The 55139-nt window shown below is 66.6% G+C and carries 55 protein-coding genes and 1 pseudogene (1 of these 56 running past the window's edge); 39 read left to right on the top strand and 17 right to left on the bottom strand.

From position 1 onward, the window contains the following. Nucleotides 1-800 carry the 3' portion of a ribosomal protection-like ABC-F family protein gene (gene abc-f / locus IHD13_RS13555; RefSeq protein WP_195861569.1) on the top strand. The gene continues 1126 nt to the left of window position 1, outside the view, so only the last 800 of its 1926 coding nucleotides appear in the window; the start codon falls outside the window, past its left edge; its stop codon occupies nt 798-800. Nucleotides 801-976: 176 nt separating this feature from the next. Here abc-f and IHD13_RS13550 read toward each other — a convergent pair whose 3' ends face one another. Continuing rightward, nucleotides 977-1435: a universal stress protein gene (locus IHD13_RS13550; protein ID WP_195861568.1), complete on the bottom strand. Its 459-nt coding sequence runs from the start codon at nt 1433-1435 to the stop codon at nt 977-979. A gap of 107 nt (nt 1436-1542) precedes the next feature. Between IHD13_RS13550 and IHD13_RS13545 the strand changes: the two genes are divergently transcribed. Continuing rightward, on the top strand, nt 1543-2058 hold the full coding sequence (locus IHD13_RS13545) for a preprotein translocase subunit YajC (protein ID WP_195861567.1): 516 nt from the start codon (nt 1543-1545) through the stop codon (nt 2056-2058). 69 nt (nt 2059-2127) lie between these two features. On the opposite strand, the gene slyA is transcribed toward IHD13_RS13545, so the two are convergent. Then, complete coding sequence (slyA, locus tag IHD13_RS13540) at nt 2128-2571, bottom strand: transcriptional regulator SlyA (protein WP_195861566.1); 444 nt, start codon at nt 2569-2571, stop codon at nt 2128-2130. 122 nt (nt 2572-2693) lie between these two features. After that, nucleotides 2694-3842, bottom strand: a complete 1149-nt coding sequence (locus IHD13_RS13535; protein WP_195861565.1) for a DUF5924 family protein — start codon at nt 3840-3842, stop codon at nt 2694-2696. A gap of 233 nt (nt 3843-4075) precedes the next feature. Between IHD13_RS13535 and fadB the strand changes: the two genes are divergently transcribed. From fadB to IHD13_RS13495, 8 genes are all read left to right on the top strand, one after another. Then, on the top strand, nt 4076-6238 hold the full coding sequence (gene fadB / locus IHD13_RS13530) for a fatty acid oxidation complex subunit alpha FadB (RefSeq protein WP_195861564.1): 2163 nt from the start codon (nt 4076-4078) through the stop codon (nt 6236-6238). Between the two features lie 24 nt (nt 6239-6262). Further along, nucleotides 6263-7441: an acetyl-CoA C-acyltransferase FadA gene (gene fadA / locus IHD13_RS13525; RefSeq protein ID WP_195861563.1), complete on the top strand. Its 1179-nt coding sequence runs from the start codon at nt 6263-6265 to the stop codon at nt 7439-7441. Between the two features lie 280 nt (nt 7442-7721). Beyond that, complete coding sequence (gene peaA, locus IHD13_RS13520) at nt 7722-9287, top strand: quinohemoprotein amine dehydrogenase subunit alpha (protein WP_195861562.1); 1566 nt, start codon at nt 7722-7724, stop codon at nt 9285-9287. A 20-nt stretch (nt 9288-9307) separates the two neighbouring features. Next, the gene (peaB, locus tag IHD13_RS13515; RefSeq protein WP_195861561.1) at nt 9308-10735 is read left to right on the top strand and encodes a quinohemoprotein amine dehydrogenase maturation protein; all 1428 of its coding nucleotides are present in this window, start codon (nt 9308-9310) and stop codon (nt 10733-10735) included. A 174-nt stretch (nt 10736-10909) separates the two neighbouring features. Next, a complete protein-coding gene (qhpC, locus tag IHD13_RS13510; RefSeq protein ID WP_230086310.1) occupies nt 10910-11272 on the top strand; it encodes a quinohemoprotein amine dehydrogenase subunit gamma in 363 nt (120 codons plus the stop codon). Nucleotides 11273-11286: 14 nt separating this feature from the next. Then, nucleotides 11287-12372, top strand: coding sequence for a quinohemoprotein amine dehydrogenase subunit beta (gene peaD, locus IHD13_RS13505; protein ID WP_230086309.1), 1086 nt, complete (start codon nt 11287-11289; stop codon nt 12370-12372). A gap of 117 nt (nt 12373-12489) precedes the next feature. Beyond that, entirely contained in the window at nt 12490-14202 is a 1713-nt protein-coding gene (locus IHD13_RS13500) for an ATP-binding cassette domain-containing protein (RefSeq protein WP_195861559.1), read from the top strand. Next, nucleotides 14193-14888 (top strand): hypothetical protein, encoded by a 696-nt coding sequence (locus IHD13_RS13495; protein ID WP_195861558.1) that lies wholly within the window; start codon nt 14193-14195, stop codon nt 14886-14888. Before IHD13_RS13500 ends, IHD13_RS13495 begins: the two co-directional genes overlap by 10 nt. On the opposite strand, the gene qhpG is transcribed toward IHD13_RS13495, so the two are convergent. From qhpG to IHD13_RS13480, 3 genes are read right to left on the bottom strand one after another with little or no spacing between them, the layout of a single operon-like run. Then, entirely contained in the window at nt 14813-16189 is a 1377-nt protein-coding gene (gene qhpG / locus IHD13_RS13490; RefSeq protein ID WP_195861557.1) for a flavin-dependent monooxygenase QhpG, read from the bottom strand. The genes IHD13_RS13495 and qhpG overlap by 76 nt on opposite strands. Continuing rightward, nucleotides 16189-17496, bottom strand: a complete 1308-nt coding sequence (locus tag IHD13_RS13485) for a hypothetical protein (protein WP_195861556.1) — start codon at nt 17494-17496, stop codon at nt 16189-16191. The genes qhpG and IHD13_RS13485 overlap by 1 nt, the downstream gene beginning before the upstream one ends. A 55-nt stretch (nt 17497-17551) precedes the next feature. Continuing rightward, entirely contained in the window at nt 17552-19036 is a 1485-nt protein-coding gene (locus IHD13_RS13480; RefSeq protein ID WP_195861555.1) for an aldehyde dehydrogenase family protein, read from the bottom strand. 224 nt (nt 19037-19260) lie between these two features. Between IHD13_RS13480 and IHD13_RS13475 the strand changes: the two genes are divergently transcribed. After that, a complete protein-coding gene (locus tag IHD13_RS13475; RefSeq protein WP_195861554.1) occupies nt 19261-21222 on the top strand; it encodes a sigma-54-dependent Fis family transcriptional regulator in 1962 nt (653 codons plus the stop codon). Here the strand turns inward: IHD13_RS13475 and IHD13_RS13470 are convergent. Together IHD13_RS13470 and IHD13_RS13465 are read right to left on the bottom strand one after the other, a co-directional pair. Next, nucleotides 21185-22222: a TAXI family TRAP transporter solute-binding subunit gene (locus IHD13_RS13470; protein WP_195861553.1), complete on the bottom strand. Its 1038-nt coding sequence runs from the start codon at nt 22220-22222 to the stop codon at nt 21185-21187. The two genes, IHD13_RS13475 and IHD13_RS13470, sit on opposite strands and share 38 nt — an antisense overlap. 62 nt (nt 22223-22284) lie before the next feature. Next, nucleotides 22285-22749 carry a flavodoxin family protein gene (locus IHD13_RS13465; RefSeq protein ID WP_195861552.1) on the bottom strand — a complete coding sequence of 155 codons (465 nt, stop codon included), beginning with the start codon at nt 22747-22749 and terminating at the stop codon, nt 22285-22287. A gap of 407 nt (nt 22750-23156) precedes the next feature. Between IHD13_RS13465 and IHD13_RS13460 the strand changes: the two genes are divergently transcribed. The 13 genes from IHD13_RS13460 (at nt 23157) to IHD13_RS13400 (ending at nt 36392) form a co-directional block, all read left to right on the top strand. After that, nucleotides 23157-25046, top strand: coding sequence for a calcium-binding protein (locus IHD13_RS13460; protein ID WP_195861551.1), 1890 nt, complete (start codon nt 23157-23159; stop codon nt 25044-25046). A 35-nt stretch (nt 25047-25081) separates the two neighbouring features. Further along, nucleotides 25082-26863, top strand: a complete 1782-nt coding sequence (locus IHD13_RS13455) for a type I secretion system permease/ATPase (RefSeq protein ID WP_230086308.1) — start codon at nt 25082-25084, stop codon at nt 26861-26863. A 2-nt stretch (nt 26864-26865) separates the two neighbouring features. Then, a complete protein-coding gene (locus tag IHD13_RS13450; protein WP_230086307.1) occupies nt 26866-28209 on the top strand; it encodes an HlyD family type I secretion periplasmic adaptor subunit in 1344 nt (447 codons plus the stop codon). Nucleotides 28210-28211: 2 nt separating this feature from the next. Further along, nucleotides 28212-29642, top strand: a complete 1431-nt coding sequence (locus IHD13_RS13445) for a TolC family protein (protein WP_195861550.1) — start codon at nt 28212-28214, stop codon at nt 29640-29642. A gap of 190 nt (nt 29643-29832) precedes the next feature. Further along, complete coding sequence (locus IHD13_RS13440; protein ID WP_195861549.1) at nt 29833-30087, top strand: hypothetical protein; 255 nt, start codon at nt 29833-29835, stop codon at nt 30085-30087. 25 nt (nt 30088-30112) lie between these two features. Further along, the gene (locus IHD13_RS13435; protein ID WP_195861548.1) at nt 30113-30508 is read left to right on the top strand and encodes a GFA family protein; all 396 of its coding nucleotides are present in this window, start codon (nt 30113-30115) and stop codon (nt 30506-30508) included. A gap of 764 nt (nt 30509-31272) precedes the next feature. Further along, nucleotides 31273-31755 carry a hypothetical protein gene (locus IHD13_RS13430; protein WP_195861547.1) on the top strand — a complete coding sequence of 161 codons (483 nt, stop codon included), beginning with the start codon at nt 31273-31275 and terminating at the stop codon, nt 31753-31755. A 96-nt stretch (nt 31756-31851) separates the two neighbouring features. Further along, on the top strand, nt 31852-32559 hold the full coding sequence (locus tag IHD13_RS13425) for a DUF3800 domain-containing protein (protein WP_195861546.1): 708 nt from the start codon (nt 31852-31854) through the stop codon (nt 32557-32559). Between the two features lie 121 nt (nt 32560-32680). Further along, nucleotides 32681-33415 (top strand): hypothetical protein, encoded by a 735-nt coding sequence (locus tag IHD13_RS13420; RefSeq protein WP_195861545.1) that lies wholly within the window; start codon nt 32681-32683, stop codon nt 33413-33415. A 115-nt stretch (nt 33416-33530) separates the two neighbouring features. Then, nucleotides 33531-34346 (top strand): class I SAM-dependent methyltransferase, encoded by an 816-nt coding sequence (locus IHD13_RS13415; protein WP_195861544.1) that lies wholly within the window; start codon nt 33531-33533, stop codon nt 34344-34346. 61 nt (nt 34347-34407) lie between these two features. Continuing rightward, a complete protein-coding gene (locus IHD13_RS13410) occupies nt 34408-35232 on the top strand; it encodes a class I SAM-dependent methyltransferase (protein WP_195861543.1) in 825 nt (274 codons plus the stop codon). Nucleotides 35233-35335: 103 nt separating this feature from the next. After that, a complete protein-coding gene (locus IHD13_RS13405) occupies nt 35336-35746 on the top strand; it encodes a VOC family protein (RefSeq protein ID WP_195861542.1) in 411 nt (136 codons plus the stop codon). A 148-nt stretch (nt 35747-35894) separates the two neighbouring features. After that, on the top strand, nt 35895-36392 hold the full coding sequence (locus IHD13_RS13400; protein ID WP_195861541.1) for an AAA family ATPase: 498 nt from the start codon (nt 35895-35897) through the stop codon (nt 36390-36392). A gap of 148 nt (nt 36393-36540) precedes the next feature. On the opposite strand, the gene IHD13_RS13395 is transcribed toward IHD13_RS13400, so the two are convergent. Beyond that, the gene (locus IHD13_RS13395) at nt 36541-37227 is read right to left on the bottom strand and encodes a type 1 glutamine amidotransferase domain-containing protein (protein ID WP_195861540.1); all 687 of its coding nucleotides are present in this window, start codon (nt 37225-37227) and stop codon (nt 36541-36543) included. 99 nt (nt 37228-37326) lie between these two features. On the opposite strand from IHD13_RS13395, the gene IHD13_RS13390 reads away from it, so the two are divergent. Genes IHD13_RS13390 through IHD13_RS13380 form a run of 3 tightly spaced genes read left to right on the top strand, consistent with a single transcriptional unit; the run spans nt 37327 to nt 39895 of the window. Further along, the gene (locus IHD13_RS13390; RefSeq protein ID WP_195861539.1) at nt 37327-38268 is read left to right on the top strand and encodes a LysR family transcriptional regulator; all 942 of its coding nucleotides are present in this window, start codon (nt 37327-37329) and stop codon (nt 38266-38268) included. A gap of 45 nt (nt 38269-38313) precedes the next feature. Further along, a complete protein-coding gene (locus IHD13_RS13385; RefSeq protein WP_195861538.1) occupies nt 38314-39498 on the top strand; it encodes a PDDEXK-like family protein in 1185 nt (394 codons plus the stop codon). Nucleotides 39499-39523: 25 nt separating this feature from the next. Beyond that, nucleotides 39524-39895: a thiol-disulfide oxidoreductase DCC family protein gene (locus tag IHD13_RS13380; RefSeq protein WP_195861537.1), complete on the top strand. Its 372-nt coding sequence runs from the start codon at nt 39524-39526 to the stop codon at nt 39893-39895. 1 nt (nt 39896) lies between these two features. On the opposite strand, the gene IHD13_RS13375 is transcribed toward IHD13_RS13380, so the two are convergent. Beyond that, nucleotides 39897-40319, bottom strand: a complete 423-nt coding sequence (locus IHD13_RS13375) for a secondary thiamine-phosphate synthase enzyme YjbQ (protein ID WP_195861536.1) — start codon at nt 40317-40319, stop codon at nt 39897-39899. A gap of 32 nt (nt 40320-40351) precedes the next feature. Further along, entirely contained in the window at nt 40352-40780 is a 429-nt protein-coding gene (locus IHD13_RS13370; RefSeq protein ID WP_195861535.1) for a DUF488 domain-containing protein, read from the bottom strand. 185 nt (nt 40781-40965) lie between these two features. On the opposite strand from IHD13_RS13370, the gene IHD13_RS13365 reads away from it, so the two are divergent. The 6 genes from IHD13_RS13365 (at nt 40966) to IHD13_RS13340 (ending at nt 46266) form a co-directional block, all read left to right on the top strand. Next, nucleotides 40966-42549: a thymidine phosphorylase family protein gene (locus IHD13_RS13365; protein WP_195861534.1), complete on the top strand. Its 1584-nt coding sequence runs from the start codon at nt 40966-40968 to the stop codon at nt 42547-42549. Further along, nucleotides 42546-43448 (top strand): ribose-phosphate diphosphokinase, encoded by a 903-nt coding sequence (locus IHD13_RS13360; RefSeq protein WP_195861533.1) that lies wholly within the window; start codon nt 42546-42548, stop codon nt 43446-43448. The genes IHD13_RS13365 and IHD13_RS13360 overlap by 4 nt, the downstream gene beginning before the upstream one ends. A 19-nt stretch (nt 43449-43467) precedes the next feature. After that, nucleotides 43468-44190, top strand: coding sequence for an NYN domain-containing protein (locus tag IHD13_RS13355; protein ID WP_195861532.1), 723 nt, complete (start codon nt 43468-43470; stop codon nt 44188-44190). A gap of 127 nt (nt 44191-44317) precedes the next feature. Continuing rightward, nucleotides 44318-45022, top strand: coding sequence for a 5,6-dimethylbenzimidazole synthase (gene bluB, locus IHD13_RS13350; RefSeq protein ID WP_326838358.1), 705 nt, complete (start codon nt 44318-44320; stop codon nt 45020-45022). Nucleotides 45023-45068: 46 nt separating this feature from the next. Further along, entirely contained in the window at nt 45069-45416 is a 348-nt protein-coding gene (locus tag IHD13_RS13345; RefSeq protein ID WP_195861530.1) for a DUF3024 domain-containing protein, read from the top strand. An 82-nt stretch (nt 45417-45498) separates the two neighbouring features. After that, nucleotides 45499-46266: a COG3650 family protein gene (locus tag IHD13_RS13340; protein ID WP_195861529.1), complete on the top strand. Its 768-nt coding sequence runs from the start codon at nt 45499-45501 to the stop codon at nt 46264-46266. Nucleotides 46267-46426: 160 nt separating this feature from the next. Here the strand turns inward: IHD13_RS13340 and IHD13_RS13335 are convergent, their stop codons facing one another. The 3 genes from IHD13_RS13335 to IHD13_RS13325 all read right to left on the bottom strand — a co-directional run bounded on the left by IHD13_RS13335 (nt 46427) and on the right by IHD13_RS13325 (nt 48239). Next, complete coding sequence (locus tag IHD13_RS13335) at nt 46427-47329, bottom strand: complex I NDUFA9 subunit family protein (RefSeq protein WP_195861528.1); 903 nt, start codon at nt 47327-47329, stop codon at nt 46427-46429. A 5-nt stretch (nt 47330-47334) separates the two neighbouring features. After that, nucleotides 47335-47964 carry a DsbA family oxidoreductase gene (locus IHD13_RS13330; protein ID WP_195861527.1) on the bottom strand — a complete coding sequence of 210 codons (630 nt, stop codon included), beginning with the start codon at nt 47962-47964 and terminating at the stop codon, nt 47335-47337. A 71-nt stretch (nt 47965-48035) separates the two neighbouring features. Next, a complete protein-coding gene (locus IHD13_RS13325; RefSeq protein ID WP_195861526.1) occupies nt 48036-48239 on the bottom strand; it encodes a putative motility protein in 204 nt (67 codons plus the stop codon). 138 nt (nt 48240-48377) lie between these two features. On the opposite strand from IHD13_RS13325, the gene IHD13_RS13320 reads away from it, so the two are divergent. The 3 genes from IHD13_RS13320 to IHD13_RS13310 all read left to right on the top strand — a co-directional run bounded on the left by IHD13_RS13320 (nt 48378) and on the right by IHD13_RS13310 (nt 50282). Next, nucleotides 48378-48731: a zinc ribbon domain-containing protein YjdM gene (locus IHD13_RS13320; RefSeq protein WP_195861525.1), complete on the top strand. Its 354-nt coding sequence runs from the start codon at nt 48378-48380 to the stop codon at nt 48729-48731. Between the two features lie 92 nt (nt 48732-48823). Further along, nucleotides 48824-49531 carry a DUF481 domain-containing protein gene (locus IHD13_RS13315; protein WP_230086313.1) on the top strand — a complete coding sequence of 236 codons (708 nt, stop codon included), beginning with the start codon at nt 48824-48826 and terminating at the stop codon, nt 49529-49531. A 55-nt stretch (nt 49532-49586) separates the two neighbouring features. Beyond that, nucleotides 49587-50282, top strand: a complete 696-nt coding sequence (locus IHD13_RS13310) for a TetR/AcrR family transcriptional regulator (RefSeq protein WP_195861523.1) — start codon at nt 49587-49589, stop codon at nt 50280-50282. A 24-nt stretch (nt 50283-50306) separates the two neighbouring features. Here IHD13_RS13310 and IHD13_RS13305 read toward each other — a convergent pair whose 3' ends face one another. Together IHD13_RS13305 and IHD13_RS13300 are read right to left on the bottom strand one after the other, a co-directional pair. Continuing rightward, nucleotides 50307-51197, bottom strand: a complete 891-nt coding sequence (locus IHD13_RS13305) for a PA2778 family cysteine peptidase (protein ID WP_230086312.1) — start codon at nt 51195-51197, stop codon at nt 50307-50309. Nucleotides 51198-51264: 67 nt separating this feature from the next. Next, nucleotides 51265-51657: a PA2779 family protein gene (locus tag IHD13_RS13300; RefSeq protein WP_195861581.1), complete on the bottom strand. Its 393-nt coding sequence runs from the start codon at nt 51655-51657 to the stop codon at nt 51265-51267. 250 nt (nt 51658-51907) lie between these two features. Between IHD13_RS13300 and IHD13_RS13295 the strand changes: the two genes are divergently transcribed. Then, a complete protein-coding gene (locus IHD13_RS13295; protein ID WP_195861521.1) occupies nt 51908-52438 on the top strand; it encodes an HPP family protein in 531 nt (176 codons plus the stop codon). 90 nt (nt 52439-52528) lie between these two features. Then, a complete protein-coding gene (hutC, locus tag IHD13_RS13290; RefSeq protein ID WP_195861520.1) occupies nt 52529-53245 on the top strand; it encodes a histidine utilization repressor in 717 nt (238 codons plus the stop codon). Between the two features lie 65 nt (nt 53246-53310). On the opposite strand, the gene IHD13_RS13285 is transcribed toward hutC, so the two are convergent. Next, nucleotides 53311-54636: a YjiH family protein gene (locus IHD13_RS13285; protein WP_195861519.1), complete on the bottom strand. Its 1326-nt coding sequence runs from the start codon at nt 54634-54636 to the stop codon at nt 53311-53313. 276 nt (nt 54637-54912) lie between these two features. Between IHD13_RS13285 and IHD13_RS13280 the strand changes: the two are divergent. After that, a pseudogene (locus tag IHD13_RS13280) lies at nt 54913-55139 on the top strand (hypothetical protein); the annotation flags it as partial.

Here is a 55139-nt window from a genome sequence, read left to right as displayed (position 1 = left end):
ACCTCAAGGTGGCCTACTTCGACCAGCTACGCGCCGGCCTGGAGATGGACAAGAGCGTCTACGACAACGTGGCCCAGGGCAGTGACCGGGTCACGGTGGGGGGCAAGGATCGCCATGTGATCAGCTACCTCCAGGACTTCCTGTTCACCCCGGAGCGGGCCCGCCAGCCGGTCAAGGTGCTCTCCGGCGGCGAGTCCAATCGCCTGCTGCTGGCCAAGCTGTTTACCCAGCCGGCCAATGTGCTGGTGCTCGACGAGCCCACCAACGACCTGGACGTGGAGACCCTGGAACTGCTCGAGGAGCTGCTGCTCGATTTCGAGGGCACCCTGCTGCTGGTCTCCCACGACCGGACTTTTATGGACAACGTGGTGACCGGGGTGCTGGCCTTCGAGGGCGATGGCCGGGTGCGCGAGTACGTGGGCGGCTACAGCGACTGGGTACGCCAGGGCGGCAAGCTGCCGCCGGCACCCTGGGAAGGTGCGGCGCGGCAGCGGGCCGAGCCGGTGGCCGATGTCGTCGAGGAGGCGGCGGCGGTGCAGAAGGCGGTCAAGCCTGCGGCCAGGAAGCCCGCCAAGCTCTCCTACAAGTTGCAGCGGGAGCTCGACGGCCTGCCGGCACGCATCGAGCAGCTGGAGGCGGAGGTGGCCGAGCTCGAGGCCAAGGTGGGCGATCCCGACTTCTATCAGCAGGAGGCGACCCGGGTCACCGCGACCCTGGAGGCGATGGGCGCCAAGCAGGCCGAGCTGGACGAGGCGATGGAGCGGTGGATGGAGTTGGAGGCGCTCGCCGCCGGGGAGTAAGCGATAATTCGCTACTGCGCTCGATATCTTGACCGCCGGCGGTGCTCGGAATCCTTATGTAGCAGGCTACACTCCGGTTCCTGCGCTCCGGCGGCGATCAACCTATCATCGCTCGCTACGCGAATTCTCTGCTTCCTCAGGAGACCCGAGGAAGAGGGGCGATAGTGTCCAGGGACTTATTCGTCGCTCTCTTCGCCCTTCTTACCAACCCGCACTGCCAGGACGTCGCACTGGGCGCCGTGGAGCACCCCGGTAGAGGTGGAGCCCAGCAGCAGGGCGAAGCCGTGGCGACCATGGGAGCCGACCACGATCAGGTCCACGTCGTGCTCCTCGGCGAAACGGTGGATCTCGGTGTCGGGCATGCCCACCACCACGTGCTGGTTCTCCTTGGGCACCTGGTGGGGGTCGGCGATTTCCGCCAGGCGCTGCTTGGCGTGATCGTCGAGCTGGTCCTGGATGCTGGTCAGGTCCATGGGGATATCGCCGCCGTAGGCGAAGCCCAGCGGCTCCAGGGTGTGCATGATGGAGAGCTTGGCCTGGTTGCGCTCGGCGATGGGCAGGGCGCGCTCCAGGACCTTGTGAGAATCCTTGGTCAGGTCGACGGCGACCAGGATATGGCGGTATTCGTTGCTCATGGGACTCCTCGCATGGCGACAGCGGGCTGATACCCCTACTCTAGGCGCTTTGCCGGGCCTGGAACAACGACTTATATCAACGTTTTGTGACATTCGACGGAGCAGCCATGAGCTGGGTAATCATTCTCTTCGTGCTGGCGCTGATCGTCTCGCCGGTGATGTGGCTCAAGCCGAGTCCGCGTCAGAAGCGGGTGGCGGGGCTTCGCGATGCCGTGATCAAGGCAGGCATCGAGGTCAAGCTGGAGACGCCGCCACTGCACCCCGCCCCCAAGGCGATGCCCGCCTACCGCTGGCGCTATCCCCAGGAGCGTCCCGGGCCCACCTTCGTGCTGGTGCGCGACAGTGAGGCCGGAACCTCCCTCAAGCCCTGTCATGCCGGTTGGCGCTGGCGCACCGAGCCGCTGCGGCCCCTGCCGGAGGCGGCCCAGGAGCGTCTCTTCCACCTGCTGGAGCGGTTACCCCAGGATGCCCTGGTGCTGGAATCCAACGAGCATGCCCTGACCCTCTGGTGGTACGAGTCCCAAGGCCCGGAGCGCTTTCTTTCCTATCAGGACGCCTTCCTCGGGCTGCGCGATGGCCTGGCGGGGCGCCCGGATCGCCCCCGCGCTCGACACCAGGGCTGAGTCCCTCGGCCAGACACAGCGACGGCGCCCTTGGGCGCCGTCGCTGCATGAGGGGCCTAAGGGCGAGGCTTATCCTTCGCCGTCGCGACCCTGAATGCGCAGGCCATTCTCCTCGATCCGCGCCAGCAGGGCGTCGAGCTGATAGACCTCGTCGTCGCTGAGCCCGGCCAGCATCTCCTGGCGCGCCTCGGCCACCACCGCATCGATCTGCTGCAGCAGAGGGGTCGCCGCCTCGGTGAGGAAGATCCGCTTGGTGCGGCGATCCTGATCGCAGGGGCAGCGCTCCACCAGGCCCTGTTCGGCGAGCTGATCCAGGGTGCGCACCAGGGAGGGCGCTTCCACGCCGATGGCCCGGGCCAGGTCGCACTGGGGCTGGCCATCGCCGAGGCGCCATAGATGGTAGAGGGTCACCCAGCGAGTCTGGGTCAGCCCCAGGGGTGCCAGGCGCTGATCGAGGATGGCCCGCCACAGGCGCGGCAGGCGAGAGAGTCGGAAACCGATATTCTGGTGCATGGGTCTTCGTGTTTGCAGGCTAATTGTTACATTGTCCGGAGGCGTCGATGCCATTGCAAGCACTGGCGGCCGTAGGTTGATCGTTTGGCGTGGAAAAAGCGTCGGACGGCCCGGGCGTGACGCTATTCGCGAGGCATGCCTGGCAGCATGCGCCGCCACTCCAGCCCGGGGATGCCCGTGGGGACGCGAATCTCGCCATCGGCCTGCTGGCTGGCCGTTTCGTCCACCGTAAAGCGCAGGCTGCCCAGGCGCTGGCCGGAGCCGGTGACGATATCGATGCGCCAGTCGCCACTCGGGGCCTCGGGGAAATTGAGCTTGTGGCTCCAGGCCCGATAGCCCGCCTCGCGGCCGCCACGCACCCTGAGGGGGATGCGGTCGAGCAGTTCTCCCTGGTGGCGCCATTCGTGGTAGATGGTCTCCTCCAGGCCGCGGGGCGCGCGGATCGCCGTATAGGCGTAGAGCCCCTCCCGGGCCAGGGCCTCGGGGGTCAGGTCGAGCTCGCCCACCGGGGTGCGGCTCTCGCGATCCAGCTGCGGGGCCAGGGCGCTGCCGGTCATCCACAGATGCACCGGAGGCACCCAGGCGCGTCCCGACCAGGCGGCGCCGGCCAGCAGCAGGGCCACCCCCAGCAGGGCCAGCCAGCTGCGCCAGCCCTTGGGACGCAGCAGGTGGGTGAGGCTCGGCAGGGCGAAGACCACCATGGCCAGCAGGGCATAGCCGAGGCTCTCGGCGGTGCTCAGGGAGAAGAGCAGTGGCAGGGTCACCAGCACCACCAGGAAGACGCACTGGGCGTGGAAGGCGAAATAGAGCCACCGCCAGCGTCCGGCCAGTCGATAGTAGAGGGGGTCGAGGATCGAGAGGGTGGCCAGGCCGATCAGCAGCAGGGTAAAGAGGGCCTGGCCGCTGGCCCAGACGGTGGTGGCCAGCAGGAAGGGCAGGCAGAAGAACAGCGTCTCCTGATGAATCAACTGGGCGACGAAGGTGGTGACCCCCCGCGACAGGGTCGGGTAACCGAGGCGGGCCAGCAGCCGTCCGACCACGCCCTCACCGAGCAGCAGTACCCAGGCCAGCAGCATGCCCAGGGCCAGCGCCCCCCCCAGCCACTGCTGGCGATCCACCAGGAAGAAACTCAGCACGCCGGCGCCGAAGGCGATGGGTGGCCATAGCCACAGATAGGGGCGAAGCCGGGTCAGGCTCGCCTCGAGGCCGCCCTGCAGACGCCGCAGTCGCGGATGCGCATCGGGCGAGGCGGAAGCAGGGGTGTCAGGCATCGTGGGCCTCGTGATGGAAATCTTCGCGCAGGCTAGCAGGGGAGGCGCTAAGGTGGGAGTCGCCTCCTGACGACAAGCGGCGCAAGGATGGCGCAGTCGGATTCAGTATCGACCATTCGCCGAGAGAAGGGGACTTGACGTCGCGGCCAAGCTGAACCAAGCTAGCCACAAATCAAACGGCCGTATGAATGCATACCGTCTTCCGGCATCCAACCCTGTGTGGAGATACGTGGATGATTTATCAAGGCAATGCCATCACGGTGGCGAAGAACGGCGAGGGGATCGCCCGACTCACCTTCGACCTCAAGGACGAATCCGTCAACAAGCTCTCCGGTGCCGTGATCGAGGAGCTGGGCGAGGCCGTCAAGGCGCTCCAGGCCGAGAGCGGCCTTCAGGGGCTGGTGATCGATAGCGCCAAGGCGGTCTTTATCGTCGGCGCCGATATCACCGAGTTCCATGGCGTCTTCGAGAAGGACGAGGCCTTCCTGGTGGAGATGAACCAGCGGGTCCACGCCATCTTCAATGCCATCGAGGATCTTCCCTTTCCCACCGTCACCGCCATCAACGGCATCGCCCTGGGCGGCGGCTGCGAAGTGGCCCTGACCACCGATTACCGGGTGATGGCCGACTCCGCCAAGCTGGGCCTGCCCGAGACCAAGCTGGGCATCCTGCCGGGCTGGGGCGGCTGCGTGCGCCTGCCGCGGCTGATCGGCGCCGACAACGCCATCGAGTGGATCGCCGGCGGTACCGAGAACAAGGCCGCGGCGGCCCTCAAGATGGGCGCCGTGGATGCGGTGGTACCGGGGGATCAGCTCGAGGCCGCGGCCCTGGACCTGCTGGCCCGTGCCGCCAGCGGTGAGCTGGACTACCGGGCCCGCCGCGCCGAGAAGACCTCGCCGCTCAAGCTCGGCCCCATCGAGCAGATGATGGCCTTCGAGACCGCCAAGGGCTATGTGGCCGGCAAGGCCGGGCCGCACTACCCGGCGCCGGTGGAGTCGATCAAGGTGATCCAGAAGGGCGCCGGGGAGTCCCGCGAGCGGGCCCAGGCCATCGAGGCCAAGGCCTTCGCCAAGCTGGCCAAGACCGACGTCTGCTTCAACCTGGTGGGCCTCTTCCTCAACGACCAGCTGGTCAAGAAGAAGGCCGGCCAGTACGAGAAGCAGGTCGAGCCGATCCAGCAGGCCGCGGTGCTGGGCGCCGGTATCATGGGCGGCGGCATCGCCTACCAGAGCGCCTCCAAGGGCACCCCCATCCTGATGAAGGACATCAAGGAGGAGGCCCTGGAGCTGGGCCTCAAGGAGGCCCGCAAGCTGTTCGCCAAGCAGGTGGAACGCAAGAAGCTGACCACCGAGCAGATGGCCGAGAAGCTCAGCCACATTCGCCCGACCCTCTCCTATGGCGACTTCGGTCACGTCGACCTGGTGGTCGAGGCGGTGGTCGAGAACCCCAAGGTCAAGGAGGCGGTCCTCACCGAGCTGGAAGGCCTGGTGGACGAGAAGACCATCCTCACCTCCAACACCTCGACCATCTCCATCGATCGCCTGGCCCGGAATCTCAAGCGTCCCGAGAACTTCTGCGGCATGCACTTCTTCAACCCGGTGCATCGCATGCCCCTGGTCGAGGTGATCCGCGGCGAGAAGAGCAGCGACGCCGCCGTGGCGGCCACCGTGGCCTACGCCCGCGCCATGGGCAAGACCCCCATCGTGGTCAACGACTGCCCGGGCTTCCTGGTCAACCGGGTGCTCTTCCCCTACTTCGGCGGCTTCAGCCTGCTGATGGAGCAGGGCGCCGACTTCCAGCGCGTCGACAAGCTGATGGAGAAGTTCGGCTGGCCCATGGGCCCCGCCTACCTGCTCGACGTGGTGGGCATGGACACCGCCGTGCACGCCGGCGAGGTGATGGCCGAGGGCTTCCCGGAGCGCATGGGTAGCCTGGGTGGCGGCGGCGACAAGAGCGCCATCCAGCTGATGTTCGAGCGCGAGCGCCTGGGCCAGAAGAACGCCAAGGGCTTCTACGCCTACGAGGAAGACAAGAAGGGCAAGCCGAAGAAGGTGGTGGACGAGGCCGCCATCGCCCTGGTCAAGGAAGTGGCCAAGGAGAGCCGCGAGCTCTCCGACGAGGAGATCATCGCCCGCATGATGGTGCCGCTCTGCCTGGAGACGGTGCGCTGCCTGGAAGACGGTATCGTCGGCAGCGCCGCCGAGGCGGACATGGCGCTGATCTACGGCATCGGCTTCCCGCCGTTCCGCGGTGGCGCCCTGCGCTACATCGACGCCCTGGGCGTGGCCGAGTTCGTGGCCCAGGCCGAGTGCCTGGCCGAGGAGCTGGGGCCCCTCTACGCCCCCACCGAGACACTGCGTCAGATGGCCGCCGACGGCGCCCGCTTCTACGCCTGATCCACCGCCTGAAGGAGAATGAAGATGAGCTTGAATCCGAGAGATGTCGTGGTGGTGGATGGCGTCCGTACCGCCATGGCCAAGGCCAAGAACGGTGCCTTCCGCAACGTGCGCGCCGAGAACCTCTCCGCCGCCGTCATGGAGGCGCTGCTGACACGCTCCCCGGGCCTCGACCCCGCCGAGATCGACGACGTCATCTGGGGCTGCGTCAACCAGACCCTGGAGCAGGGCTACAACATCGCCCGTAACGCCGCCATCATGACCGGCATCCCGCGCAGCGTGCCGGGGCAGACCGTCAACCGCCTGTGCGGCTCCTCGATGAGCGCCCTGCATATCGCCGCCGCCAATATCCGCGCCGGCATGGGCGACGTCTACCTGGTGGGCGGCGTCGAGCACATGGAGCATGTCTCCATGATGCATGGCGTCGACGTCAACCCGGCGGTCAGCAAGCACGCCGCCAAGGCCGGCATGATGATGGGCCTGACCGCCGAGCTGCTGGGCAAGATGCACGGCATCGGCCGCGAGGAGCAGGACGCCTTCGGCGTGCGCTCCCACCAGCGCGCCCAGGCCGCCGCCGAGGCGGGCCGCTTCGACAACGAGATCATCGGCGTCGAGGGCCATGACGAGCGGGGCTTCAAGATCCTGGTCAAGCGCGACGAGGTGATCCGCGCCGATGCCAGCCTGGAGAAGATGGCCGCCCTCAAGCCGGTCTTCGACCCGCGCAACGGCACCGTCACCGCCGGTACCTCCTCGGCGCTCTCCGTGGGCGCCTCCGGCATGGCGGTGATGAGCTACGAGCGCGCCCAGGCCCTGGGCCTGGAGCCCATCGCCCGGGTGCTCTCCACCGGCGTGGCCGGCTGTGACGCCGCCATCATGGGCTATGGTCCGGTGCCGGCCTCCAAGCAGGCCCTCAAGGCCGCCGGCCTGACCATCGACGATATCCAAACCGTGGAGCTCAACGAGGCCTTCGCCGCCCAGGGCCTGCCGGTGCTCAAGGACCTGGGCCTGCGCGACGCCATGGAGGAGAAGGTCAACCTCAACGGCGGCGCCATCGCCCTCGGCCATCCCCTGGGCTGCTCCGGCACCCGCATCTGCACCACCCTGCTCAACGTGATGCAGCAGCAGGACACCACCCTGGGCCTGGCCACCATGTGTATCGGCATGGGCCAGGGCGTGGCCACGGTGTTCGAACGCCTGAAGTAAGCCCCACCCTCGCCAACCTAGCGTTGGCCCCGCAACGCCGCCCCCGTGTCGCCACGGGGGCGGCGTTGTGCGTTACTAACCCGGCGTCGCAAGGCGACACGCCCGGACTGTCCCAGGCTGCGACACCGGGCCCGGGCGGGGTGCCCCGTCAGTCCTCGGGTTATGGGGTAGTGGCTTGATATAACGATAAAAAACAGCTGCTGGCCCGGAACTTCCATAGTCACTGACATGGCGGGCTCTGGCCCCCAGTGCCTGACAATAACAACGAGGAGAGATTGCCTTGAGAACGCTGTCCCCCCTGCGAGGCCTCTGTCTGGTGGCCATCGCCTCGACCCCGCTGATGGCCGGCGCCGACCCCGGCGAGGAGGCCATCAATCGCTACTGCTCCGGTTGCCATCAGGTCGGTAACGGCGACAACGGCTGGAGCCGCATCAGTGCCCAGCGCAAGACCCCAGAAGGCTGGGACATGACGGTGGCGCGCATGCAACTGATGCACGGCCTGGAACTGCCCGGCGAGGCGCGTCGCGATATCGTCAAGTACCTGGCCGATACCCGGGGCCTGGCCCCCGAGGAGAGCGCCCCCCAGCGTGCGCTGATTGAGCGCCGCCTCAACCGCATCGAGTCCTTCGACCACCCCAGCTACCAGGAGATGTGTGCCCGCTGCCATACCGGTGGCCGCGCCCAGCTGCAGCGGCGCCCCCTGGAGGAGTGGGAACACCTGATGCACTTCCATGTGGGCCAGTTCCAGACCATCGAGTACCAGGCCATGGCCCGGGATCGCGACTGGTTCGATCTCGCCCTGGATGAGATCGCCCCCTGGCTCGCCGAGACCCAGGGCCTCGAGAGCGCGGCCTGGGACGCCTGGCAGCAGGCCGAGGGGGGCTCCCCCGAGGGCGACTGGCAGCTCTGGGGCCACTGGCCCGGCGAGGGCGACTTCTATGCCGACGTCACCATCAGTGCCGCCGAGGGCGAGGACGCCTATGCCCTGAGCCTGGCCGGCGCCTTCACCAGCGGGCGCTCGCTCGAGGGCGCGGGCCAGGCCATCGTCTATACCGGCTACGAGTGGCGTGCCAACCTGAGCCTCAACGGCCGCGACTTCAAGCAGGTGCTGGACCTCTCCGAGGCGCGCCCCGGCGGACGCATCTTCGACGACCACGACGAGGCCTTCGGTATGCAGGTCACCATGGTGCCCAGCGAGGCCGCCGCGCCGGGCCTGGTCGCCAGCCTGCCGGCGTCGCTGAAGGCCGGCGAGCGTCGCCGCCTGGTGCTGCTGGGCCAGGGCCTCGGGGAGGGCGAGATCGACCTGGGCGAGGGCGTCACGGTGCGCGAGGTGATCGAGCGCGGCGACACCCGCCTGGTGCTCGACGTGGAGGTGGCCGCCGACCTGACGCCTGGCTGGCTGCCGGTGGTCGTCGGCGACCGGCGCCACGAGCAATTGCTCGCCGGCTACCAGCGCGTGGACCGCCTCGAGGTCAGCCCGGCGCTCGGCGTGGCGCGCATCGGCAACGACCGCACCCCGCCGGTGAGCGGCGTCTTCAGTGCCCTGGGCTACCTGGGCGAGGGCGAGGAGGCCATTCCGCTCGGCCAGGTGCCGGTGCGCTGGAGCGTCGCCCCCTGGGACGAGATCGCCGAGCGCGACGAGGACGCCAAGTTCGCCGGCGTGCTGGACGCCGCCACCGGCATCTTCTCGCCGGCCGGCGCCGGCCCCAATCCGCTGCGGCAGTACAACGCCAACAATGTCGGCAACCTGCGGGTCACCGCCAGCGTGGTGGGCCAGGAAACCGTCCAGGACGAGGCGCAGCTGATCGTCACCGTGCAGCGCTGGAACAACCCGCCGCTTCGCTAACCCAGGACCAGGAGAGCATCATGGGAATCTTGCAAGCGATACCCCAGAACCTGCACCGGGTGGAGGTGGAAGGCCAGCCGCTGTGGTTCCATATCCCCACCACCAGCCTGTTCGCCCCGGACGCCCTGAGCGAGGAACTCCTCGCCCTGGCCGGGCGCGGGGAGGGGCTCGATAGCCGGGCCCTGCCGGCGCGGCTGACCCGGCGGGCCAGCGGCGACGACATCGAGGCGCGCCTGGCGCAGCTCAAGGCGCTGAAGCTGGTCACCGATGGCGCGGTGCAGGCCTACAACCCCAGGGTCGAGGTGGAGCAGTTTCCGCTCTCCACCGTGGTACTCAACGTCAACACCGGCTGCAACCTGAGCTGCAGCTACTGCTACAAGGAAGACCTGGACAACCCCCGGGACGGCAAGAAGATGGACCTGGCCACCGCCCAGGCCTCCATCGAGATGATGTTGCGCGAGGCGCCGCACCGCGACCGCTACAACATCGTCTTCTTCGGCGGCGAGCCGCTCAGCAACATGCCGCTGATCCGCGAGGTGGTGGCCTGGGCCGAGCAACGCATCCACGGCCTCGGCAAGGCGGTGGACTTCACCCTGACCACCAACGCCACCCTGCTCAACGAAGAGAAGATCGCCTTCTTCGATGCCCATCGCTTCGGCCTGACGGTAAGCATGGACGGGCCCAAGGCGGTCCATGACAAGAACCGCATCGCCGTCAACGGCCAGGGCACCTATGACCTGGTGGCCAAGCGCATCAAGCCGCTGCTGGCCGGCTACCGCTCGCGGCCGGTGGGGGCCCGGGTCACCCTGACCCGCGGCATCACCGACGTGATCGGCATCCACGATCACCTGGTCAACGAGCTGGGCTTCGCCGAGGCGGGCTTCGCCCCGGTCACCTCCGGCGACATGGCCGCCTACAACCTCACCGGCGAGGAGCTCAAGACGGTCTTCGACGGCATGGTCACGCTCGGCGAGCGCGCCGTGGCGGCCGCCATCGAGGGCCGCGATATCGGCTTCGGCAACTTCAACCAGCTGCTCACCGATCTCTGGGAGGGGCGCAGCAAGGCGGTGCCCTGCGGTGCCGGCCTGGGGCTGGTGTCGGTGGATCATGCCGGCGACGTGCATCTCTGCCACCGCTTCACCGGCTCGGAGATGCCGACCTTCGGCAACGTCGACGCGGGGCTCGATCACGCCGGCCTCAAGCAGTTTATCGAGGCCAGGAGCGACCGCAGCGAGCGGGGCTGCAGCGACTGCCGGATCCGCAACCTCTGCTCCGGTGGCTGTTATCACGAGAGCTATGCCCGCTACGGCGACCCCATGACCCCCACCTACCACTACTGCGACCTGATGCGCGACTGGGTCGATTTCGGCATCCAGGCTTACGCGCGCATCCTGCGTCATAATCCCGAGTTTCTCGATGGCCCTCTGGCCGGGAGGCAGAGCGCATGAATCCTGACAAGCAGCTCGCCGACCGCAAGGCGGCAACCCCGACTGATATTCGACCAGACGGTCCCCTGGCCGGGAGGCAGAGCGCATGAATCCTGACAAGCAGCTCGCCGACCGCAAGGCGGCAACCCCGACGGATATTCGACCAGAAGTCCCCCTGGCCGGGAGGCAGAGTGTATGAGCAATCACAGTGATAACAACAAGACCATGACCCAGCTGGGGCTGGCGCCCCTCAACCGCAAGGCCCGGGAGATGGAGCGGGCCGCGACCCCGGAGGCCCTGGAGGAGGTCCAGGCCATGCAGACCATCGCCGGCTGTACCTCCAGCTTCGACCCGGGCTGGGAGGTGGACCCCTTCGGCGGCGTGGCCTCGCTCTGCCAGCCCATGGAGGCGGACCTCTACGGCTGCGCCGACCCCTGCTGGTGGCCCGCCCAGGTGCCGGACACCATGAACACCTACCCCCACTGGGGGGATGGGGCCGACCGCGCCGAGGACGACTGGCGCAAGCTCGACAGCGTCTACCCGGGAGGCGAGAAGTGATGAGAAACCCTGTGATGAAGCCGCTCAACCTGACCCTGGCGGGCCTGCTGGCCCTCGCCGCCCAGCCCCTGCTGGTCGATACTGCCGAGGCCGAGGAGGTACGCGAGTACCTGGTGACCATGGCCCGTCCCAACCAGCTGCATGTGATCGACCCCGAGGCCCGGGAGATCGTGCGCAGCTGCGACGTGGAGGGCGCCTTCGGCTCCGGCACCCTGCAGCTCTCCCCGGACGAGCGCATCGCCTATGTGCTGCATAATCGCTGGGAAGACGTGGTGGGCATCGACCTCACCAACTGCGAAGAGGTGTTCCGCGCCCGCCAGTCCAGTGGCAATGTGCGCGCCAAGGCCACGGCCTCCCTGGCACTGAGTCCCGACGGTAGCCGCCTCTATACGGTGCAGGATCGGGTACGCCTGCACCGCGATCATTACGAGGTGCTGGCGCCCCAACTGGCGGTCTATGACACCGCGGCGGGGCTCGATGCCGAACCCCTCGCCACCTTCCCGGCGCCGCGTCAGGTGACCACCATGGGCGCCGCCGAGGACGGCTATCTCTACCTGGCCGGGGCGGATATCTATCGGGTCGATCCGCAGAGCGGCGAGACCGAGGTCGCCATCGCCAATCGTCACTGGGATCGCCCCGGCTTCAGCCCGCCCGACTCCCTGGCCATGTGGTCCACCGGCGAGGTGACCAATGAGTTCCTGAGGCCCTATACGGTGGCGGAGCATCCCGGCGAGGAGAACGAGGCCTGGCACTGGGGCATCAGCCGGGTCGACCTGGCCAGCGGCGAGACCGAGAACAAGGAGATCGCCCCCTTCGAGTTCATCATCTTCTCCATGGTCTCCGACCCCCGCGAGCGCGATATCTTCTATGGGGTCTACACCCAGCTCAGCAAGCTGGATGCCCGCACCCGGGAGATCGTCGAGGTGATCGATCTCGACCACACCTACTACGTGATCAACACCTCCTACGACGGCTCGCGGATCTATCTGGGCGGCGCCTCCAGCGATATCGCCATCTATGATGACGACTTCAATGACCTGGGACGTATCCGCCTGCCCGGCGATATGAGTACGGCGACCCTAAAGGTCGCCCGCTTCTAGGCACTGCCTGAAACGGTCTGCGCTCGCCGACGTTTCAGACAGCACCTTGCGCGATTGCGTGGTCCGTTTGGCCGGGACTCGATAGAGTCGCCGGCCCTTTTTGCTGGAGAACTGCCCATGCCCGAGCCTGGCCACGACCCCACCCTTGCCCGCGACCCGGGCCAACTGCCCTGGGGATGGCTCTATCGGCCGCTGAAGGCGCGGCGGCTGGCGCTCGCGCGGTTGCTGGCACTGAGCCTGGTGGCGACCCTGCTGGCGCTGCTGCCGCCGCTGCTCACCCAGCGGCTGATCGACCAGGGCCTGATGCAGGGCGACTTCGCCAGCGTCGCCGCCTATGTGGCCGCCCTGGTGGCGGTGGGGCTTGCCGCCCTGGGCCTGCAGGGGCTGACGCGCCTGCAGCATGTGGCGCTCTCCGCCCGGCTGCTGCTGTCGCTGCGCCGCTCCCTGCTGCGTCACCTGTTGCGCCTGGCCCCGGGGCGCTGGCAGGCCCGCGGCCGGGGCGACCTGATGAGTCGCCTCGACGGCGACCTGTCGATCCTCCAGGGCTTCGCCCTGGATGGCCTGCTCGGCGGGCTCTCCAACCTGCTGGGACTGGTCGGGGCCCTGGCCATGATCGGCCTGTTCAGCCCCTTGCTGATGGTGCTGGTGGCGGTGTTGGTACCGATCCAGTGGCTGTGGCTGCGTGCCTGGCGCCCGGCCCTGACCCGCCGCCAGCAGGCGTTGCGGCAGCAGAGCGGCGAGCTCTCCGGCTTCTGGCAGGACACCCTGGCCCATGGCCCCTGGTTCCAGGGCCAGGCGCTGGAGGCCTCGCGGCTCAACCGCCTCCAGGGGCTCGGCCACGAACAGCTGCGGCGCCTCCTGGCGGTGCGCTGGGTGGGCTTCCTCAGCGACCTGGGGCCCCAGTTGATCCTCGCCCTGGCCCGGGCCGGGGTGCTGCTTCTGGGCGGCTACCTGGTGATCCAGGGGCGCTTGCAGCTCGGCGAGCTGGTGGCCCTGCTGGCCTATCTGGGCATGGTGATGGCGCCCATCGGCGGCCTGCTCGGCCTCTATGGCGGCTGGCAGCGGGCCCGGGTCAGCGCGGCGCGCCTCGCCGAACTCTTCGATGAGCCCGCCATGCGCGATCCCTACCGGGGCGAACGACCCGATGGGCCCGGGGAGATCCGCCTCGAGGGGCTGCGCTTTCGCCATCCCGGCCAGGCCGACTGGCTGCTGGGTGGTGTCGACCTCGAGCTCCCGCCGGGTCACAAGGTACTGATCGACGGCCCCACGGGCGCTGGCAAGAGCAGCCTGATCCGCTTGCTGCTGGGCCTGGAGGCCCCCGAGTCGGGCGAGATCCGCGTCGATGGCGTGCCGCTCGAGGCGCTCGCCCGCCGCCACTGGCTCAAGCGAGTGGCCTGGGTGGAGCAACACCCCAGCCTGCTGCGTGGCAGCCTGGCCGAGACCCTGCGTGCCCTGGCCCCCGAGGCCAAGGAAGCCGAGCTGATCGAGGCGCTGGCGCGGGTCGGCCTGGGGGAGTGGGTCGACGCCTTGCCCCAGGGCCTGGCCACCGAGCTGGGCGACTTGGGCGGCAAGGTCTCCGGCGGCCAGCGGGCGCGCCTGGCCCTAGCCCGGGCGCTGCTCAAGAAGCCGCGCCTGGTGCTGCTCGACGAGCCCACCGCGGCGCTGGACCCGGCGGCCGCCCGGGCCTTCGATGCCCTGCTCGACGAGGTGCTGGGCGACACCACCCGGTTGATCATCAGCCACCAGGGGGGCCACTTCGGTCACCTGGATGCCCGCTACCGCCTCGAGGGCGGGCGGCTGATCGCGGGGGAGGCGGCGTCATGTCTCTAATACCGGCCCTAACACCGACCCTGGGGCTGATCGATAGCGGCGTGCCGGCGGGCACGCCCCTGGCACGTTTCCATTCGCCGGTGGGCGCCGACCCCGAGGATCGGTTGGGCCATGGGCGGGCCATCCTCGCCACCCTGAGCCACTATCTGCCGCCGCGGCGGCAGATCGCCCTCTATAAGCTCTTCGAGGCGCGCCTCACCGCCGATGCCGAGGCCCTGGCGACGGCCTTCGAGTGGCAGGCCGAGGCGCCACCGGCCTGGCTGCTGTGTAGCCTGGGACTGCCCCGGGCCGATGCCCGACTTCGGGCGGCCGTGGCGCGGCTTAAGGCCGCCGGCACCCGCATCGTCGCCTCGAGCCCGCGCTTCGGGGCGCCGGTCTATCCGGCGGCCTGGCCCGGGGTCATGGCGGTGACCGGCGACGCGGGCCTGGCCCCGGGGCCGCCCCGCCGAGGCCGCGACGGGCGCTGGTACGCCTGCGTCTGGGCGGCCCAGGAGGCGCCGGAGGACGGGGGCGAGGCGAGCCCCTGGCAGCCCTGGCAGATGGGGCCGCCGCCGGCGGGCATGCCGCCCCCCCTGGGTGGGGCCAGCTTCGCCGCGGCCCATGCCCTGGGCTACTGGCTGGCGGAGTCGGTGGAAGGCGTGAAAGCGACAGACGAGACGCTGGGCAGCGTCGGCCAGTCGGGGTGATCGGCCCACCAGCGGATGACGCCCGCGGCGGCGGGGCCGGCGGCGATCAATAGCGCCTGGGCCGCATCCTGGTCGCCGGCCTGCATGGCCCGCACCAGGGGCGCCAGGGGAGTGCCCGCCACCGCCTGGATGCCCAGGGGCTGGTCCGGGGTCATGACCAGCTCCCGTTTGGCCAGGCGGGTGCCGACGATGGCCAGGCCCCGCGCTACCCGCACGCATTCCCAGGGCTCCGGCCGATGCAGCGGTTGATGGTCGGGCCAGTGGCAGCGCGCCATCCAGTAGGAGAGCGGCTCGCCAGACATCGCGGCGTGATAGGCGGCCTGGCGATAGAAGTCGCGGCCGGCCCGGGCGAAACGCCAGTACTGGGCGTCCTGGCGGCGCTGATGGAAACGCTCCAGGGGGGCGATGGGCTGGCCCTCGAGCAGGCTATTCAATACCGGCGCCAGGCCATGGGCCGAGGAGAGGGCATTGAAGATGCCCTGGCCGGAGAGGGGGTCGATGGCCATGGCGGCATCCCCCAGGCGCCACAGGCGCCCCTCCCGGACCCGGGTGCGCCCCAGCAGGCTGGGGCGCTGGTAGTGGTGCTGGATGGGGGCATCACCCCAGAGCTTGGCCAGCTCGGGCTGGGCGGCCAGCCAGGCGTCAGGGGTCCGGCGCGCCTGGCCTAGTGTCGCCTCCGGCAGGGCCAGTTGCAGGTACTGCTGGCCGCTGAGCCGCGACCACCAGGCCCAGCCGCCGCCGGGCAGCGATAGGGCGGCACTGGCCGGCGTCGAGTCTGGGGTCAAGTTCGGGGCCGCACCGCGCAGGATCCAGGCCGGCGTCGACCAGGGCGCAGCGTCGCGAAAGTGGCGCCGCGCCGTCGCCCGGCCCCGGGCCTCCACGCCCCAGGGCGCGCTGAAGACGCGGCCATCCGCCAGGGTCAGCCGCGCCCGATCGCCGTTACTCGCCAGGGCCGTGATGCGTGCCTCGATCACCTGGATACCGGCCTCGCGCAGGTCCGCCAGCAGGGCGGCATCGAAGGCCGGACGCGGCAGCAGCCACTCGGCATTGGGGGTCCGCGCCTCGCCCCCCCAGGTGACTCGCCGGGGCAGGGGGCCCACCGCGCAGGCGGCGGCGCGATGCAACCCCAGGCCGGCCAGGGCCTGGAGGCTGCGTCGGGAAGCCCCCTCGATGGCCCGGTAGTCCCGGGCACGTCCCACCAGGGTGACCCGCCGGCCGGCGCGATGCAGCAGCATGGCCAGGGCGGCCCCGGCGGGGCCGCCGCCGGCGATCAGTACCTCCCCGGCCGCCTCATCATGCATCAGAAGAAGACCCCCACCAGTAGCTGGGCATAGAAGGACGTGTCGTCGTCGCCGAGCTGGATACCGCCCTCGGCCGCGCTCCTGTCGGGACTGTACCAGCCCAGCAGCGGCGAGACATAGAGCCAGTCGGTGGGCAGCCACTCGGCGTAGAGGTTGAGCTCGCGCCCGCCCATATCGGGCGGGCTGGTGCTGTCCCGACTCGAGAAGTCATAGGCCAAGAGCCCCAGGTGCAGGCTCTCGTTGACCGAGCCTTCCAGGCCCAGCCGCCACACCTCGGCGTTGCTGTTGAAGGGGCCGGCGTAGTTACCCGCCACCTCGCCCTGGAACCAGGTGCCATAGCCCCGGGTAAAGCCGTAGAAGAGCGCGTCCCAGCCCGCGGAGAAGCGGCTGTAGCGTAGCGACAGGGTCGGCTGGCCGGGCAGCTCGCTAAAGGTCCAGGCCGGCTCCAGGGCCCAGGCATGCTCGCGGGTGTCCTTGCGCTGATGGGCGACTTCGCCGCGTAGGGTCAGGGCCTCGTCGAGCAGGCGCTGCTCGGCGCGTAGCCCATAGACCTTCATGCCGTCGCGCTCGGCCAGGAAATCGTCGGCCTGGGTCTCGTCGACGCCCAGGCCACGCAGGAAGGTCGCCTCCACCAGGCCGCTGGCGTGCTCATGGGCGAGGGTCAAGGCGGCCATCTCGGTGCTGGCCTGGGCCGGGTTGTCCGACTCGAACCAGGCCAGTTGGCCCCGCCAGCCGTCGCGGCCCAGCGCCACCATGGCGGTGCGATCGAAGGCCTGGCGGCCGGCCAGGTAGTAGGCACCGCCGCGGTCGAGCTCCTCGCCCAGGGCGTCACCCAGGCTCAAGGCATCGCCGGCCACCAGGAAGCCGTCGCCGAGGGTGATCGGCTGACGTCCGGCGGAGACATCGAGGGTCCAGGGCGAGCCGCCCAGGGCCTCGCTGCGGTAGCCGACGAAGGCGTCCTCCAGGTCCAGTTCCCGCTCCCTGCCGGAGGTGAAGCCGGCGGCGTCGCCGTCACCCCAGGTGGCGGTGGCCACGGTGCTGACCCGACCATAGAGGCCGGACTCCTTGGGATTGAGTTCGGCGCCGAGGGTGACCACGCCCTCCTGCCAGCGGTAGCGGCGTGGCTCGGCGGCGCCGGTGGCATAGCCCCGGTCGCTGTGGAAGGCGCCCAGCAGCGCCTGGAGGTCGACATCCACCGTGGCGTGACCGAGATCGGCCATCTCAACGGCCTGGGTGGGCAGGGTGACGGCCAGCAGCAGGCCGCCCAGCGTCGTCGGCAGACGCCGGAAGCTCTTGTTGTTATGCATGGTGATTTCCCTTGGGGGTGGAGGGGCCCCGGCCCGATGCCGGGGCCGAGTCGCATCAGACGATCATTACGACCGACTTCTGCTCGGTGTAATGCTCGATCAGCGAGTCGCTGAGCTCGCGGCCGATCCCCGACTGCTTGAAGCCGCCGAAGGGCATGCAGGCGTCCAGCAGGTTATGGCCGTTGACCCAGACGCTGCCGGCCTCGATCTCCGGAACCAGGCGATTGACCGCGGCGAGGTCGTTGGACCAGATGCTGGCGGCCAGGCCGTAGGGGGAGTCATTGGCGAGTGCCACCAGCTCGTCGAGTTCGCGGAAGGCCTGCACCACCACCACCGGGCCGAAGATCTCCTCCTGCACGCAGCGACTCGCCTGGGCCAGGCCGGTGATTACCGTGGGCTCGACGAAGTAGCCGCTATCGCTGCCCTTGCCGCCACCGGTGACGATGGTGCCGCCGTCGCGGCGGGCCTGGTCGATGTACTCCAGGACCCGGTGCTGCTGCTTGGCGGAGACCAGTGGCCCCAGGGTAGAGGTGGGCTCCCAGCCCGGCGCCAGGGTCAGGCCCTTGGCCTGGTCGGCGAGCCGGGCGACGAAGGCGTCGTGGATCGACTCATGGACATAGATGCGCGAGCCGGCGGTGCACACCTGGCCCTGGTTGAAGAAGATCGCCTGGGCGGCGCCGGCGGCGGCGGCCTCGAGATCGGCGTCGGCCAGCACCATCACCGGCGACTTGCCACCCAGCTCCAGGGTGGTGCGGGTCATGTTCTCCATGGCGGCGTGGCCGATCAGCTTGCCCACCGGGGTGGAGCCGGTGAAGGCCACCTTGTTGATGCCCGGATGGCCGGCCAGGGCTGCCCCGGCGGTGTGCCCCAGGCCGGTGACCACATTGAGGGTACCGGCGGGCAGGCCCACCTGCTCGGCCAGCTCGGCCAGCAGCAGGGCGGTGAGCGGGGTGTCCTCGGCGGGCTTGAGCACGATGGTGCAGCCGGCGGCTAGCGCCGGGGCCACCTTCCATACCGCCATCAGCAGCGGGAAGTTCCAGGGGATGATGGCCCCCACCACGCCGATGGGCTCGCGGCGGGTGTAGGCGACGATCTGCTTGTCGTCGGGGACGAAGGGCATCGAGGGAGTCATGCTGCGTCCCTCGATCTTGGTGGCCCAGCCGGCGGTGTAGCGGATGAAGTCGATGGCCAGGGCCACGTCCATGTGCCGCGAGAAGGTCACCGGCTTGCCGTTATCCAGGGTCTCGAGCAGGGCGAAGTCGTCGGCGCGAGCCTCCAGGGCATCGGCGAGATCCAGCAGCAGCTTCTCGCGTTGTGACGGGCGCGACCGGCGCCAGCTGCGGAAGGCCTCCCGGGCGGCGTTGACCGCGGCGTCGATATCGGCGGCGTCCCCGGCGGGGACCCGGCTGATCACCTCGGCGGTGGCGGGGTTGTAGACGTCCAGGGTCTGGCCATCGGCGGCGGGGCGCCACTGGCCGCCGATAAAGTGGGCGTGGCGCTTGTCCAGCCAGGATTGAATGGCGGCGGTGGGCTGCGTCATGGTTGTGCTCCTGTGGGGCTGATTTATGATTGTTGGCAGACCGTTCGAGGCGCCAAGGGTGCCTGATACTCGAATAGCAAGTCCCATGCCAGCTTTGGGATTTACAATAATCATAAAGAAAACAGTGGGTTGAGGCGTCGCCTCGGAGAGGGCTTCCGGGTGTCGCGTCGCCGGACACGACGGCTGTCGCATCCTGGGACACCGCGACCCACCGGGAGAGACCTATGCCGACCAAGGCCGCCCTGCGGACTTCCGATGTGATGCGCCAGGCCCATGCCCAGTTGCGCCGTGGCGAGCTACCGGTGGATCTGCTCGATGCCACCATCGGCCGCTCCTGGCAGCGCTGCCTGGAGCATGGCCTGGGCCCCGGCACCCTGCCCGAGCTGCCCCGGCTCAGTGGTGGCGAGCTGCGTGACCGGCGTGAGGCGAACCGACGCCTGATCGCCCTGGCCGACCCGCTGGTCAGGCGGGTCGCCGATGATCTGCGCGGCTGCCAGCTGCTGCTGGCCGGCCCCGATGCCACCGTGCTCAAGAGTTACGGCAAGCGCTTCGTGATCAATGATCACTTCTGCATCACCCCGGGCATCAACCTGGACGAGCGCTGGTTCGGTACCAATGCCCCGGCCCTGGCGGTGATCGAGCGGGCCCCGGTGCTGGTCAAGTCCAGCGAGCATCTGCTGTTTCCCGATAACCCGGTTTCCTGCGTGGCCGCGCCGCTGTTCGATGTGGGCGGTGACTGCCTGGGGCTGATCGACCTCACCTTCGCCGCCGATCATCCCCGTCCGGAGATCTTCCTGCGCCGAGTGCAGCAGCTCACCGGGGCCTTGGAGCAACAGCTGTTTCGTGATCATTACCAGCAGCGTTGGGTGCTCCAGGTACACGCCTCCCTGGCCGAGTTGGACGGCGTGGCCTGCGGCCTGGTGGCAATCAACGACGCCGGCTTGATCCTGGCGGTGGATCCCCAGGCCGCCCAGTGGCTGGGCCGTGAGGCCGCCACCCTGATCGGCCAGTCGATCGAGGCGCTGCTGGGCAGCGCCTGGAGCGAGATTCGTCGCCAGTGCGAGGGGCGCTCGGCGCTACTGGGCCTGGACCTGGCCGGTGGCCAGCTGGTGGGGCGCCTCAATCCCCCGGAGGCTTGGCAGCCGGCGACCCTGGAGGGCGAGGCGGGGGCGAGCGTCTCGGTCGTGGTGCCGGCGAGCCCGCCCTCGGTTCGCGGAGCGGATCTGGAGGCCCTGGTGGCGGCCTGGCCGGAGCCCCTGGCCCGGGAGGCGCGGCGGGCATCCCGGGCCCTGAAGGCGGGCTTACCGGTGCTGCTGCAGGGCGAGACCGGTACCGGCAAGGAGCAGCTGGCCCGGGCCCTGCATGCCAGCCTCGATGGCTCGCACGACAAGAGCGTCCCCTTCGTGGCGTTGAATTGCGCGGCCCTGCCCGAGAGCCTGATCGAGGCGGAGCTGTTCGGCTATGGCGAGGGGGCCTTTACCGGCGCCCGCAAGGGCGGCTATGGCGGGCGCCTGGTGCAGGCCAACGGCGGCACCCTGCTGCTCGACGAGATCGGTGATATGCCCTTGGCCCTGCAGGCGCGGCTGCTGCGGGTGCTCCAGGAGCGGGTGGTGACGCCGCTGGGCGATCACCGCGAGGTGTCCATCGACTGCCGGGTGATCGCCGCCAGTCACCGGGATCTGGAGGCGCGGGTCGAGGCCGGGGAGTTCCGCGAGGACCTCTTCTACCGCCTGGCCGGGGTGGTGGTGGAGCTGCCGACGCTCAGCGAGCAGCCGTCGCTGGCGGAGACGATTCGCCGGCGCTGGGCGGCCCTGTGCCGGCGCCATCATCGCGAGCTGGCCCTCGACGAGGCGCTCTGCGGGCGCCTGGCCGCCTACGACTGGCCGGGCAACTGGCGGGAGCTGGAACACTGCCTCGAGGTGGCCCTGGTGGGCGCCGAACCGGAGCTTACGACCCTGACCCTGACGGCGCTCTCGCCGCGCTGGCAACGCAAGCTGGCGGGCGACTTGTCGCTCGGCCGGCCAAGCCTGGCCGCACAGGCGGCAGAGAGTGATACCCAGGCCCTACGGGATCTCGAGCAGGCGCATATGCGGCGTACCCTCGAGGCCCACGACGGCAACGTCACCGCCGCCGCCCGGGCCCTGGGGGTCAGTCGCTCGACCCTCTATCGGCGCCTGGGGCACTAAGCGCCTCGGCCTCCGGGGCCGCGTCCGCCTCGTCCTCGATCCAGCCCCGCTCCCGGTAATAGCGCAGCGCCCCCTCGTGGAGCGGGGCGCTGAGCCCCTCGTGGATCATCGTCTCCGGGCTCAGGTCGGCGTAGGCGGGATGGAAGGCCTTGAACGTCTCCAGGTTGTCGAAGAGGGTGGCCACCAGTGAATAGATCAGCGCCTCGTCCACCTCTGCGGAGGTGACCAGGGTGGCGCGGACGCCGAAGGTCTCCACCGCCGGCTGGTCATCGCCATAGAGCCCCGCGGGAATGGTGGCCCGGCTCAGGTAGGGAGTGCCGGCCACCAGGCGCTCCACCGGCTCGCCGACGACCGCCACCAGGATGGCATCGCAGAGCCGCACCGCCTGGGCGATGGAGGGGTTGGGATGGCCCACCGTATAGACCATGGCCTCGATATTGCCGTGGCAGAGCTCCAGGGACTGCTGGTCGGCGGGCAGCTCATTGGCGGGGCGGAAGTCCCTGAGGTTCCAGCCCCAGGCCTCGAGGAGGTTCATCATGGTGCCGCGCTGGCCCGAGCCGGGGTTGCCCACGTTGACCGAGCGCCCGCGCAGGTCGGCGAAGCCGGTGATGCCGCTGTCGCGGCGCGCCACCAGGGTGAAGGGTTCGCCGTGCAGCGCTGCGATGGCGCGCAGCTTGGGGTCGGGGCCCACCGTGGCGAAGCCGGCGCTACCGGTCAGCGCAGCGTGCTGCAGGTCCGATTGGGCCAGGGCTACCGGTACCTCGCCGTCGCGCAGGGCGGCGAGGTTGGCGGCGGAGCCACCGCTGGTGCGGGCCTCGCAGGGGATATCCACCAGGCTGCACAGGGCGCGGCCGGTGATATGGTAGACCCCGGCCGGGCTCGCCGTGGCGATCACCAACGCCTCGGCCAGGGCGGGGCCGCTGATCAGCATGGCCACCAGGCATAAGCTCCGGCCGAGCCGGGTCAGGGCGTGGCGCGAGACCATCCGTTGGCGGGGCATAAGGCATCTCCTTCAGCGGGGGCTGGCTCCTTATCACTCTTCTAGCAGCATAGCCTTACCCCTTAGAGGATGCCGGCCTCCAACCCGGCGGCGAGAGTGAGGCCCAGCTCCTCGACCCGCTCGACGAAGGCTTCCTGCCAGTCGCCGCGCAGGATCAGCGGCGCCTGGAACCAGCGCCAGCGCAGGCCGGTGACGATGCCCTCCACCGCTCGCCGGGTGCCGGTGCCGTCGTGGCCGGCGCGCACATAGAGGGCGCAGGGCAGCCCCTGTGTCTCCTCCAGCACCGGGTAGTAGCTGCGATCGAAGAAGTCCTTCAGGGCCCCGCTCATATAGCCCAGGTTCTCGGTGGTGCCGAGCAGGATGGCGTCGCAGGCGCGGATATCCTCGGGCCCCGCCTCCAGCGGCGCCTTGACCACCACCTCCACGTTCTCCACGTCCGGGTGGCGCGCGCCGCGCTCGGCGGCTTCGCGCAGCCTCAGGGTATTGGGGGAGGGCGCATGGGCGATGATCAGCAGGCGCTTGGGCATGGGGGCTCCTTGGCGATGGGGCGCACAAGCCAGGTTGGCGTGAAGGAAGCGCTCGCCTCGCGCGTCTTCATTCCTCCTGCCGGCAGGCCATCAAATAGTGCGCAGGCAGAGGTCACTGGTGCTGGCATTCTTCTCCGCATGGTCGCTCCCCTATCGATTACATTAATTGTAGGTTATTCAGTTATTTCTGCTACCAGAAGAGGATGCGCGATGCCGTGTCGGGTATCGGTGTGAGACCATCGTCTAGTTGTTGATCAGGTGGCCATTCTGCCTATAGTTCATGGTGAACAAATACAAATGTTTGAAACAAGTGATTGTCCCTCTCTGCCTGCCAGTATCGTAGGAAACCGAGCATTGATATGCCGGGGGCAGGGGGATAGCCAGCCACAACAAGGAGGTCTCGCGTCATGGCCATGTTCGATTACAAGAACTACAGCACGGAAGAGTCCGTCGAGCTCATGCTGACGACACATCAGCTTGCCACCTATGCGAATATGTCCGGAATATTCGGGCTGCCCAGCCGGGAAGTTACCCAATTCGTGGCCGATATGCTGCCCGACGGCATCTATGCCAATCGCATCGATACCGAGCTGCCGTCCGGATGGCGAGAGTTGACGCCGGCCGAGTTGGGACTGCCGGACAGCGCCGTGGACTTCTCCGGTCACTACATCATCGAAAGCCCCTTGACGGGGACGCTGGCGACCGGCCCCCAGGCGAAGCTGCTCGGTGAGTTCGATGCCGAGGGCGCGGTGTCCCGACTGGCCATCTCCTTCACGGGAACGAACTCGCCGGTCGATATCGTCGACTACCTCCAGATCAACGAAGGGACCATCGCGCCCTATATGGAGCCGCTGCTCCAGGCGGTACGCGACTTCTCGCAAGCCCATGGCCTGTCGGGAAGCGATACGCTGGTGACGGGGTATAGCCTGGGCGGTGGCATGACCAATATCATGGCGCGTTTTCGGGAAGGGTTGGCCGATGGTTTCTTCGAGGAGGCGGTCTATATCGGCCATGCCTCGCCGTTGATCTATAACGATCCCTCGGTCGTCCTGAACTTTGGCTACGAGAATGATGCGGTACATCGCGTGGCTGGTGATGCCGAGGCGTTTCGTGAGGCGCTGGACAATGCGGGCGACTTCCTGACTAACCCCAATACCTCCTATGCGGCGAGTATCGATAACGTCGTCCTGTTCAACGACGCCTATGCGTTGCCGAATATGCCGCTCCCCGCCTACTCGTTCCTGAACCTTCCCGTCAGCTGGTATGCGCATATTGATGGCGTCTTCACCGATGCCATCGAGCGTATTGCCGACTCGGCGTTCTATGAGTACATGCATCGCGACAGTGTCGTGGTGGTCTCCAATCTCACCGCGCTGTCGCGCTCGACCACCTGGGTGGAAGACAAGGCGACGGCCACGTCGAATCACCATGGGGCGCCGGCCTTCCTGATCGGTACCGAGCACAATGACCTGATTCGTGGCGGGCAGGGCAGCGACTATATCTATGCCGGTGGGGGGGATGACCTGATCTGGCTGTCCGGCGGGGCCGACCGTGTCGATGGGGGTTCCGGCGTCAATACGCTTCGGCTCCAGGGAGCGGCAGACAACTGGGAGGCCTATCGGCTGTCGGATGGCACCCTGTTCCTCGACTCGAGGCAGGGGCTTGGCATGAAACAGGTCGAGAACATCGACTATATCGAGTTCGCCGGCCACACCCTCATTGACGGTGTCTCGCTCGTCAATCATCGATACGCCGTCGGCGATGACGGCCTGGTGGACAAGAGTTTCAAGCTGCTCGGCTTCCTCAATCGCGACATCGAGTACCGGGAGCATGTCGAAGGCACCTCGGGGAGCGAGACCCTGAGTGGCGAGGCGGTATTCGGCGGCGTCGGTAACGATAAGCTGATCGCCGTCGACAGCGGCAGCCTGCTGCATGGTGGCGACGGCGACGACCTGCTGATCGGTGGCCTGGGAGACGATCACCTCTATGGTGGCGAGGGCGACGATACGCTGGTGGTGCGCGGCGGGAATGATGTCCTCTATGGCGGCATCGGCGATGATCGCTTCGTCTTCGAGGAGGAGTATCGGGGCTCGGCCACCATCAAGGACTTCCATCACCATGCCGGCGATCGGGACTGGCTGGTCTTTATGGGCGAGCTGTTCGCGGACCGGGACGACATGCTGGCGAGTGCCAACCAGGTCGGTGACGATGTCGTCATCGCCCGGGGCGACCTCAACATCGTCATCGAGCGGACGGGCATCGATACGGTGAGCGAATACAGCTTGTTCGGGGCCTGATGGCCGGGGTCATGGGGGACTACCCGACGAAGGCCATGGCATCCCGGGGGGCCGGCAAGCCGCAGGCCATGGAGCTTTCCCAGGCCCTGGCGGCTTGCCGGGGGGCCTTCGTCTCGGTGGGCCTGTTCAGCCTGTTCGTCAACCTGCTGATGCTGGTGCCGCCGCTGTACATGCTGCAGGTCTACGACCGCGTGCTCGCGACCCAGAGCGTCGACACCCTGCTGATGCTGACCCTGGTGGTGGTGTTCCTGTTCCTGGTCATGGGCGGCCTGGAACTGGTGCGTTCCCGCATGCTGGTGCGCGTGGGCAACCGGATCGATGCCCGGCTGCATCGGCGTCTCTATGAGGCCATGTTCCGGCGTAGCCTGCTTACCCAGGGGCAGCAGACGGCCCAGCCATTGAGCGATCTCACCAACCTGCGACAGTTTCTGACAGGCAGTGGGCTCTTCGCCTTCTTCGATGCCCCCTGGGTACCGATCTATCTCGGCGTGATGTTCCTGCTCCACCCCTGGCTGGGGCTCTTCGCCACGGGGGCCGGTACCGTCCTGCTGCTGTTGGCCATCGCCAACGAAAAGGCGACTCAAGGACTGCTGGCCGACGCCAATGCCGAGCATATTCAGTCCCAGGAGCTGGCCAATGCCAACCTGCGCAATGCCGAGGTGCTCCATGCGATGGGGATGTTGCCGGGGATCCTGGGGCGTTGGGCGGCTCGGCACCATGAGTTCCTGGTCAAGCAGTCGCGGGCCAGTGACAGGTCGGGCGCGCTGGTCAACGCCTCGAAGACGCTGCGCCTGTTGTTCCAGTCCCTGGTGCTGGGCCTCGGTGCCTATCTGGTGCTGCGAGGGGAGATGACGCCGGGCATGATGATCGCGGGGTCCATCATCATGGGGCGGGCATTGTCGCCGGTCGACCAGATGATCGGCAGTTGGAAGGCCTTCGTCGGGACGCGTGGAAGCCATGAGCGACTCTCCGAGTTGCTGACGCAGGTGGCGGCGGAGCGGCCGCGGATGTCGTTGCCGGTGCCGGAAGGACGGTTGACCGTGGAGGCCGTGTCGGCGGCACCGCCGGGCTCCCGCCTGGCCACGCTGCGTGGCATCCAGTTCCAGGTGGCGAAGGGGGAGCACATCGGCATTATCGGCCCCAGCGCGGCGGGCAAGTCCACCCTGGCGCGGGTCTTGCTGGGGATCTGGCCGGCCCTGCTCGGCAAGGTGCGGCTGGATGGCGCCGATATCGCCCAATGGCAACGCGATGAGCTGGGCCCTCATGTGGGGTATCTGCCCCAGGACATCGAACTGTTCGATGGCACCGTGAGCGAGAATATCGCCCGCTTCGGCGCGGTGGATCCGGCACGGGTGGTCGCCGCCGCGCGCAAGGCGGGGGTGCACGAGATGATCCTGCAGCTCCCCGAGGGGTATGACACCCCCATCGCCGCGAGCGGCGGTAGCCTCTCGGGAGGACAGCGTCAGCGCCTGGGCTTGGCGCGGGCCCTGTACGGCGAACCGGTGCTGGTCGTGCTCGACGAGCCCAATGCCAATCTCGATAGCGCCGGTGAGGACGCCCTGGTACGGGCCATCGCCCATCTCAAGGACGCAGGAGTCACGCTGTTCGTGATCAGCCATCGTGAAGGCGTGCTGCGCAGCATGGACAAGCTGCTGGGGCTGCGCGAGGGACAGATCAGCCTCTTCGGTCCTCGCGACCAGGTGCTGGCCAGGCTTGCCCGGGGAGAGACGCAAGGGTCTCGGGCCGTCCCGGCCGCCGAGGCTCAGTGGCGGATGCCGGGGAGCGGCAAGCCGGGTACCAAGGTGCGAGAGGAGTAGGAATGATGACCACGACGCGGGAGATGCCGCCGCTTGGTCGCGACCGGGCCGGAGACGATCTGCCCACCTGCGACCGGAGCTATCGGCGCCTGGGATGGGGCATCCTGCTGGTGGCCTTCGGTGGGTTCGTTGCCTGGGCGCTGAGCGCTTCACTGGCGGTGGCTGTGGTCGCGCCCGGCACCGTTTCCATGGCGTCCTTCACGCGCACCGTGCAGCACCTGGAGGGGGGCACCGTCCGCGAGATCCTGGTGGCCGATGGGGATCGCGTCGAGGCTGGCCAGCCCTTGGTCGTCCTCAATGCCACCCAGCCCCGCTCGCAGTTGCAGATCGCCCGTACCCAGTATCTGCTTGGCCGGGCCATGGAGACGCGGCTGCTGGCCGAGCAGCGAGGCGCCGCACTCCTGACATTCCCGGATGAACTCCTGCACAGCGAGCCGGAGCGGGTACAGGACATGCTGGCCGTGCAGCAGGGGCTCTTCCTGGCGCGCCGTCAAGCCTTCGACAGCACCCTCGAGGCGCTCGATGAGCAGGTGACGCAGATGAACGAGCAGATCGAGGGGTTCGAGGCGCTGATTCGGGTCAACGAATCACGCATCCGTTCTCTCTCCGGCGAGGCCGATGACTTCCGTGCGCTATTCCGGGAGGGCTTGGGAGACAACCAGCGTGTGCGGGAACTGGAGCGCCAAGTCCTGCAGTACCAGGGTGAGATCGCCCAGTACCGTGCCGACATCGCACGGCTGCGCTCGCAGATCAGCGAGAGTCGGATGCAGCGGGAGATCCATCGGCAGGAGCTCCAGAAGGAAGTCGGCGAGCAGTTGCGCGATGTCCAGGCGCGACTCGCCGAGGCCGAGGAGCAGATCGTGGCGTTGAGCGAGCGGGTCGCGCGAACCCGCGTCCTGGCGCCGGTCGCCGGTACCGTGGTCGACCGCCGGGTACACTCCCGCGGTGCGGTGGTGCAACCCGGCGGCGAGCTACTGGACATCGTGCCAGCCGGCGACGGCTATATCGTCGAGGTCCGGGTAGCGAACCGCGACATCGACAACATTCATCATGGCCAGCCCGCGAGCATTCGCTTCTCGGCCTTCAACCAGCGCCTGACCCGGGTGATCGCCGGCGAGGTGATCTTCGTCAGTGCCGACAGCTTCGAGGATGAGGCCACCGGGGGGCATTACTACCGGGTACGCGTACGCGTCACGGAAGCGGGTCAGCAGGACATGAGCGAGCAGATGGCGCTGCTCTCCGGCATGCCGGCGGAGGTCATGATCCGCACAGGCCAGCGCACCTTCGCGAGTTATCTCTTCAAGCCGATCACCGACATGCTGGCACGGGCCATCAGGGAGGAGTGAGCATGCCCCGGCTATTTTCGCCCTGGGGGCGCCTGGGTGCCCTGGGCCTGCTGGCCATGCTGCTGGCCGGCGGTGGAGCATTGCCGGCGGCCGGCGCGGCCTTCGCCCCGGCGGCGGAGCTGCCGTCATTGCCCCAGTTGGTTCAGCGGGCCATGCAGCACGACGCCGAGCTGTCGCGGCAACGCTATGAGTTGGAGGCCACTGGGCAGGAACTGCCCAAGGCGCGGGCGCAGCTCAACCCGCAAGTCAGTGCCGGTGCCGTTTACCTCCATCAGCATACGGACAACTACTTCACCGACCATCCCGACTATGACCCCGGCAATGATGTCGGAAACCCCGACAATGAGGCGCGCTTCCGGGGGCGGGCTCAGGACACCCAGTGGCAGGTGCGTCTGCAGCAGCCGCTGTTCAGTCTCGAGCGCTGGCGGGGCCTCGATCGTGCCGAGGCGCAACTCGGTGTCGCCGAACTGCAGTTGGCCCTGGGCGAGCGGGACCTGGCGCTGCGGGTCAGCGAGGCCTATCTCGAGGCCTACCTGGCGTCTCGCAGGCTGGGGTTGCTGGAGGCCCAGCGGGAAACCCTGACGTTACAGGGGCGGCAAGCGGAGCGTGCCTATGAGTTGGGTGTCGGGGATCGCATCACCCTGCTCGAGGCGCGCTCCCGCCTCGATCAGGCGATGGCCGATACCGTCCTGGCCGAGAATGCCCTCGATGATGCCCTCGGTGAACTCGAGCGCCTGACCGGCGAGCAGCCCGACTTCGACGCCGCGCGGCTGGGCAGTCTCCAGACGGCCCTGCTCGTCCCGGCCTGGGACGAGGAAGAGGAGTGGCTGGCGCGAGCCCCGGCCAATCTGAGGGTTCTGCTGGCACGGGAAGAGCAGCGGCTGGCGGAGGCGGAGGCGGAGGTGCGTCGTGGGGGGCACTATCCGGAACTTCACCTTCAGCTCAGCCATGCCGATCGGCACTCCAATGACCCCTTCCGTGACAGCCGCGACACCCAGTTCAGCCTGCATCTCGAGGTCCCCATCTACCGCGGTGGCTTCACCAGCGCCCATGTGCGCCAGGGCGAGCTGCAGGCGCAGGCGAGACGCCAGTCGGTGACTCATGAACTCGAACAGGCCGCCCAGGGGGTACGCCGGCACCTGCGCGCGCTCGGGGGGGGGCGGCGTCAACTGGAGGCCCTGCAGCGCTCCATCGAGTCCGGTGAGCTGTTTCTCCAGGCCGCCGAGCACGGCGAGCGCCTGGGCCTGCGTGACCTGGTCGATGTGCTCGATGCCCGTGCCCGGCTCCATGAACAGCGTATCCGCTTCGTCGAGACCGCCGGGAGCAGTCTGCTCGATTGGCTGGGGCTGCGCGCCGCGGTCGGGGAGTTGGAAAGCGCCGACCTGGAGCGGGTCATGACCCTGCTGATTCAACTGTCCGAGCCGGCACCCTGAAGCTTCAAACATGGGAGGTACCGGGATCGCTCCGGGCGACTGGCCTGCGCTTGCCTCCCTGGCTGGTCCGGCATCGGGGCACGGCGCCGTGGAGGGTGCGTCGAGTGGCTGCACTTGGTCTGATATCCCGGAACATGCAAGGATAAAGCGGCCAGCCCAACCCGCGACAACCACAAGGAGGTGCCAGCCCATGCCTTTTCTCGACCTGGAGGTCAGAACCGCCCGCATCGTGCACGGCTTCGACGAGGCCAACCGAGAGATCGTCGAATGCCCGGAAGAAACGGACTTTACCCGTAAACTGATCGCCGTCTCCCGCATCCAGTCGATCAGCGAGCAGTACCTGCTGGTGACTGGCTCCCATGGACGGGTGATGTACTGGGAGTATCGCGGCAGCTTGGATGAGGTCGAGGCCCGCCTGGCCACGGCCGGCCTGACGCTGGAGTGAACGACTCGGCCCATAGGAGGGAAATATGCAAGGAAGCTGTCTATGTGGTGGGGTGCGCTACGCCATCGAGGCGCTGAGCACGGCCCCGCAGATCTGCCACTGCCAGACCTGCCGCAAGGCCCATGCTGCTCCCGCGGTGGTCACGGCGGGGGTAGCCCGCTCGGCGTTTCGCTGGCTCCAGGGCGAGGCGCTACTCAGCCGCTACGAATCCAGCCCCGGGAAGTGGCGCCACTTCTGCTCGCGCTGCGGCTGCCACCTGATCGCCGAGCGGGAAGGGCAGGCGCATCTCATCCTGCGCCTGGCCACCCTGGACGAGGACCCCGGCGTGATGCCCGAGGCGCATATCTGGACCAGCCACGACCAGCCCTGGCTGAGCGGCGAGGGCCTGCCACGTCATCCACAGTGGCCGCCCGGTCGTTAAGCATTGAGGAGAGCCTATCGAGACCTGGCCTTGCCTCTGTAGGAGCTCGGCTTTGCCGAGCGATCGGATCCGATAGGCGCCTGGTTGCCGTGCCAAATTCACAAGAGCCTTATTTTCCCAGCCACGGTGCCCCATAGGCGAAGTTGCCGCTTACCCGCGTGAAAGTCGGCCAATTCCGGTTATGCAGGATCTTCCCGCTATGACTAAGATGGAAAGCAATATTCGATTAGTCGATGGGGCGAGGAGGTAGCATGATGGCAGGGAGCTGGTTGGCGAAGCCGCCGAGTGGGGCGGCGGCTATCGATCCAAGGCGGCCGTGTCGGCAAAGGCAGCAAGCACGTTCATTGGGGGGATGTGGCATGCACGATGATCGGTGTTATGTAGCCGAGTTATACTTAATGTTGCGATATTTCAGTGCCTTATGGGCTCTGCGTGCACGCGGCATAAAATTCTTGAACGCGCGTGCTCGTTAAAGTCAATAAACGAGCGCGCTGTCTAATACCTGTTAAGCCTAATCTGGAGACCTTGTGCCAAAGTATAGAAGCATCTTTGACGCTCCCCCTGAGGTAATAAGCCGTTATTACAGACGGAAGTGGACGCGGAAGTACTGGCCGCCAGTAGAAACCGCAACACGGCGTTACTCAAGGGTCACTTTGACCCTCCAGGAAAGGAAGAAGAATAAAGTTTTGAGGGCCACCCTTGAGACCTTCAAGCGAGAGGCTGCGCGGGCAAACAGCAACGGGAACGAGTGCATACAGACACTTATGAATATGGGGCTGTTTTACCTTTTGGCAGAGAACGATATCCAGGCCGTAAAAATAGATGCTCTTACTCACCCAGATGAATGGAAAAGGAAGCTGTCACTGAGGATGATTTTGCTCACCATTTACGAATGGGACATGGGAAAAGTGGCGGGAAAGGATCTCAAGAGCTTGCTATCTCGCTCTTCTGTGCCTCGTGAACTGCAGAATGAGTTATTTGAATCACTTAGAACGCTGAAGAAGGCGCAGCGTAGAGCCGCCAAAATACTCCATGAGCCAAGGAATTCTGTCATTGCTCATCGCGATGCCGATGCATTGGCTCAAGTAGAGACTATCGAGAGCTTGAATGCCAAGGAAGTATTCGGTGCGGCAGAGGACTTCTATGCGTCTTCGGACAGATTTATGCATGCATTCGCACAAGTACTGTTGCAGGCAGGCAGCTTCCAGGGCTTGGTTGCTTTTATGCTCAATAAAGAGAAGGCTTAACAATCGGCTGCACGGCGACCGATTTTCCGCCGCTTTGCGGCTCCAAACCGGCGCGTGAGCCGGGCGTTGGTCCGCACTACGCACTTGGAACCGTATATGAAGCTAATATTCTTTGACGAAGCCAAGAACAATGATGCCTACCCTCATTACCACATTGGGGGCGTTTGCATTGATGAGGAGCATTTGCGTTCGATCGAAGAGAAAATTAGCGCGGTTGCAGAAAATTCATTTGGGAACGCGGATCTAGTACGCGGGACCGAACTGCACGCAGCGGAGATATATCATCGAAAGAATCATTTCAAGAGCTGGAAAGACGTTGGGGCTCGAATTGCCCTGATTGATGAGATGATGCAAATTCTTTCGGCTCCAGAGGTGATGCTGATTGATGTTCAGATTAATGCTGGAAAGTTGTGGGATACACAATCTCCGGAAGAAGTTGCTTTCATGTTTTTCTGCGAACGCTCAAATGATCTATGCAGGGCTCATGGTAGTGTGGGGATGCTAATCGGTGATCGGGAGAGTGACAGGGTTGCAGAAAAGTACGCCACCAGCTTGTCTGGATACCGAGCAACTGGCACCAACTTTGAGTATGGTCGAAATATCGAAAATCTTGTCGACTCGGTCCATTTTACGCATTCACACCTCAGCCGATTCCTGCAACTCGCCGACATTTACACCTGGTTGCTTCAGTTTATTAACCGCAATGGCAAGTCAATCAATGATAGGCATCAAGCGATTCTGAAAATATTAACGCGACCAGACATTGATCTAGGTCCATCTAAGTACAAAGAGTGGCCACGGTGAAGGTGCGGTCCAACAAGTAGTTGCAGTTCGTTCCGGCCCTTAGGGGCCTCCACCGGACAGCCTTGTCGCCGCTTCGCTCTGACAAGGCTGCCGCTGAACAATGGCGTTACAGGGCTAAATCATGACCACGGAGCTTCAAAAAACACTAGCCTTAGACCAAGAGCTTTTTAATGCGGTGAGGCTTATCAAAGCAGGTCTTGGGCAGCTTCAGGTGCTCAATGCTGGCAATGACTTCTATCATCTACCGCTATTAACTTTGGCAAGTGGCTTCGAGCGGTTCATGAAGGTTACGTTATGCTTCCGCTGGCTTGAGGTGCATGGCAGTTTTCCGACCAGCAAAGCCTTTCCATCCGGGCGAAACGGACATGACCTCAAATGTCTGCTCGAGAGAATTCGTACTGAATGCTTTTTAGTTGATTACGTAGATAATATCCCTGTAGCAAAGGCAGACGTCGAATACCTAAATTCAAAGGAGCTTCTGTCATTTATTTCTGTGCTTAGCGACTTTGGGCAAGCGGCGCGGTATTACAATTTGGATGTGGTCGTTGGCCGGAATGTGCAAACGGAGGATCCGGACGCTGCGTGGCAACGGCTAGAGACTGAGATACTTTTGGCTCGCAAAGACCTAATGGATGAAATTACAAATAACCCTGCAAGCAATCGAGTCCATATAGAAATTAATAATGAAGTTGTTTCTCGACTTGAAAGGTTTGCGAGAGCGCTCGCTAGGCTTTATACAATAGGAAAAATTGGAGTAGAGGCAAGGAGATACCTAGGCTATATTGGCTATTTTCTTCATCTTTCAGATTCTGACCTTGGAACAAAGAAATATGAGCTATCGGGCAGCGCCCTGTAACAATCGCAGGCACAGCGACGGCTTTTTCGTTCCGGCTGCGCCTCCACTACAAAGCCGCACGTGCTGCGGGCGTTGGGCAGCCAATAGCGATGACGTGTGAAGGAGGATAGACATCATGAGCGAAACAACCCCTGATGTGGAGGCCCTAAAGGCTAAACTCAAGAAAACATGGAATTCCGGTGACTACGGAACTGTCGCCAAGTATCTGGAGTCAAGTGCCGAGGAATTCCTTGCCCGGATTCCGATCGACTCCGCCGAACGCGTACTCGATGTCGCCTGTGGTTCGGGACAGGCAGCAATACCGCTGGCCAAGTCCGGTGCCGAGGTGACGGGTGTCGATATAGCGCCGCAGTCGCTCCAACAGGCGCGCGTCCGCGCGAAGGCTGAGGGGCTGGATATTCAGTTCGACGAAGGCGACGCGGAAGTGCTTCCCTACGAAGATGCTTCCTTTGATCTGGTGATCAGCCTCATCGGTGCCATGTTTGCACCCCGGCCTGAACGTGTGGCACAGGAACTGGTTCGAGTCTGTCGCCCCGGTGGACGAATTGTCATGGCCAACTGGACTCTCGAGGGTTTTATAGGCCTTTTCCTGAAGATGGTCGGTAAACACGTGCCGCCACCGCCCATGCCCTCCCCGTTGCTGTGGGGGGATGAAACCACCGTGCGCGAGCGCCTGTCTGAAGGTATAGCGGATCTGCAAACGATAAAACGTATCTATCCATTCCGTTATCCCTTCCCTCCATCTGAGGTGGTTGAGCACTACCGCGAGTATTACGGACCTGTAACGCGCGCCTTTTCTGCGCTGGATGCGGCCGGACAGAAGGCCTTGTCCGACGATCTGGAGAAGCTCTGGACAGAACACAATCTCGCCACGGATGGTACGACATACGTCGAGGCGGAAATCCTTGAGGTTGTGGCAGTCCGGGGGTGATCTCCGGAACAAGCGCTTGCGCAACCCGGCAACTCGCCGTTATGAGCCTGGGTAAGGAACTATGAACGAGGTCGAACAACACTACACCCACGGTCAACTGGAACAATGCATCCTGAGGGCTTTGGAAAGAGCGGGCAAGGATTCTGAGAACCTCAGTCTGGATGACCTGGCACCGATAGATGAGTTCCATATCCGCGGTCGCGCGGCAACGAGAGAGTTGGCGCAGGCAATCAGTTTGGACAGGGGTATGGATGTGCTCGATATCGGTTGTGGCCTGGGTGGTCCTTCGCGGCATCTCGCCGCGGAGTACGGTTGTCGCTTTGTGGGACTGGATCTGACAGAGGAGTACTGCCGCGTTGCGGAAGCGTTGACAGCCCGCCTTGGTCTTCAGGGCCTTGTCTCCTTTCGAAGAGGAGACGCCCTGAAGTTGCCGTATGAACATTCAAGTTTTGATGTCGTCTGGACACAGCACGCGTCCATGAATATTGGTGACAAGGTTCAATTGTATGGGGAGATGTATCGCACCTTGAAGCCCGGAGGCCATTTGGCCATTTACGATATTCTGGCCGGGTCCGGGGCTGAACTTTATTTTCCGGTCCCATGGGCACGTGAGCCTTCCATTAGCTTTCTGCCCACTGCCGACGAATTGCACGGGCTCTTGCGCGACACCGGGTTTGACATCATTTCATGGCAAGACACGACGGTGCTGGGACTCTCGTGGTTTGCAACGATGGCGGAGCGTATCCGGCGGGAAGGCAGGCTGGCCCTTGGCTACCATATTCTCTTGGGCGGCGATTTCCCGGTGATGGCCCGGAATCAGATGCGAAATCTTGACGAAGGTCGAATCGTGCTGATGCAGGTCGTGGCGCGGCGACCGGCCCAGTAATTGGTGCCCAACAAGGCGCTGCACCGGACTGCTCAACCACTGCGCGGTTTCGCAGCCGTTGAGCTTCGTCGTTAGGCCCTGTGTGTCAACCTCGGAGGAATGAATGGAGATAAAAAGCATTGCGGGGTTCGCTTCGATAACCAAAGATCCAGAGGCAAGTGCCTCTCTGTATCAAGATGCGTTAGGGCTGCCGCTGGAGAAGATGGACGATTATCGTTTCATGGATAAATTCCCTGGGGCGCACCATTTTGGGGTATGGCCTCTTTCAATGGCAGCCCAGTCTTGCTTTGGGCAGGACAAATGGCCAGAGAATATTCCTGAGCCCACAGCCACGATTGAGTTTGAGCTCGCGGATGCTAGTGCTGTCGAGGCGGCAGTGCGAGAAATGAAAGAAAATGGACAGGAGTTTATCCACGAAGCTCGAACTGAACCGTGGGGCCAGACAGTCGCGAGGTTCATGAGCCCTGAGGGAGTATTGGTCGGTCTGAGCTATGCGCCGTGGCTTCATGAGTGAACGCCTAACCATAGCGTCAACGCGGACCGGCTTTTCCGCTGACACTCCAAAGCCGTCCGGTTACGCTGGGCGTTATATGAGCATATTCTGAGCGTCCGCTTTTGGCCGAAAGCAGCCTCACCTGAAAGGCTGATGGAGAAATCATTCCATGAAAATTATCCTTCTCGGTAACGCCGGGTCAGGGAAAAGTACCCTCGCGAAGCGGCTGCTCGACAGGCAGCCGGCGGCTCGATTGTCGTTGGACCGGGTGGCGTTTCGAGAGGGGGTGGAGCGGCGGCCGCTGGCGGAGAGCGTGGCGGAGGTGCGCCACTTTATCGATGCCCATGCCCACTGGATTATCGAGGGGTGCTACGCGGATATCATCGAGCCGATCCTGCCGGCCTGTGAGGAGTTGATCTTCCTCAATCCCGGCGTAGAGGCCTGTGTGGCGCACTGTCGGTCGCGGCCCTGGGAACCGGAGAAGTTCGCGACCCGCGAGGCGCAGGATGCTCATCTGGAGGCCCTGATTGCTTGGGTCCGCGCCTACGAGACCCGCGATGATGACTATGGGCTACGCCGTCACCGGGCGCTGTTCGATGGCTTTCCGGGTAGGAAAATGGAGCTTGATGATCCGAGCAAGTATGCATCGATGCTGGGGATGGAGTAACTGACGATAGTCTCCAAATACCGGCAGGGACTCGCTCGGCAAGGCCAAATTACCACGGCCATCGGGTGGCTCCTTCGCCTATCCGATGAAAAGCAAAGCGCCCGCGCTGCCAATGGCAGCGCGGGCGTTTTCTGTCGGGTCGGCCGGGTTACTTGCCCAGGGCCTCCAGCAGCAGCTTGGCCACCGGCTCGGAGGAGGGCGGGTTCTGGCCGGTGATCAACTGGCCGTCGCGGCGGGTGTAGGGGACGAAGTCGTCGGCCTTGGAGTAGCGGCCGCCGCCGGCGATCAGGGCGTCTTCGACCAGGTGGGGCACCACCTCGGTGAGGCCCACGGCGGCTTCCTCGCCATTGGTGAAGCCGGTGACCTGACGGCCCTGGATGATCGGCCGGCCATCGGCGTCGCGGGCGTGGATCAGCACGATGGGGGCGTGGCACACCGCGGCCACCGGCTTGTGCTGGGACCAGAAGGCCTCGATCAGGCGGATGGAGTCGGCATCGTCCACCAGGTCCCAGAGCGGGCCATGGCCGCCGGGATAGAAGACGGCGTCGAAGTCGTCGGCGTTGACTTCGGCGAGGCGGTGGGTGTTGGCCAGCAGCTGCTTGGCGGTCTCGTCCTGCTGGAAGCGGCGAGTCGCTTCGGTCTGGCTCTCCTCGGCGTCGCTCTTGGGGTCCAGCGGCGGCTGGTCGCCCTTGGGCGAGGCCAGCACCACCTCGGCGCCGGCGTCCAGGCAGGCGTAGTAGGGCGCCGCCAGCTCCTCCAGCCAGAAGCCGGTGGGTTCCCCGGTATCGCCGAGGCGGTCGTGGGAGGTCAGCACCATCAGAATGCGTGCGCTCATGGCAATCTCCTTGGCCAGTGCGTGAATGGGATGGCCACCATCCTAGCCGGGCGGCTAGTATTCGAGAATTGATGATTCTCGATAGGAGATATTCGCTCGATGAATATCGCGGGCAAGGACCTCAACCTGCTGCTGCTCTTCCATGTGCTCTATCAGGAGCGCAGCGTCTCGGCGGCGGCCGGGCGCATGGCGCTGAGCCAGCCGGCCCTGAGCCACAAGCTGGCCAAGCTGCGTCACGCCTTCGGCGACGAGCTCTTCGTGCGCGCGCCCCGGGGCCTGACGCCGACGCCTCGGGCCCACGAGCTGGCGCCCCGGGTGCAGCAACTGGTGGCTGGCATCGAGGGCTTCTTCGACTTCTGCGAGGGCAGCGACTACCTGGCCCGGGCCGACCGGGTGCACCTCTACACCACCGACTATATCGAGCAACTGCTGTTGCCGCGGCTGCTGCCGGTGGTGCGCCGCGAGGCGCCGCAGCTGCAGCTGGTCACCCATAACACCCGGGGCCGGCTGCCGCGGTCGGAGCTGGAGACCGGCGAGTGCGATATCGCCATCGCCGGCTTCTATGGCGACCTGCCGCGCAGCTATTACCAGCAGCGCATCCACCGGGAGGGCTTCGTGGTGCTGGCCGCTCGGGACCACCCCGAGATCGGCGAGCGCCTGACCCTGGAGGGCTACCTGGCCAGCGATCACCTGGTCACCACCCTCACCGGTGACCTGGACGGCCATGTGGACAAGCAATTGCGCGCCCTGGGTCGCCGGCGGCGGGTGGTGGCGGGGCTGTCGAGCTTCACCGTGCCGCCGCTGCTGGTGGCCCAGAGCGACCTGCTGCTGACCTGCCTGGAGAGCGTGGCTACCCAGGCGGTGGCGCGCTTCCCGGGGCTGGTGATCCACCCCTGCCCGCTAGCGCTGGACGGCGTATCGGTGATCCAGACCTGGCACCAGCGCACCCACGAGGATCGCCTGCGCCGCTGGCTGCGTGGCCGGATCCAGGCGCTGCTGGAGCCGTCGGTCGATCCCGAGACAAGCCTAAAGTCACCTTAATCCCGGCCGATAGTCCCTGGGCCCCAGAGTCGACAAGGACGCCCCGTGACTTCCCATCACAGCCTGCTGCATCTGGCCAGCCTGCTACGCCAGCGCCATGCCCGGCCGCCGGGCTTCAACCTCTTTACCACCCTGCGCGGCGGCAACGATGAGGTACGCCTGCACTCGCGCTTCCTCGCCGCCCTGTTGAATCCTCGTGCCCATGGCCTGGGGGCGGCGCCACTTAACGAGCTGCTCGAGCGCTGCGCGATTCGCGACTTCGCCTTGGAGGGCGTGCGGGTGGAGTGCGAGCGCTGGAACATCGATATCCTGGTGACCAATGCCCGGCGTCAGGCGCTGCTGATCGAGAACAAGATCCACGCCGACGACCAGCCGGAGCAACTGGTGCGCTACCACCGGCGCCTGCGGGAGGCGGGCTACCGGGAGATTCACGTGCGCTACCTGACCCTGGAGGGGCGCGATCCCCGGGAGGACAGCCTGGGCGAGCTGCGCGACCTGGAGGCGGGCAGCTACGGCGCCCTGGGCTACTACGCCGACCTGGTGCCCTGGCTGGAGTTCTGCCTGGGGCGCGCCGCCCTCGACCCGCCGCTGCGCGAGAGCCTCGCCCAGTATCGGCAACTGATCCTGCAACTGACCGGACACGACATGGACAACGCTCACCTGGAGACCCTGGCCGAGACCCTGCTGCAGGGCGACAACCTGCTCGGCGCCCACGACATTCGCCTGGCCTACGACGAGGCGTTGGCCCGCCTGCAGGCCCGGCTCTGGCGGGCCCTGAAGGCGCGTATCGCGGCGCAATACCCGGCCATGGCCGACTGCCTGAGCGACGACTCCTGGAGCGAGGCAGCGCTGGACGGCCTGTGCCGGGACTATGTGCAGCGCCGCCAGAACAGCAAGGGCTATGGCCTCTACTACCATATTCCCGGTTACGGGGAGGCGATCTGTGCCGGCTTCGAGATCGAGTACGCCATCTACCTGGGGATCTACTGCGAGGAGGAGAGCGAGCCCGAGCGCTATCGCGCCCTCTGCAAGCGTCTGGACGCGGCGGGCCATGGCGGCAGCCGCAACGCCTACTGGCCCAGCTTCGCCTTCCCTCCCGAATCACCGAACCTCAGGACGCCCAGTGCCGAGCAACTGGCGCAGCTCTCCGACCCGGATCGCTTCGCCGACCTGGTGGCGACCATGAGCGACGAACTGGCGCGGCTCTGGGAGGTCTGCCGTATCAAGTAGTCGTTGAGTCGACAGCGAGGCCAGCATGAGTGCATTGCCCCCCTTGAGGGTCTACTACGACGGCGTCTGCCCCGGTTGTCGCCGGGACCGGGCCCGCTACGAGCGCTGGGCCGGCGAGACCGGCCGCGACGTGAGTTGGTGCGACGTCACCGAGCATCAGCAGACGCTGCGCGCCAAGGGCATCGATCCCCAGGCGGCGCTGCTGTCGCTGCATGTGGAGGAGGCGGGCGGCGCCATCCGCGAGGGCATCGATGCCTATGTCCTGCTGATGCGCCGGGTGCCGCGGCTCAGGCCCCTGGCCTGGCTGATCGGCCTGCCGGGGCTCAAGCCCGTGCTGCGCTTCTTCTACGACCGCTGGGTACGGCGGCGCCTGGCCCGGGAGGGGCGCCTGCCCTGAGTCAAGCCTGGCCCTGCAGGGTGGCGATCAGCCGCCGGGGCCCGCCCTGGTCGCGGTGCTCGCCGAGCCAGATCCCCTGCCAGGTGCCCAGGGCCAGGCGACCGTCGCGCACCGCCAGGGTCAGTTGGGTGCCCAGGAGGCTCGCGATCACATGCGCGGGCATATCGTCGGGCCCCTCCAGGACATGCCTGAAGTAGGGCAGGTCGCCGGGCACCAGGCGGCGCAGGAAGGCGTCCAGGTCGTGGCGCACGTCCGGGTCGGCGTTCTCGTTCAGCGTCAGTGACGCCGAGGTGTGTTGCAGCTGCAGGTGCAATAGCCCCACCCGGCAGCGGGCCAGCTCGGGCAGCGCCGCCTCCACTTGCTCGGTGATCAGATGAAAGCCCCGCGCCACGGCGGGCAGTCGAATCTCCTGCTGGTGCCACATCTCGCTATCCTCCGGCTGTTGGCCGGCCAAGGCTAGCATCCGCCTTGATCGCCGGCATAGCAGGGCGGCGAGGCGGGGTCGTCGTGGTCGGCGGCGTCTTCGCTGGTCAGGGCGTCGAGCAGGGCCTCGCGCAGCACCGGCAGGTGGGAGGCCTCCAGGTCGCGGGCGGCGGAGAGCAGGGTCAGGCGACCGCGACGGGCGTGGCGCAGCAGCGGCACCAGGACCTTGGGGGCGTCGTCGAGCTCCCAGCGGTAGCGGCGCACGAAGACCGCGCGGCTGATCTCGTCCTGGTGCCAGGCGCGACGCAGGCCGGGGGAGGGCGAGGCGTCCCGGTACCAGTCGGTGAGGCGCAGGCCCTCGCGGCGCTTGCCCCGGGGCCAGAGGCGGTCCACCAGGATGCGGGCCCCATCCTCGGGCTCGGCCTCGCCATAGATGCGCTTGAGGCGAATATCGTAGGTCATCTCGAGTCTCTTCCTTGCACGCAGTGGCCGGGTTCCCAGCTTAGGCCGGGTGGGCGTCCCGCTCCAGTCCCGAAACGTTTACCGCTGGATTTGCGCCGAAGAGCGTTGGTGTCGGCGTTGTCGGGCGGCAGGTCGTGTCCCGTGGCTTCGGCTAGGCTCAGGAAGGAGCCGCGGAGGAAGCAAGCATGGCCAAGTCGCACGGCAGGTCCCAGGGCACTGACGAGGGGCTCGCGCCCCTGGCCCTCAAGCGGGTAGGCATCGACACCTATCGCGAGAACGTGGCCTACCTGCACCGGGAGTGCGACCTCTACCGGGCCGAGGGCTTCCAGGCCCTGGCCAAGGTGGAGGTGGGCGCCAACGGGCGGCGCATCCTGGCCAGCCTCAATGTGGTGGATGACGAGGCCATCGTCGGCCATGACCAGTTGGGGCTCTCCGAGGAGGCCTTCACCAGCCTGGGCATGGCGGAGGGCCAGCCGGTCTGCGTGTCCCAGGCGGAGCCGCCGGGCTCGATTCCCTTCCTGCACCGCAAGATCAACGGCGAGCGGCTGACCCGCGGGGATTTCCGCGCCATCGTCCAGGACGTGGCCGAGCGGCGCTACTCGAAGATCGAGCTGACCGCCTTCGTGGTGGCCTGCGACCTGGGCGAGCTGGATCGCGAGGAGGTCTTCTACCTCAGCGATGCCATGGCCCGGGTGGGGCGTCGCCTCGATTGGCACGAGCATCCGGTGGTCGACAAGCACTGCATCGGCGGCATTCCCGGCAATCGCACCTCCATGCTGGTGGTGCCCATCGTCGCCGCCCATGGCAGCCTCTGTCCCAAGACCTCCTCCCGGGCCATCACCTCGCCCTCGGGGACCGCCGATACCATGGAGGTGCTGGCGCGGGTCGACCTGCCTTTCGCCGAGCTCAACGAGCTGGTCCGCACCCACCGCGGCTGCCTGGCGTGGGGCGGCAGTAGCGACCTGTCGCCGGCGGACGATGTGCTGATCACCGTGGAGCGGCCCCTGTCGCTGGACTCGCCGGGGCAGATGGTGGCCTCGATCCTCTCCAAGAAGGTCTCCGCCGGCTCCACCCACCTGCTGCTGGATATCCCCGTGGGGCCCCAGGCCAAGGTGCGTTCCATGCCCGAGGCGCGGCGCCTGCGCAAGCTCTTCGAGTTCGTGGCCGGGCGCCTGGGCCTGACCCTGGAGGTGGTGATCACCGACGGGTGCCAGCCCATCGGGCGCGGCATCGGCCCGGTGCTGGAGGCCCGGGACGTGATGCGGGTGCTGATGCAGCACCCCGAGGCCCCCGCGGACCTGCGCCAGAAGTCGCTGCACCTGGCCGGGCGCATGCTGGAGTTCGACCCGGACGTGCGCGGCGGCGATGGCTATGGCATCGCCCGGGATATCCTCGAGTCGGGGCGCGCCCTGGAGAAGATGCGCGCCATTATACGCGCCCAGGGGGAGACGCCCTTCGACCCCGAGGCCCCGCCCCTGGCGCCACTGGGCTTCGAGGTGACGGCACCCCAGGACGGGGTGGTCACCGCCATCGATAACCGGCGCCTGGCACGCGTCGCCCGGCTCGCCGGCGCCCCCAAGGCCAAGGGCGCCGGGGTCGATCTGCTGGCGCGTATCGGCGATGCGGTCACGGCGGGTCAGCCCCTCTATCGGGTCTATGCGTCGTTCCGCAACGAGCGCAACGCCGCCCACCAGTGTTGTGACGGCGACACCGGCTTCACCCTGGGCGAGGCCTCGGCCATCGTCCCGTTCCACCGGGAGGGACCATGAGCGCGACCCAGACCGCGACCCTGCTCCATTTCGACGACGAGGCGGCGCCGGCGCAGCGCCTGGCCGAGGCGCTCAGCCTGCCGGCGTTGACCATCGAGGCCCATCGCTTCCCGGACGAGGAGCTGCGCCTGCGGCTGCCCTTTGCCGATGCCTGCCCCGAGACCCTGGTGCTCTACCGCAGCCTCGACCGCCCCAACGACAAGCTGGTGGAGCTGCTGCTGGTGGCCCGCCACGCGCGGCGCCAGGGCACCCGGCGGCTTATCCTGGTGGCCCCCTACCTCGCCTATATGCGCCAGGATATCGCCTTCCACCCCGGCGAGGTGGTCAGCCAGACCCTGGTGGGGGCCTTCCTCGCCGAGCTGGTCGATGCCCTGATCACCGTGGACCCGCACCTGCATCGCATCGCCCGCCTCGATCAGGCGGTGCCGCTGGTGGATGCCATCGCCCTCTCGGCGGCGCCGGCGCTGGGCAGGCTGGCCGCCGCGCGGCGTCCCGGGGCCCTGCTGTTGGGGCCCGACGAGGAGGCCGAGCAGTGGGTGGCCCGGGCCGCGGCGGTCAGCGGCCTCGACCACGCGGTCTGCCACAAGCGGCGCCACGGCGATACCCGGGTGAGCATCGCGCTGCCCGAGCTGGCGCTGGCCGGCCGGTCGGTGGTACTGATGGATGACGTGGCCAGCTCCGGCCATACCCTGGCCCGAGCCATCGAGGCGCTGCGCGGCGCCGATGTGGCCTCGGTGGACGTGGCGGTGACCCATGCGCTCTTCGCCGGCGAGGCCCTGGCGGTGATCGAGGCCGCCGGCGTCGACGGGGTATGGAGCAGCGACGCCATCGCCCACTCGAGCAATGCGGTTCCCCTCGCGCCGCTGTTGGCCGAGGCGCTCGAGCCGCTGATCCGCTAACCGTCGCCGAGGAGGCGCTATGGAGAAGAACCTGGCGGTATTGATCGACGCCGACAACGCCCAGCCGAGCATCGTCGAGGGACTGCTCTCGGAGATCGCCAAGTACGGCACCGCCAGCGTCAAGCGGGCCTACGGCGACTGGACCGGCCCCGAACTCAAGGGCTGGAAGGAGACCCTGCTGCACTACTCCATCCAGCCGGTGCAGCAGTTCGGCTATACCCGCGGCAAGAACGCCACCGACAGTGCCCTGATCATCGACGCCATGGACCTGCTCTACACCGAGCGCTTCTCGGGCTTCTGCCTGGTCTCCAGCGACAGCGACTTCACTCGCCTGGCGGCGCGCATCCGCGAGTCGGGGCTCACCGTCTTCGGCTTCGGCGAGAAGAAGACCCCGATGCCCTTCGTGGCCGCCTGCGACAAGTTCATCTACGTGGAGGTACTGCGCAGCGACGACGAAGAGGGCGAGGAGAGCCGCCGCCGCTCCGCCAAGGAGCTGAAGTCCGATAACCGCCTGGTCAGCCTGCTGCGCAAGGCGGTGGAGGCTTCCTCCGACGACAGCGGCTGGGCCTCCCTGGGGGCGGTGGGCAGCAATATCGTCAAGCAGTTCCCCGATTTCGACGCCCGCAACTACGGCTACAAGAAGCTCGGCGAGCTGGTCAGCGCCACCGAGCTCTTCGAGGTGGCCCAGCGCGGCGATGGCAAGGCGATCTATGTGCGCGACAAGCGCCGCAAGTCGGCCTGAGGCGGGCGGCGCTTCTGCTAGAGTAGGGCCTGCTGATGTTCCTCGGGCTTCACCAGGGAGCCCACGGGGTCGCTGGAACCCGGTCGAGGAGCTCGCGAAACCTCTTGAACCTAGCCAAGGAGCCCGAGTGTCCGAGCATGCTTTTTCCGAGGCCGAACGCCATGGCCTCTATCGCGCCATCTTCGAGCGCCGCGACGTGCGCTCGCAGTTCTTGCCCGAACCGATCCCCGCCGAGGTGCTGGCGCGGCTGCTGCAGGCCGCCCATCACGCCCCCTCGGTGGGTTTCATGCAGCCCTGGGATTTCCTGGTGATCGAGAACCGTGAACTGCGCGCGCGCATCCAGGCAAGCCATGACCGGGAGAACGCCCGGGCCGCCGGGAACTACCGGGGCGAGCGGGCCGAGCGCTATCGGCGCCTCAAGCTGGCGGGCATCCTCGATAGCCCCGTCAACCTCTGCGTGACCTGCGACCGGCGTCGCGGCGGGCCGCATGTGCTGGGGCGCAACTCCATGCTGGAGATGGATCGGTTCAGCACCTGCCTGGCGGTGCAGAACCTGTGGCTGGCGGCCCGCGCCGAGGGCGTGGGTGTGGGCTGGGTGAGTATCCTCGACCCGGTGGAACTGGCCGAGCTGCTGGGCCTGCCCGAGGGCGTCGAGCCGGTGGCCTACCTCTGCCTGGGCTATGTCAGCGAGTTCCTCGAGGCGCCGGAACTGGCCGCCCAGGGCTGGCGGCAGCGCCTGCCCCTGGCCGATCTGGTGCATGGCGACGGCTGGGGACGACCCCCGGAAACGCAAGCGCTCGAGCTGGCCCTGGCAGGCCTCGAGCCGCGATAATACCGCCCCTCTCCGAGACAAGACGCAGGACGCAGGTGAGTGACCCATGGCACTGAGCGAATTCGAGATCAAGCGGGCCGAGAAGGCCATCCAGGGCTTCCTGGCGACGCATCGTCCACCGCCCCAGATTCGCCCCCGGTTGGATCTCGGTGGGCGGGTCGACGGCCAGAGCGTGGAGATCTTCTCGATACGCCCCCGCTACGATGACCCCGGTACCCGCATGGAGACCCCGGCGGCCAAGGCCACCTACGTGAAGAGCCGTGGCCTGTGGAAGGTCTACTGGATGCGCGCCGACCTCAAGTGGCACGCCTACGAGCCCAGGCCCGAAGTGAAGAGCCTGGAGGCCTTCCTCGCCCTGGTGGGCGAGGATGCCCATGGCTGTTTCTTCGGCTAGCGTGGAACCCAGGCCGGCGTCGGCGACTCTATCTGCCGCCCCGCATGAGGTGGGGCACCCTCTATCGGCAAGGAGCAAGATGATGATGGATCCCCGTGTGCTGGGACTTTCCCTGCTGGCCCTGGGGCTGGCGGGCTGTGGCAGCGAGGCCGAGGCGCCTCCGGAGGAGGCCGGCGACTATGCCGCCCTGGTGGGTGAGTGGCGGGTGGTAGGGCATGAGGCGCCAGGCATCAGCGCCCTGAGCGAGGAGCAGGCCGAGGCCTGGCTGGGGGCGCGGCTGCGCATCAATACGGCCTGGATGGCCCTGGGAGAAACCTTCTGCGAAGGCATGACCCACGCGGCCGAGCCGCGTCCGGTCGGCGAGTTGCTGGCGGACTATCGCCTCGACGATGGCGCCTTGCCGCCCCTGGCCGGCCGCGAGGTGGTCGTTCAGCACCGCCTCGATTGTGACGGTCAGTCCTGGCCGACCCTGGGCGGGACCCTGCTGTGGCTGGACGAAGAGCGCCTGCTGGCGCCCTGGGAGGGCGTCTTCTTCATGCTGGAGCGTGACGACGGCTTCCGTGCCTACGGCAACGAGCCGTTCTGGAACCTGGCCATCGATACACAGGGCCTGCGCTTCGCCGATCCCTTCACCGGGCTCGATGTGCGCACGCCGCTGCCGGAGGCCGAGGCCCTGGCGGCGGGTGGCAGCGTCTACCACGCCCAGACCGAGGCCCATGACCTGCGGGTCGAGATTCGCCCCGAGACCTGCCACGACAGCATGGCAGGCGCCCCCTTCGAGACGACGGTGAGCGTGACCCTGGATGGCCAGCAGTTCGAGGGCTGTGGTGGCGCCGTGCCGACGTTCTAGGGCGCTCAAGGAAAGCAGGGCGGCAGGCTATCGCGCGGGTTGGCTAGGGCGGCGGCGTGTCCCCGCCGGTTGGCATGAGGGCAGTGGTCAAGGAAGGCAGAGCGGCAGGCTATTGTGCGGGTTGGCTAGGGAGGGGGCGGTCGGACGGCAGCAGCGGCGCTCAAGGAAGACAGAGCGGCAGGCTATCGCGCAGGGTGCGTGGGGTGATGCCCAGGTCGGCGAAGGTGCCCACGCCCTCGCCGACGAGGTTGTCCTCGGCCATCAGCCATACCTGATCGCGGGTCAGGGGCGGGTGGGGGAGCAGCGAGAGCAGACCGGCCAGGGCATGCCAGGCCCAGAAGGGCACCGGCAGCAGAGGGCGTTCCCGCCCCAGGTGCGCCTCGAGGCGTTCGAGGATCTCCCGATAGCCGAGCACGTCCGGGCCGCCCAGCTCGAAGAGTCGCCGAGCCGGGGCCGGCCCGGTCAGCAGGGCCAGCGCCGCCCGGGCCACGTCGGTGACATGCACCGGCTGCAAGCGGGTCTCGCCGCGGCCGAACAGGGGAATCGCCGGCAGCCGGGTCAGCCGTGCCAGGCCATTGAGGAAGGCGTCCCCGGGGCCGAACAGCACGCTGGGGCGCAGGATGATCGCCTTGGGCAGGTGCTCCAGCACGGCCGCCTCGCCCCGGGCACGGGCGCGCACATAGGCCGATGGCGAGTCAGGGCGGGCGCCGATACCGGAGAGCTGCACCAGCCGCGTGACGCCCGCCTCCCGAGCCAGCCGGGCCAGGCGGGCGGCCCCCTCCACATGGATCGTCTCGAAGCCGGCCCCGGGGCGCTCCACATAGCCACTCACCGCATTGATCACCGCCGAGGCGCCGGTCAGTGCCTCGGTGATCGTACCCTCGTCGCGAATATCCGCCGGGCAGAGGGTGATGGGATCCTGGGGTTCCGCCCAGTCGGGCCAGCGCGGATGGCGTGCCGCCAGGCGGACCGGGTGGCCCGCCTCCACCAGTTCACGCACCAGGTGTCGCCCCAGGAAACCGGTGCCGCCGAAGACCAGCGTCTCGCTTGTGGGTTGGCTCATGGGGGTTATCCCATCAGGTCGAGGAGGCGTTCCACCGCCAGCAGCAGCTGGCGTCGCGGCTGGGCGCCTTCCAGCACCCCGGCATGTTCGCCATCCAGCATAAAGCGCAGGCCGGGTACCCCGGAGATGCCCAACACCTGGGCCTGATGCTGATCGTCGCGCACCGCCTGACGAAAACGCCCTTCGTGAAGCGCTCGGGCCAGGTCGTGGCCATCCAGCCCCAGGGCCGCGGCCTGAGTCATCAGGGCGTCGATATCGCCCAGGTCGAGGCTGGCCTCGAAGAAACCGCGAAACAGCGCCAGGCGCAGGGCGGTGCCGGCTTCGGGGGCCTGTGCCTCGGCCCAGGCGTGGGCCTCGTGGGCCAGCCGCGAGCGGGGCTGGAGACTCGGCAGGCGCAGGGTCAGGCCCCGCTCGACGGCCATGGGGTAGACCGAGCGTTGCCAGACGTCATGCAGGTAGTCGGCGTCGGGGTCGAGGGGCGGGTGGGGCTCGGGACGCAGCTCGAAGGCCCGCCAGCGAATGCCGAGGGCTTCGCCGAAGCGGGCCTGGATGGCCTCCAGTTCGGGAAGCTCCAGGTAGCAGAAGGGGCAGACGAAGTCGCTGAAGACTTCGAGTGTGATGCGAGGTTGAGGCATGGTGGTTCTCTTGGCGAGGAACTTTCCCCTAGGGTAACGTCAGGGTGCGCCGGTGAACCACTCTGCCGCTTTCAGGCGTAGGTATTGATCTGGGTGCCGAGGTGCCCCTGGTCGGCCAGTTGCGGCTCGGCGGAGGCGGACTCCAGCAGGGCGGTGACCTGTTGCTGCTGGGTGGTCAGGGCCTCCTTGAAGATCTGCATCTGCGCTTGCTGGGCGACCTGGGCCTGCTGCATGACCAGGGCCTGGCTAACGGTGTGATTGATGGCCGAATCCATATTGGCATTCCTTGAATTAGCAAAAGTCCCTGTCACGCTATCAGTCCGCCCTCCGTGATGCCAGGCCTTCCCGAGGTGGAGTCTACCGCGCCGGCGGTGTAGGCTTGCCGGTTTCCTGATAACGCAAGGACTCTCGCGATGAGCGATCTGCCCAATTGTCCCGCCTGTGGTTCCGAATACACCTACGAGGATGGCATTCAGTTGGTCTGCCCCGAGTGCGGCCACGAGTGGGCCAGGGACGCCGCGCCGGAGTCGCTGGAAGACGAGCTGGTGGCCCTGGATGCCAATGGCAATCGCCTCGCCGATGGCGATACCGTCACCGTGATCAAGGACCTCAAGGTCAAGGGCTCCTCCTCGGTGATCAAGGTGGGCACCAAGGTCAAGGGCATTCGCCTGATCGAGGGCGACTCCGAGGGTGGCCATAACCTCGACTGCAAGGTGGAAGGCATCGGCCCGCTGAAACTCACCTCGAAGTTCGTCAAGAAGGCCTGAAGGCCGGCGCTTCTGGCCAGGGGACACCAGGGAGTGGAGTCATCATGGGCAATACCCGTTCGGTCTGGCGCGGGCTAGCGGTGGCACTGCTGATGTTGGGCGGCCTCGAGGCCCAGGCGCGGCCCTTCTATGCACCACCGGCGCCGGCCCCGGATGCACCGGTCTTCAGCGGTAGTGCCGAGCTCGGCTACACCCAGCTCTCTGGCAATACCGATAGCCAGACCCTGATCGGCAAGGCCAACCTCACCTGGCTCACCGGCGACTGGACCCACAGCCTGCGCGGCGAGGTGCGGAACGTCAGTCGGGACGGGGCCTCCCGCGCCGAGCGCTACCTGCTGGCCCTGCGCGAGCGGGTTGATATCTCATCCAGCCTCTACCTGTTCGGTTTCGCCCGCTGGGACAAGGATCGCTTCGGCGGCTACGACCAGCAGGTGACCGCTATTCTCGGGTATGGTCGTCAGGTGCTCGATGGCGAGACGCACCGCCTCTCGCTGGAGGCGGGGCCCGGTTATCGCCATGACTGGATCAGCGAGGCGTCGAGTGAGCGCCTGGCGGTGGGGTATGCCGCCGCCGACTACGAGTGGCGACTCTCCGACTATGCCAGCTTCAATCAGGAGCTCTCCCTGGAGGGGACCCGCGAGAACACCACCTCCCGTTCGCTGAGTTCGCTGACCGCCCAGCTGAATGCGCGGCTGGCGCTGCGCCTTTCCCATGAGATCAAGCGCAATTCCGATCCCCCCGAGGGGACCGATGCCCGCACCGATCAGACCACCAGCGCCTCGCTGCTCTATCGCTGGTAGCCGACTCTGCCGCTCTATGCCTAAGGTGAAGAGAGTGGTGTCGAGGAGAGCCAGGATGAGCATGATTCCTATCGGTGGCGGGGCAGGTGAGGGCGCCCCCGTCGAAGCCAGTCACGCCGAACGTATTCACGCCGAACGTATTCACGCCGAACGTATTCTCGAGGCGGCCCTGCGCCAGGCCGAGACTCGCGGCTGGGAGGCGGTGTCGCTGATCGAGGTGGCGGCCGGCCTGGGTGTGTCCGCGGAGGCGGTGCTGGATCACTATCGGGACGCCAACGACGTCGCCGATGCCTGGTTCCGGCGCGGCTGGCGCGCCATGCTGGCCGACAAGCCCCCGGGCTTTGCCGCCTGGCCGCCCCGGGAGCGCCTGCGCCACTGCCTGCTGGCCTGGTTCGATGCCCTGGCGAGCCATCGCCGAGTGACGGTGCAGATGCTGCGCACCAAGGCTCATCCCCCCCACCTGCATACCTGGGTACCGATGCTCTTCGATCTGTCGCGGACCGTGCAGTGGTGGCGCGAGGCGGCGCGCCTTGAGGCGCCCTATGGCAGCCGGCGGGCCCAGCTGGAGGAAGTCGGTCTCACCGCCCTGTTCCTGGCCACCTTGCGGGTCTGGGCCCGTGACGAGAGCGAGGGACAGCGTCGTACCCGGCGCTTTCTCGAGCGCCGCCTGGAGCGTGCCGAGTGGTGGCTGAGTCGCTGTGACCGGTGCCGCATACGACACCGCCGAGGCCACAGGGCCTCGGCGGGGTAAGGCGCCGTTCGGGGAGGGCAATCCCTACCGGCGGTCCAGGGCTTCCTCGGCGCGGGCCTGCCAGGGGCCGGGCAGGGCGGCGGCGCGCTCGAAGGCCTCCCGCGCCCGCTCCGGGGCGTCGAGCCCCTCCAGGGTCAGGCCCAGGTTGAGCCAGGCCACCGCCAGCTGCGGGTCCGCCTCGGTGGCGCGCCGGAAGGCTTCCGCTGCCCCCCGAGGATCGCCGCCGCCATGGCGGGCGTTGCCCAGGGCGAACCAGCCCATGGCGGCCTCCGGCCAACGCCGGGTCAGTGCCTCCCAGGCGGGCAGGGCGGCCAGCGGTCCCTGGGCCCGTTCGAAGTCGGCGATGGCCTGCAGGCTCCTCACCGGCCCGGTGCTGGCGGGCAGCTCCCCCGGCGGCAGGGCCACGACTGCCCAGCGCTCGCTGCGCGCCCAGGTGGCATCGAAGCGCCGGAACGACTCCAGCCGCTCGGGCTCCTCGCCACTGTGCAGGGTCATCAGGCGGTCATCCAGGTCATAGCCGATGGCCACGGCGTAGTGCCACATGGGCCAGGCCGGCAGTGACAGGTTCTGCATCACCACTACCGGGTGGCCGGCGGCCAACTCCTCGAGCAGCGACTCGAAGCGCCCATCGAGCACGAAGGGGACCCGCCCCTGGCGGCGCAGGGTGGCCAGCATCTCCGGCTGCACGCTGCCCTCCCGATGGGGGAGGAAGACCTGGGGGATCAGCTCGTCCACCGTGGCATCGACGCCGCTGGCATTGAGTACCATGGCCAGGGATGCCGGGCCGCACTGGTACTCCCGCTGGGCATGGAAGGGGACCCCCTCCAGCTGCACCCGGGGCGGTACGCCCATGGCCTCGGGACTGGCCAGGCGCGGCGCACTGGCGCAACCGGACAGGAGCGACAGGCCGAGCATCAACAGCACAACGCCCGCGAGGCGGGCGTTGAGGCGTGAGCGGTGGCCGGGGACCTGGCCCCGTCGCTTAGCGGGTAAAGGGAAACGCATTGGTCAGGCCCAGGATATCGGTGACCAGCAGGATCACGAAGACCGCGAACAGCACGCCTATCACGCTGGCGCCGGCGGGCAGTTGCTCCAGTTGGTCGGCCATCTGGCGAACTTCGGCATCGGAGAGGGCGGCCACGCGAGCCTCGACTTCGGCCGGGTCGACGCCCTGGGCGACCAGTTGGTCCTGGACCTCCTGGCGGGCGAGGATCTCGCTGATGCGTTCCCGGTCGGCGCTGACCTGGTCCTGGCTCAGGGCCTCCTGGGTGGAGATCAGGCCGGTGGCCGGGCTGGGGGCGGCGGCGACCGGCAGGCTGCCGAGCACCAGGCAGAGGATCAGCAGGGGGCTGAGGACGCGTGCGACTGTCTTCATCATAAGAGGATTCCTTACTCTGGGAATGGCTTCCGGCTTCGTTTCCTACGGCACTCAGGCGGGTGCCGTCACGCGATGCTTCTCCAGTATAGAGTTAGAGCCCTATGATTTTCATGCCTTTTCTGCGCCCTTCTCGGAGGAGAGCGGCGACCGGGAAAGCCTGTTATCGAGATATCAGCAAACCAACCTTCACCTCGCTGGTGCATTTTGTCAGAATCCTGCCTCCTTCTGGTGCATTCAGTGGACGATCATGAAGACCTATTTCGGCAAGATGCGTGGCGAGCCCGCGCGGCGCCCCCGTGCCGACTGGCAGGACGCCCTCTGGTCCTGGGCCGGTGCCTTCGCCGGCATGGGCGCCATCTGCTGGCTGAGTGCCCATTGGCTCAGCGATCAGCTGTTGATCCTCGGCTCCTTCGGCGCCACCTCGGTGCTGATCTATGCCGCCCCCCAGAGCCCCTTCGCCCAACCCCGCAACGTGCTGCTGGGCAGCATGCTGTCGGCGGGCGTCGGCGTGGCTTGCGTCCAGGCGCTGGGCACCACGGCCCTGGCCGTGGCCCTGGCGGTCTCCCTGGCCATTCTGGTGATGCAGTTGACCCACACCGTCCACCCGCCCGGCGCCGCCGCCGGCCTGATCGCCGTGGTCGGTGGCCCCGAGGTCGAGGCCCTGGGCTGGTGGTATCCACTGCTGCCGGTGGGCCTCGGCTGCGCGGTGATGCTGGTGGTGGCCATCCTGGTCAATAACCTGGCTCGCCATCGCCGCTATCCCGTGCATTGGCGTTGAGCCTCCAGGGTGAAGCCAAGGCGCTAATTCATGGCATTCTAGGTAAGATGGGGATAACCGCTGCAGACAGGGAAATGACTAGGGCGCGCCATGCCGGAGACCAAGCCTTCTTACACCCGCATCAAGGACTATCTGCTCGAAGAGATCGAGCGCGGAGCTTTCGCTCCGGGGGATCGTATTCCCGCAGAGAATGCGTTGGCCAAGAGTTTTGGCGTGAGCCGCATGACCGCCAACAAGGCGATCCGGGATCTGGTCAACAAGGGGCTCTTGATGCGGAGAACCGGATCCGGCACCTATGTGGTGGAGCGCAAGGCGGAGTCCTCGCTGTTCGAGATCAAGAATATCGCGGATGAGATTGCCGCCCGAGGGGGGAGGCACAGCAGCGAAGTGATTCGCTTGGAGGAGGTCAGTGCACCCGAGGAGGTGGCTATCTTTCTCGGGGTGCGGACCGGCTCGACGGTCTTTTATTCCGAGATCGTGCACCGGGAGGATGGGGTCAAGATCCAGTTGGAGCGGCGTCATGTGAACCCCAAGCTGGCCCCCGACTATCTTCAGCAGGACTTCGAGACGCAAACACCGAATGCGATCCTCGTGGCCCGCTACCCGGTCACCGACGTGGAGCATTCGGTTGAGGCGGTGCTACCTAGCCCGCATGAAGCCGCCTTGCTGGATATTGCCGAAGGCGAGGCTTGTCTGAAAGTGATTCGACGCAGTTGGTCCGGCGAGCTGTTGATCAGCTACACGCAGCTGCTGCACCCGGGGTCTCGCTATAGGCTGAACGCCAGGGTGAATGTCAGTCACCTCTAGAAAGCCAGGTATCGCGACTCGCACAAAGGCCACCCTCCGGGTGGCCTTTGTTGTTTTGGCAGGGGTTAGCCAGCGAGGAACAGGACGAGATAGCCGGCCGGGATCGCCAGGAACAGGCCGATGGCGGTGCGAATGAACCAGATCGCCAGCAGCTGCGGAATGGAAATGGGAATGTTGGTGGAGAGAATGCAGGGAATCGATGCCGAGAAGAACAGGATCGTGGAGATCGACACGATGGCGGTGGCGAAGCGGGCCACGAAGGAGGCCTCGGTCATCTGCAGGGCCGGCAGGAACAGCTCGGCGAGGCCAGACGCGGTGGCCTGGGCCAGCATCAGGCCATCATCGAGTCCCCAGGGCAGTACGAAGGGGTAAAGGGCATAGCCGAGCCAGTCGAATACCGGGGTATAGGTGGCCACCAGCAGGCCGATCAGCCCGACCGACATGATCGAGGGGAGGATGCTCATGGCCATCAGCACCCCCTCGCGGGCGTTGCTGAGTACATTGCGTTGCAGGCTCGGTGCCCGCTCGGCGGCTCCCAGTCCGGCACGCAGCGCGCTGCTCAGGCGCTCTCCCCGGGGCACCATCGGCTCGGGGTTGGTGGCATCGGCGCTCATGCGGCTGATCGGCGGAATGCGTGCGGTAATGGCGGTGATCAGGAAGGTGATCAGCAGGGTCAGCCAGAAGTAGTGCAGCCAGACATGCATGATGTTCAGGGTGTTTGCCACCACGATCATGAAGGTCACCGAGGCGGTGGAAAAGCCGGTGGCAATGATGGCCGCCTCGCGGTTGGAGTACATGCCGCTGGTATAGACCCGGTTGGTGATCAGCAGTCCGATGGAGTAGCTGCCGACGAAGGAGGCCACCGCATCGATGGCGGAGCGGCCCGGCGTCTTCCATAGCGGGCGCATCAAGGGCTGGCAGATCACTCCGACCAGTTCCAGCAGCCCGTAGGTGGTGAGCAGGGCAAGGAAGATGGCGCCGATGGGCACGATCAGGCTGACCGGCACCACCAGCTTGTCGAGCAGGAAGGGCAGCTTGTCGGGTTCGTGCAGTAGGGCGGGTCCGACGCCACTCATGGCCATCACCATGAAGGCGACCCCGGCCACTTTGAGCAGGGTAAATACCAGATTGGTGGTGCTACGCCGCCAACTGCCGGTGACAAAGGGGTAGATAGCACCGGCGGTAATCACGGCCAAGGCGTACCAGGGGGCCCAATCGCCCAGCAGGCCGATGCAGTAGCGCACGAGGTGATCCAGCAGGATGGTAGAGCGTCCGCCGATCTCGATGGGCACGAAGAAGAAGAGGATGCCGATGCTGCTGGGGATCACCAGCTTCATCAGGTTCCACCAGTTGCTTTTCCTGTTCTTGGGGTAGTCCGCCAGTTTTTCCATATGGAATTCCGCCGTTGGGTTTGTTGTGTCATGGCAATGTGTATATACAGCATCATCGAGATTCCTCCCCTCTCCTAGTTTTTTGAATTAGACATTAGTCTCACAGACATGAGGTGAGATTAAAATATTTGCATTAAAAACAATGGTTTAATATTGCCTGTGGTATTTTTCTCTCATTGCGCTATTGACTGATCCGGTGCCCATGGTTGATATCTGTATATACACATTTGGCGCCATCAGGGCGCCTCCTCCCAATCACAACATCGAGGACGCCTCATGACCCAGTATCAGCCCATCGATCGCGATCCGCGCCACGACCCGTCCCGCCGGAACGCCGGCCGCCAGATCGGCGCCCCCACCGGCACCGAGCTCAGCTGCAAGAGCTGGCTCACCGAGGCACCGCTGCGCATGCTGATGAACAACCTCCACCCGGACGTGGCCGAGCGCCCCGAGGACCTGGTGGTCTATGGCGGCATCGGCCGTGCCGCCCGTGACTGGCAGTG

Origin of the sequence: Halomonas sp. 328, from assembly GCF_015645095.1 — a bacterium.
GTDB lineage: Bacteria > Pseudomonadota > Gammaproteobacteria > Pseudomonadales > Halomonadaceae > Bisbaumannia.
This window is presented reverse-complemented; position numbering and strand designations above follow the sequence as displayed.

What these genes read in the sequence shown, in the direction of transcription:
- IHD13_RS13550 (WP_195861568.1), bottom strand. Translation starts at nt 1,435, where the DNA reads ATGAGCAACGAATACCGCCATATCCTGGTCGCCGTCGACCTGACCAAG.
- IHD13_RS13545 (WP_195861567.1), top strand. Translation starts at nt 1,543, where the DNA reads ATGAGCTGGGTAATCATTCTCTTCGTGCTGGCGCTGATCGTCTCGCCG.
- slyA (WP_195861566.1), bottom strand. Translation starts at nt 2,571, where the DNA reads ATGCACCAGAATATCGGTTTCCGACTCTCTCGCCTGCCGCGCCTGTGG.
- IHD13_RS13535 (WP_195861565.1), bottom strand. Translation starts at nt 3,842, where the DNA reads ATGCCTGACACCCCTGCTTCCGCCTCGCCCGATGCGCATCCGCGACTG.
- fadB (WP_195861564.1), top strand. Translation starts at nt 4,076, where the DNA reads ATGATTTATCAAGGCAATGCCATCACGGTGGCGAAGAACGGCGAGGGG.
- fadA (WP_195861563.1), top strand. Translation starts at nt 6,263, where the DNA reads ATGAGCTTGAATCCGAGAGATGTCGTGGTGGTGGATGGCGTCCGTACC.
- peaB (WP_195861561.1), top strand. Translation starts at nt 9,308, where the DNA reads ATGGGAATCTTGCAAGCGATACCCCAGAACCTGCACCGGGTGGAGGTG.
- qhpC (WP_230086310.1), top strand. Translation starts at nt 10,910, where the DNA reads ATGAGCAATCACAGTGATAACAACAAGACCATGACCCAGCTGGGGCTG.
- peaD (WP_230086309.1), top strand. Translation starts at nt 11,287, where the DNA reads ATGAAGCCGCTCAACCTGACCCTGGCGGGCCTGCTGGCCCTCGCCGCC.
- IHD13_RS13500 (WP_195861559.1), top strand. Translation starts at nt 12,490, where the DNA reads ATGCCCGAGCCTGGCCACGACCCCACCCTTGCCCGCGACCCGGGCCAA.
- IHD13_RS13495 (WP_195861558.1), top strand. Translation starts at nt 14,193, where the DNA reads ATGTCTCTAATACCGGCCCTAACACCGACCCTGGGGCTGATCGATAGC.
- qhpG (WP_195861557.1), bottom strand. Translation starts at nt 16,189, where the DNA reads ATGCATGATGAGGCGGCCGGGGAGGTACTGATCGCCGGCGGCGGCCCC.
- IHD13_RS13485 (WP_195861556.1), bottom strand. Translation starts at nt 17,496, where the DNA reads ATGCATAACAACAAGAGCTTCCGGCGTCTGCCGACGACGCTGGGCGGC.
- IHD13_RS13480 (WP_195861555.1), bottom strand. Translation starts at nt 19,036, where the DNA reads ATGACGCAGCCCACCGCCGCCATTCAATCCTGGCTGGACAAGCGCCAC.
- IHD13_RS13475 (WP_195861554.1), top strand. Translation starts at nt 19,261, where the DNA reads ATGCCGACCAAGGCCGCCCTGCGGACTTCCGATGTGATGCGCCAGGCC.
- IHD13_RS13470 (WP_195861553.1), bottom strand. Translation starts at nt 22,222, where the DNA reads ATGCCCCGCCAACGGATGGTCTCGCGCCACGCCCTGACCCGGCTCGGC.
- IHD13_RS13465 (WP_195861552.1), bottom strand. Translation starts at nt 22,749, where the DNA reads ATGCCCAAGCGCCTGCTGATCATCGCCCATGCGCCCTCCCCCAATACC.
- IHD13_RS13460 (WP_195861551.1), top strand. Translation starts at nt 23,157, where the DNA reads ATGGCCATGTTCGATTACAAGAACTACAGCACGGAAGAGTCCGTCGAG.
- IHD13_RS13455 (WP_230086308.1), top strand. Translation starts at nt 25,082, where the DNA reads ATGGCATCCCGGGGGGCCGGCAAGCCGCAGGCCATGGAGCTTTCCCAG.
- IHD13_RS13450 (WP_230086307.1), top strand. Translation starts at nt 26,866, where the DNA reads ATGATGACCACGACGCGGGAGATGCCGCCGCTTGGTCGCGACCGGGCC.
- IHD13_RS13445 (WP_195861550.1), top strand. Translation starts at nt 28,212, where the DNA reads ATGCCCCGGCTATTTTCGCCCTGGGGGCGCCTGGGTGCCCTGGGCCTG.
- IHD13_RS13440 (WP_195861549.1), top strand. Translation starts at nt 29,833, where the DNA reads ATGCCTTTTCTCGACCTGGAGGTCAGAACCGCCCGCATCGTGCACGGC.
- IHD13_RS13435 (WP_195861548.1), top strand. Translation starts at nt 30,113, where the DNA reads ATGCAAGGAAGCTGTCTATGTGGTGGGGTGCGCTACGCCATCGAGGCG.
- IHD13_RS13430 (WP_195861547.1), top strand. Translation starts at nt 31,273, where the DNA reads ATGAATATGGGGCTGTTTTACCTTTTGGCAGAGAACGATATCCAGGCC.
- IHD13_RS13425 (WP_195861546.1), top strand. Translation starts at nt 31,852, where the DNA reads ATGAAGCTAATATTCTTTGACGAAGCCAAGAACAATGATGCCTACCCT.
- IHD13_RS13420 (WP_195861545.1), top strand. Translation starts at nt 32,681, where the DNA reads ATGACCACGGAGCTTCAAAAAACACTAGCCTTAGACCAAGAGCTTTTT.
- IHD13_RS13415 (WP_195861544.1), top strand. Translation starts at nt 33,531, where the DNA reads ATGAGCGAAACAACCCCTGATGTGGAGGCCCTAAAGGCTAAACTCAAG.
- IHD13_RS13410 (WP_195861543.1), top strand. Translation starts at nt 34,408, where the DNA reads ATGAACGAGGTCGAACAACACTACACCCACGGTCAACTGGAACAATGC.
- IHD13_RS13405 (WP_195861542.1), top strand. Translation starts at nt 35,336, where the DNA reads ATGGAGATAAAAAGCATTGCGGGGTTCGCTTCGATAACCAAAGATCCA.
- IHD13_RS13400 (WP_195861541.1), top strand. Translation starts at nt 35,895, where the DNA reads ATGAAAATTATCCTTCTCGGTAACGCCGGGTCAGGGAAAAGTACCCTC.
- IHD13_RS13395 (WP_195861540.1), bottom strand. Translation starts at nt 37,227, where the DNA reads ATGAGCGCACGCATTCTGATGGTGCTGACCTCCCACGACCGCCTCGGC.
- IHD13_RS13390 (WP_195861539.1), top strand. Translation starts at nt 37,327, where the DNA reads ATGAATATCGCGGGCAAGGACCTCAACCTGCTGCTGCTCTTCCATGTG.
- IHD13_RS13380 (WP_195861537.1), top strand. Translation starts at nt 39,524, where the DNA reads ATGAGTGCATTGCCCCCCTTGAGGGTCTACTACGACGGCGTCTGCCCC.
- IHD13_RS13375 (WP_195861536.1), bottom strand. Translation starts at nt 40,319, where the DNA reads ATGTGGCACCAGCAGGAGATTCGACTGCCCGCCGTGGCGCGGGGCTTT.
- IHD13_RS13370 (WP_195861535.1), bottom strand. Translation starts at nt 40,780, where the DNA reads ATGACCTACGATATTCGCCTCAAGCGCATCTATGGCGAGGCCGAGCCC.
- IHD13_RS13365 (WP_195861534.1), top strand. Translation starts at nt 40,966, where the DNA reads ATGGCCAAGTCGCACGGCAGGTCCCAGGGCACTGACGAGGGGCTCGCG.
- IHD13_RS13360 (WP_195861533.1), top strand. Translation starts at nt 42,546, where the DNA reads ATGAGCGCGACCCAGACCGCGACCCTGCTCCATTTCGACGACGAGGCG.
- IHD13_RS13355 (WP_195861532.1), top strand. Translation starts at nt 43,468, where the DNA reads ATGGAGAAGAACCTGGCGGTATTGATCGACGCCGACAACGCCCAGCCG.
- IHD13_RS13345 (WP_195861530.1), top strand. Translation starts at nt 45,069, where the DNA reads ATGGCACTGAGCGAATTCGAGATCAAGCGGGCCGAGAAGGCCATCCAG.
- IHD13_RS13340 (WP_195861529.1), top strand. Translation starts at nt 45,499, where the DNA reads ATGATGGATCCCCGTGTGCTGGGACTTTCCCTGCTGGCCCTGGGGCTG.
- IHD13_RS13335 (WP_195861528.1), bottom strand. Translation starts at nt 47,329, where the DNA reads ATGAGCCAACCCACAAGCGAGACGCTGGTCTTCGGCGGCACCGGTTTC.
- IHD13_RS13330 (WP_195861527.1), bottom strand. Translation starts at nt 47,964, where the DNA reads ATGCCTCAACCTCGCATCACACTCGAAGTCTTCAGCGACTTCGTCTGC.
- IHD13_RS13325 (WP_195861526.1), bottom strand. Translation starts at nt 48,239, where the DNA reads ATGGATTCGGCCATCAATCACACCGTTAGCCAGGCCCTGGTCATGCAG.
- IHD13_RS13320 (WP_195861525.1), top strand. Translation starts at nt 48,378, where the DNA reads ATGAGCGATCTGCCCAATTGTCCCGCCTGTGGTTCCGAATACACCTAC.
- IHD13_RS13315 (WP_230086313.1), top strand. Translation starts at nt 48,824, where the DNA reads ATGTTGGGCGGCCTCGAGGCCCAGGCGCGGCCCTTCTATGCACCACCG.
- IHD13_RS13310 (WP_195861523.1), top strand. Translation starts at nt 49,587, where the DNA reads ATGAGCATGATTCCTATCGGTGGCGGGGCAGGTGAGGGCGCCCCCGTC.
- IHD13_RS13305 (WP_230086312.1), bottom strand. Translation starts at nt 51,197, where the DNA reads ATGCTCGGCCTGTCGCTCCTGTCCGGTTGCGCCAGTGCGCCGCGCCTG.
- IHD13_RS13300 (WP_195861581.1), bottom strand. Translation starts at nt 51,657, where the DNA reads ATGAAGACAGTCGCACGCGTCCTCAGCCCCCTGCTGATCCTCTGCCTG.
- IHD13_RS13295 (WP_195861521.1), top strand. Translation starts at nt 51,908, where the DNA reads ATGAAGACCTATTTCGGCAAGATGCGTGGCGAGCCCGCGCGGCGCCCC.
- hutC (WP_195861520.1), top strand. Translation starts at nt 52,529, where the DNA reads ATGCCGGAGACCAAGCCTTCTTACACCCGCATCAAGGACTATCTGCTC.
- IHD13_RS13285 (WP_195861519.1), bottom strand. Translation starts at nt 54,636, where the DNA reads ATGGAAAAACTGGCGGACTACCCCAAGAACAGGAAAAGCAACTGGTGG.